Below are 56,961 nucleotides of genomic sequence, written 5' to 3'. Positions count from 1 at the left end.
ATCCGGTTCTGCGATTCCTTGTCGCGCTTCTCGCTGGCATCCAGCGCCTCTTCCAGCGCCGCCAATTGCCGGCGCAGCGCGCTGATCTGCTGGTTCAACACCTCGATCTGCGCCAGGGCCCGCGCAGAGACAGCCTTCTCCGAGTCCAGCGCCTTGCCGAGCTCGGTGGTCTTGCCTTGCGCGTCGTTGCCGGCGGCAGCAAGGCCGTCATAGAGACCCTTGATGCGGTCGCGCTCGGACTCGGCCGAGGCGAGGCCCGCCTTCAATTGCGAGACCTGGTCGTCGAGGCTGAGCTTGCCGAGCTTTTCCAGCGACAGGAGCTCGTTGAGCTGGGCGATCTTGGCGTTGAGCTGCTCCAGCGCCTTGTCCTTGCCGGTGACCTCCTGCGACAGGAAGAACTGCACGACCAGAAACACCGACAGCAGGAACACGATCGACAGCACCAGCGTCGACAGCGCGTCGACGAAGCCGGGCCAGTAGTTGAAAGCGCCTTCGCTGCGGCGGCCGCGCGCTAGAGCCATTTACGTCTCCGTTTCCCTTGTGTCCCGGACGCGCTGCAGCGTGCAACGCTGCTGCGCAGAGCCGGGACCCATTTCCCGTCTCCGGACCCCGGCCTGCGACGCCCCGCTTCCGCGCTGCGCCGCGTCCGGGGCGCGCGAGCGCCTAACTCTTCTCCGGCTGTCGCGCGATGCGCTCCAGCAGGCGCCGGATCTCGCGGTTCTGCTCGCCCTGGCCGTCGGCCCATTCGCGGATCATCTGCTGCTCGGTGCGCATGTGCGAGACCAGCGCCTGGATCGCTTCGGCAAGGCTCGCCATCGCCGCCGTGGTGCCGCGGCTGGCGCTGCCTTCCTCGAACACGGAGCGCAGCCGTTCGACCGCGGCCTGGAGCTCGCCGCTGGCGACGCCGCCGCCTGCCGCAACGGGCGCTTCGCCGTTGCCATATTCGCGCACGGTGGTGGCGAGCCAGTCTTCGAGGTCGGTGTAGAAGCGGTTCTGCGCCTGGCTCGATTGCAGGTCGAGGAAGCCGAGGATCAGGGAGCCGGCGAGGCCGAACAGCGAGCTGGAGAACGAGATCCCCATGCCGCCGAGCGGGGCGGCGAGGCCCTCCTTGAGCGTGTCGAACAGCGAGCCGGCATCGCCGCCGACCTTGAGCCCGTCGATCACCTTGCCGACCGAGCCGACCGTCTCGATCAGGCCCCAGAAGGTGCCGAGCAGGCCGAGGAAGACCAGCAGGCCGGTCATGTAGCGCGAGATGTCGCGGGCCTCGTCCAGCCGCGTCGCGATCGAATCGAGCAGATGCCGCATCGTGGTCTGGGTGATGGTCATCCGCCCGGAGCGCTCGCCGCCGAGGATCGCCGCCATCGGCGCCAGCAGCTTCGGGTGCCGGGCCGGTGCCAGGCCCGGATCGGCGATGCGGAAATTGTTGACCCAGGAGACTTCGGGGTAGAGCCGGATGACCTGGCGGAAGGCCAGCACGATTCCGATGAACAGCACTGCCCCGATCAGGGCATTGAGCCCGGGATTGGCGAAGAAGGCCTGGATGATCTGCTTGTAGAGCACCACGCCAACCAGCGTGCACAGCACCAGGAAGACCAGCATCCGCACCAGGAAGACGCTGGGCGAGGACAGTTTGGTGTACTCGATATCCAAGGTGGAGCGGGAAGTGCCAGACGGCATGGCCGGTATCATCCGTTACGTAAGCTTGCTTGCGGCGCGCACTATGGCACAGCGCCGGCCCAAAAAAAGCGCCGGATGCGCCGATTTCGGGGACAGCTCGGGGAACCGGGCCGGAAGCGGCGCTTTGATGAACAGGTATCTGCAGAAGTTCGCCATTCGGGAGGTGCATGAGCGTCGTTTCCGCGATCATCGGGACTGCCGAACGGGTGCCGCTGCCGGACGTGGTCATCCGTGCCGCGATCCAGCGCTTGTGCTCCCGCACGGCGACGCGCCTGTCCGCGCAGGGCGCCGCCGACGATGCCGCCTTCGCCGGGCGGATGATGCTGCGGCCGATCGCCGAGGACGCGGGGGCCGGGCATGACGAGGCGCCTGCTGCCTTCTTCGCCGAAATGCTCGGCCCCAACCGCAAATTCTCCTCCTGCTTCTACAAGACCGGTGCGACCACCTTGCAGGAGGCGGAAGAGGAGGCGTTGCGCCAGACCGTCGAGCATGCCGGTCTTGCCGATGGCCAGACCATCCTCGAGCTCGGTTGCGGCTGGGGCTCGCTGTCCCTGTGGATGGCGCGGCAGTTTCCGCATGCAAAGGTGACGGCGGTGTCGAACTCGCAGGCGCAGCGCACCCATGTCGAGGACGAGGCGCGGCTCCGCGGACTTCTGAACCTGCGCGCGGTCACCGCGGACATGAACGTGTTCGCACCCGAAGGCCAGTTCGACCGCATCGTCTCGGTCGAGATGTTCGGGCAGATGACGAACTGGCGCAAGCTGATGACGCGCGTGCGGTCATGGCTCGCGTCGGAGGGGCGGTTCTTCATGCACGTCGTCACCCATCGATCGGCTTCACAGCTGTTCGATCCGTTCGATCGCAACGACTGGATTGCGCAGCACGTCTTCACGGGCCGGCTGATGCCGAGCCATCACCTCGTCAGGCAATTCGACGATATCCTTGCGATCGAGAAGGAATGGTGCTGGAGCGGTACGCATTACCAGCGCACCGCCAACGACTGGCTCGCCAATTTCGATGCGCATCGCGGCGCCGTCGAGGCGTCCTTGCGCAGGGTCTATGGCGAGGAGACAGCTCTCTGGATGCGTCGCTGGCGCCGGTTCCTCCTCGCGACATCCGGCCTGTTCGGCTACGCCGGGGGGACCGAGTGGGGAATCAGCCATTACCGGATGAAAGCCGCCGACTGATTGCGGTGTTCCGTCGCAGCACGCGGCGGTGGAACTCGACTCACAATCAGGTGAGTCGATAAAAGGCACGTAGAGTCAATGAGATAGGCCGTGTGACAATGAGCCGCCTGCAACACGCGTTGCGTCGCAGCAAGTCCATTCTATTTTGACGGTATCGGCCGCGCGACGAAATGAGTCCAGAACGGGCCCGCGGAGCGTGATCAGTATCAACAACATCGGGGCACCACACTTCATGTCAGGACTTCGCGCGCGATCGGCATGCGTTGCATTGATGCTCGCGGCCCTTGCGCCGCTACTTGGTGCTTGCGACGAATCCAGCTCCGCCATATCCGCCGCCCAGCCGGCCGCGCCTGACGTCAGCATCGTCGTCGTCAAGCCGCAGTCGCGTGCCGTGGTGCGCGAACTGCCGGGCCGAATCGCACCGACGCGTGTCTCCGACGTGCGGCCGCGCGTCTCCGGCATCGTGGTCGAGCGTCTGTTCCGCCAGGGCAGCGAGGTGAAGGCGGGCGATCCGCTCTACCGCATCGATCCGCGTCCGTTCGAGGTCGAGGTGATGGCCAACGAGGCCGCGCTTGCCAAGGCCGAAGCGGGATTGATGCAGGCCAAACAGCAGGCGCATCGTATCGCCACCCTCGCCAAGGATCGTGCCGCCCCGGAAGCCGAGAACGAGAAGGCGATCGCGGCCGAACGCCAGGCCCATGCCGAGGTCGAGGGCCGCAAGGCCGAGCTCGCGCGGGCAAAGCTCAATCTCGACTATGCCACCGTGCGCGCGCCGATCGACGGCGTGGTCGGTGCGGCGCTGGTCAGCGAGGGCGCGCTCGCCGTGCAGAACGAGACCAATCTCGCCACCATCCAGCAGCTCGATCCGATCTATGCCGACTTCACCCAGTCGGTGAACGAACTCAACCAGCTCCGCCGTGCCTTCGAGACCGGCGATCTCGAGCGCATCGCGGCCGATGCCGCCAAGGTGCGCCTGGTGCTCGACGACAACACCATCTATTCGCTCGACGGCAAGCTGCTGTTCTCCGACGCCAAGGTCGACGCCAACACCGGGCAGGTGACGTTGCGCGGCGAGTTCCCCAATCCCAGGCGCGAGCTGCTGCCGGGCATGTATGTCCGGGTCCGGATCGACCAGGGTCTCGATTCCGACGCGATCGCGGTGCCGCAGCAGGCGGTCCAGCGCAATGGCGGCGGCGGCAGCGAGGTGTTCGTCGTCAAGGACGACAACCACATCGTGGTCCAGCCGGTGCGCACAGGATCGGTGCAGGACGGACTCTGGTTCGTCACGGAAGGCCTGAAGGCCGGTGACAAGGTCGTGGTCGAAGGCTTCCAGAAGTTCGCGGCCGGCGACAAGGTCAAGCCGCAATCCTGGGCCGAGGCCGAAGCGACCGCGGACAACCGGCACGCCCAGCAGCTCACGCGGTAACGCGCTATGCCGAGCTTCTTCATCGACAGGCCGATTTTCGCCTGGGTGGTTGCGCTGTTCATCTGCTTGATCGGCGCGATCGCGGTGCCGCTGCTGCCGATCGCGCAATATCCGATCATCGCGCCGCCCTCGATCTCGATCTCGACCAGCTATCCCGGTGCTTCGCCGGAAAACCTCTACAACAGCGTCACGCGGCTGATCGAGGAGGAGCTCAACGGCGCCTCCGGCATCCTCAATTTCGAATCGACCAGCGATTCGCTCGGCCAGGTCGAGATCATCGCCAATTTCCAGCCGGGCACCGATACCAACGACGCCTCGGTGGAAGTCCAGAACCGCATCAAGCGCGTCGAGGCGCGCCTGCCGCGCGCGGTGATGCAGCAGGGCATCCTGATCGAGGAAGCCTCCAGCGCGGTGCTTCAGATCATCACGCTGAGCTCGACCGACGGCAGCCTGGATGAGGTCGGCCTCGGCGACTTCATGATCCGCAACGTGCTGGGTGAGATCCGCCGCATTCCCGGCGTCGGCCGCGCCACACTGTACTCGACCGAGCGCAGCTTGCGCGTCTGGGTCGATCCGGCCAAGCTCGTCGGCTATGGGCTGACCGCCGATGACGTCAACAAGGCCATCGCCGCGCAGAACGCGCAGGTCGCCTCCGGCAGCATCGGCGCCGAGCCTTCGACCTCCAGCCAACGCACCTCGACGCTGGTGCTGGTCAAGGGGCAACTCTCCTCGCCGGACGAATTCGGCGCCATCATCCTGCGCGCCAATGCCGACGGCTCGACCGTGCGCCTGCGCGATGTCGCGCGCGTCGAGGTCGGCGGGCTCAGCTACCAGTTCAACACGCGCCTCAACGGCAAGCCGACCGCGGGTCTGTCGGTGCTGATGTCGCCGACCGGCAATGCGCTGGCGACCGCGAGCGCGGTCGAAGCGAAGATGAAGGAGCTGTCGCGCTTCTTCCCGGCCAACATCACCTACGAGATCCCCTACAACATCACGCCCGTGGTCGAGGCCTCGATCAAGAAGGTGCTGACGACGCTGGTGGAAGCCGTGGTCCTGGTGTTCGTCGTGATGTTCCTGTTCCTCCAGAACATCCGCTATACCATCATCCCGACCATCGTGGTGCCCGTGGCGCTTCTGGGGGCCTGCACCACGCTGCTGCTCGCCGGCTACTCCATCAACATGCTCTCGATGTTCGGCATGGTGCTCGCGGTCGGCATCCTCGTCGACGACGCCATCGTCGTGGTCGAGAACGTCGAGCGCATCATGGCCGAGGAAGGCCTGCCGCCGAAGGAAGCGACGCGCAAGGCAATGTCGCAGATCACCGGCGCCATCATCGGCATCACCCTGGTGCTGATGGCGGTGTTCGTGCCGATGGCGTTCTTCCCGGGCTCGGTCGGCATCATCTACCGCCAGTTCTCCGTCACCATGGTCGCCGCGATCGGCTTTTCCGCCTTCCTCGCGCTGTCGCTGACGCCGGCACTGTGTGCAACCCTGCTCAAGCCCGTCGCCAAGGGGCACGGTCATTCGAGCAATTTCGTGTTTAGCCGGTTCAACCACATGCTGGAGGCCGCGCGATTTCGCTACGCGGGTACGGTCGGCTTCTCGCTGAAGCGCACCGGGCGCCTGATGCTGGTCTATGCCGCGTTGCTGGTCGGTCTGTCCTGGGCCTTCGTCAATTTGCCCGGTGGCTTCCTGCCCGTCGACGACCAGGGCTTCGTCACCACCGACGTGCAGACGCCGTCGGATTCGTCCTACGCCCGCACCGAGGCCGTGATCGAGAAGGTCGAAAAATATCTTGCCGCACGGCCGGGCGTCAAAGACGTCACCTTCCTCACCGGCTTCAGCTTCTCGGGCCAGGGCATGAACACCGCGCAGGCCTTCATCACCCTGAAGGACTGGTCGGAGCGCGGGCCGAACGACTCCGCCGCGGCGATCGTCAACGACGTCAACCGCGACCTAGGCTCGTCGATCCGCGACGCCAAGATATCGGCGCTGCAGCCGCCGCCGATCGACAATCTCGGTAACTCCTCCGGTTTCTCGTTCCGCCTGCAGGATCGCGGCCAGAAGGGCTATCCGGCCTTGATGCGCGCCGCCGACCAGCTGATCGCGGCGGCCAATGCCAGCCCGGTGCTTCAGAAGGTCTATATCGAAGGTCTGCCCGAGGCGGGCGTGGTCAATCTCGTGATCGACCGCGAGAAGGCCGGCGCCTTCGGCGTCACCTTCGAGGACATCAACAACACCATCTCGACCAATCTCGGCTCGAACTACATCAACGACTTCCCGAACCGCGGCCGCATGCAGCGCGTCGTTGTGCAGGCCGACGCCCGCGACCGCATGCGGACCGAGGACATCCTCAATTACAACGTCAAGAACAGCCGCGGCCAATTGGTGCCGTTCTCGTCCTTCGCCACGGTGGAATGGGCACGCGGTCCGACGCAGATCGCCGGCTTCAACTATTATCCGGCGGTGCGCATCTCCGGCGAAGCGAAACCCGGCTTCACCTCGGGCGATGCGATCGCCGAGATGGAGCAGCTTGCCGACAGGCTGCCGCGCGGCTTCGGCTATGAATGGACCGGACAATCGCTCCAGGAAAAATTGTCCGGCTCGCAGGCGCCGTTCCTGCTGGCGCTCTCGGTATTCGTGGTGTTCCTGTGTCTGGCCGCGCTGTACGAGAGCTGGACCATTCCGCTCGCGGTGCTGCTGACCGTGCCGCTGGGCATCGTCGGCGCCGTTGTCGCCGCCATGCTGCGCGGCCTGCCCAACGACGTCTACTTCACCGTCGGCCTGATCACCATCATCGGCCTCGCCGCGAAGGACGCGATCCTGATCATCGAGTTCGCGAAGGATCTGCGGAAGGAAGGCAAGCCGCTGGTGGAAGCCACCATCGAGGCCTGCCGCCTGCGCTTCCGCCCGATCCTGATGACCGGCCTCGCCTTCATCTGCGGCGTGCTGCCGATGGCGATCGCGCACGGTGCCGGCGGCGCGAGCCAGCAGGCGCTCGGCTCAATCGTGATGGGCGGCATGATCGCGGTGGTGATCCTGGCGCTCTTGATGGTGCCGGTGTTCTTCGTCTCGGTCCAGCGCGTGCTGGGCGGGGACCGGGAGCCGGAGGCGGCGAAGGACCATGAGGCCTACGGGCCCCCGGCGCGGGCGCACACGAGCCACTGACGGTTCATTCCGTCATTCCGGGGCGTGCGAAGCGCGAGCTATGATGCGCAATTGCGCATCTGAGAATCCATCGAGCTACAATGGATGCAGGTGAATGGATTCCGGGTTCGCGCCAAGCGGCGCGCCCCGGAATGACGATAGAGAAGCTGCGGCGCTACGCCGCCTTCCGCAAAATCTTGACCAGCTCCCCGTGCACGAACTCGTTGCCGCACACGACGTGCCCGGTGACCAGCGCATCGCCCGGGGTGTCGATGTCACTCACCGTACCGCCCGCCTCGCGCACCATGATCTGGCCGGCGGCAATGTCCCACGGCTGCAGGTCGCGCTCCCAATAGCCATCGAGGCGGCCCGCGGCGACGAAGGCGAGGTCGAGGGAGGCGGCGCCGAAGCGGCGCAGGCCCGCGACGCGATCCTGGATCGCGGTCATCTCGCGGCGGAATTCCTCGTGGTCGCCGCGGCCGATATGAGGCAGGCCGCAAGCCACCACGCATTCATTGAGCTGGCGGCGGCCGGCTACGCGCAGGCGCTGGTCGTTGAGGAAGGCGCCCTTGCCGCGCTCGGCGATGTAGAGCTCGTCGTTGGCGGGGTTGTAGATCACGCCGGCGATCACGGTGCCCTCACGGGCGAGGCCGATCGAGATCGCGAATTGCGGGATGCCGTGCAGGAAGTTGGTGGTGCCGTCGAGCGGGTCGACGATCCAGGTGTGGCTCTTGTCGGTGCCTTCGCGGGTGCCGCCCTCTTCGCCGATGAAGCCGTAGCCGGGCCGGGCCTTGGCGAGGTCCTGATAGAGGATCTCCTCGGCGCGCTTGTCGGCGAGCGAGACGTAATTCGCCGGACCCTTCAGCGAAACCTGGAGATGCTCGATCTCGCCGAGATCGCGCTTGAGGCTGCGGCCGGCGCGGCGCGCGGCCTTGACCATGACGTTGATAGTGGCGGAATACAGCATGAGCTCTGGACTTGATCGGGGCAGGGATCAGGGGCAAGGGCGGGACATCGCGCCCGTTTGAGGGATTGGGTGCCCTGCGAGGGCGCTTGCGTCAAGTCATTGCGTCAAGTCATTTGGACCCGAGCCATTTCTTGGCGGCGGCCTCGGCCTTGGCCCGCTCCTCGGCCGGCAGATCGGATAATTCCTTGTCGAGCTCGGGGTCGCCCTTGCCCGCCGTTTTGGCCACCAGGTGCCATTTGAAGCCCTCGACCTTGTCCATGGGTGTGCCCACGCCGTTGATCAGCACCCATGCCAGCCGGTTCTGCGCGATCGCGCTGCCCTGACGGGACGCCTTGCGAAGCAACGCGACGGCGGCCGGCTGGTTCTTCGGTGTGCCGGTGCCATTGAACATCGCGATCGCATATTCGACCTCGGCATCGACATTGTCGGCGAGCGAGGCGGCCTGGAGCAGCCGCACTGCGCGTTCCGGGTCCTTCGGCACACCGGTGCCTTCCTTGTAGAAGGTCGCGAGCGCGTATTGCGCCTCGGGCAGGCCTGCATCGGCGGCCTGGCGCAGCAGCTCCGCTGAGCGCCTGACGTCCTGCGGCAGAGTCTGGCCGTCCAGATAGAGCAAGGCGAGGTTATAGGCGGCCTTGGGCTCGCCGAGCTTGGCGGCGGAGGCCATCAGCTTGACCGCCTCGCCCTTGTCGACCGGGCCGCCGCGGCCTGAAATGCGCAGCATGGCGAGCGCGAACATCGCCTCGCGATCGCCGGAATCGGCGGCGCGCTTGTACCATTCGGCTGCCTTGGCGTAGTCGCGCCGGATGCCCATCGCGTTGGAATAGAGCTCGCCGAGCATGGTCATCGCCTTGGGATCGCCGGCTTGTGCACGGGCGGTGGCGAGCTCGAACGCCGTCTTGTACTGGCCGCGCTGATAGGCGCCGTAGACCAGATCGACCTTGGGATCGTCGGTCGGCGGCGCGGGGATCACGGTTGCGGCCGGCTTGGGCGAGGGAGACGGCTTGGGGGAGGCCGAAGGTTTCGGCGCGGGAGCGGCCTCCTTCTTCTTGGTGATCGTGTGCGGCTTGGGCTTCTGCTTTTCGGCGGGGGCGCTCGGCGTTGCGGCCGGTGGCGTGATCTGGAGCTGCGCGGCCGCGGGCGCCGTGAGCAGCAGCGTGGCCAGCATGGTGATGCATGGGAGCTTCATGTCGGGGCGCTAGCCGTGCTCCTGACCCGCAGGATCCTGGCTCGTCGGCGCCGTCGCATGGGCCTTCTTGATCGCAGCATCGGCCTCGACCAGCGCGGCCTTGGGCCCGCGCGGATCGGCCCAGATGAAGTCGCCGACCAGCACGAAATCGGCACCGCTGGCGGCGAAATCGTAGGCCTCTTCCAGCGAAGTGGCAAAGCCGACGCAGGGCGGCTCGAACAGCTCCGCCCACCAGTCCAGCCGTTCGGCGATGGCCTGGGATGACGGGCGCTCGCCATTCTTGTCGGGCTCGCCGAACAGCACATAGTCGGCACCCATCTCGCCCGCGCTCATGGAATCGTGGCGCGTCGTGAGCCCGCCGACGCCGGCGATGCGATCGGGCTTGAGCGAGGGCGCCGCCTCTTCCAGCGCGGCAAGGCCGGTGAGGTGCGCGCCGTCGGCGCCGCCGCGCGCGACGATTTCAGGATGGCCGTCGACGAGGAGCGCTGCGCCTGCCTTCTGCACCGGCGGCGCCAACGCCTTGATGCGCGAGATCATGGTGCGCTGGTCCGTCTCCTTCAGCCGCAGCAGCACGGCCGCGACATCGGCCGAAGCGAGCAGGCCCGGCAACTCGGCGACGAGCCCCGCAGGGTCATCGACAACTGGCGTCGCGAGGTAGAGACGCGGCGCCGGGCGCTGCGGAGGCGGTTTGTTCGACAAGATCTAGGCTGCTTTCTGTTCCAGGCTGCTTTGCCATTCGCCCTTGGAGGCGAGGCCGTTCATCCGCGCGCGATGGCTGAAGGCGCGCTGCCCGGCCGCGACGTTCCCGGCCTTGCCGGACCAGGCCTTCTGCGGCGCGGCCTGGAGCGCGCGGCCGTAGGAGAAGGTCAGGCCCCAGGGCAGCGGGCCGAGCTTGTGCATGGCATTGAGATGCGCGGTCGCCTCCTCGTCGGACTGGCCGCCGGAGAGGAAAGCGATGCCGGGCACCGCTGCGGGCACGCAGGCCTTGAGCAGCCGTATCGTCTTCTCCGCGACCTCTTCGACGGAGGCCTGCCTTGGACACTTCTTGCCCGAGATTGCCATGTTTGGCTTCAGCACCATGCCTTCGAGCGCGACGCGCTGCACGCGCAACTCCTGGAACGTCTTGTTGAGCACGCGTTGCGTCACCTCATAGCACCGGTCGATGTCGTGATCGCCGTCCATCAGCACTTCCGGCTCGACGATCGGCACGATCTGCGCGGCTTGGCACAGCGCCGCGTAGCGCGCCAGCGCGTGGGCGTTGACGCTGATCGCGGTCATCGAGGGGATGCCCCGGCCGTCAGTGCCGCTGCCGATGTCGATCACCGCGCGCCATTTGGCAAAGCGCGCGCCGCGCTCATAGTATTTCTTCAGCCGCTCGGCGAGCTTGTCGAGCCCGACGGTCACGAGCTCGCCCGGGCACATCGGCAGGGCTTGCGTGCCCTCGTCGACCTTGATGCCGGGAATGGCGCCGCTCTGCTCGATCAGCCTGACCAGCGGCGTGCCGTCCTTGGCATCCTGCCAGATCGTCTCGTCATAGAGGATCACACCGGAGATGTACTGGCTCATGGCGTCCTTGGCGCGAAACAGCATCTCGCGATAGTCGCGGCGGTTCTCTTCCGTCGATTCCACGCCGATGGCGTCAAAGCGCTTCTTGATGGTGCCGGAGGATTCGTCGGCGGCAAGGATGCCCTTGCCTGATACGACCATGGCGGTGGCGATCCTGGTGAGCTCAGTCAGATTCATCGAGAGGTCCTCCCAAAACAAGTCTGCCCTTGCCTGCAAAAATAGACCGTTCTCGGGCAATTGCCGAGTTAACGTTCGTCGCAGGGTAAGGGGGGAGGAAGTACCGTACCACAAGAAAACTGTCATTCCGGGATGCGCCGAGAGGCGCGGGCCCGGAATCCATAACCCCAGGCCGAGGTTATGGATTCCGGGCTCGCCGCTTTGCGGCGCCCCGGAATGACGGAGAGAGTACGTGGCTTACGCCACCGTCGTGATCGCTACGCGACGCGGGGATCGCTTACGCCACCTTGGGATCGAGCTCGCCCTTGGCGTAGCGCTTGGCCATCTCGGCGGTGGTCAGCACCTTCTTGATCTTGGAGGCCTGGCCGGCGGTATTGAACTCCTGGAGCCGCTGCTTGCACAGCTTGGTCATCGCTTCCATCGCCGGCTTCAAATATTTGCGCGGATCGAACTCTTCCGGATTGTCCTTGAGCACCTTGCGGATCTGGCCGGTCATCGCCATGCGGTTGTCGGTGTCGATGTTGATCTTGCGCACGCCGTTCTTGATGCCGCGCTGGATCTCGGTAACAGGCACGCCCCAGGTCGGTTTCATCTTGCCGCCATAGGCGTTGATGATGTCCTGGAGATCCTGCGGCACCGACGAGGAGCCGTGCATGACGAGATGGGTGTTCGGCAGCTTGCGGTGGATCTCCTCGATCACCTTCATGGCGAGGATGTCGCCGTCGGGCTTGCGGGTAAATTTGTAAGCACCGTGAGAAGTCCCCATCGCGATCGCGAGCGCGTCGACCTTGGTCTCCTTCACGAACTTCACGGCCTCGTCCGGATTGGTCAGGAGCTGGTCGTGGCTGAGCTTGCCCTCGGCGCCGTGGCCGTCTTCCTTGTCGCCCATGCCGGTTTCGAGCGAGCCGAGCACGCCGAGCTCGCCTTCGACGGAGATGCCGCCGAGATGGGCCATGTCGGTCACCGTCTTGGTGACGCCGACATTGTAGCCCCAGTCGCCGGGGGTCTTGCCGTCGGCCTTGAGCGAGCCGTCCATCATGACCGAGGTGAAGCCGGCCTGGATCGCGGTCATGCAGGTCGCCGGCTCGTTGCCGTGGTCGAGATGCACGCAGACCGGAATGTGCGGATAGATCTCGGTCACCGCGTCCATCATGTGCTTGAGCATGACGTCGTTGGCGTAGGAGCGTGCGCCGCGCGAGGCCTGGATGATGACGGGTGCGTCGACCTGGTTGGCGGCGTTCATGATCGCCAGCGCCTGCTCCATGTTGTTGATGTTGAAGGCCGGTACGCCGTAATCGTTCTCCGCCGCGTGGTCGAGCAGTTGACGTAACGTGATCCGAGCCATCTGTGTCTTTCTCCCGTTGGGGCCTGCAAGGCCGCTTGATTACTTGATACGCAGAACCTCGACGCCGGGCAGCGGCTTGCCTTCCATCCATTCGAGGAACGCGCCACCGGCGGTCGACACATAGGTGAAGTCACCGGCCACATGGGCCTGGTTGAGCGCAGCGACCGTGTCGCCGCCGCCCGCGATCGAGACCAGCTTCTTGGCCTTGGTGCGCTCGGCGGCATGCTTGGCGGCCGCGACCGTGCCGCGGTCGAACGGCTGCATCTCGAAGGCGCCCAGCGGCCCGTTCCAGACCAGGGTCGCCGCATCGTCGATCGCCGCGTGGACGCGCGCGACCGATTGCGGGCCGACATCGAGGATCATGCCGTCGGCCGGGATCGCATCGAGCCCATAGGCATGCGACGGCGCGTTGGCCGCGAAATGATAGGCGACCGTTGCATCCACGGGGAGGATGATGGCGCAGTTGGCCGCGTCCGCCTTCTCCATGATGCGCAGCGCGGTCGGCGCGAGGTCCTTCTCGGCCAGCGACTTGCCGATCGCGACGCCCTGGGCGTGCAGGAAGGTGTTGGCCATGCCGCCGCCGATCACGAGCGCGTCGACCTTGGTCACGAGATTCTCGAGCAAGTCGATCTTGGTCGAGACTTTTGCGCCGCCGATGATCGCGATGACGGGCTTGGTCGGGGACCCCAGCGCCTTCTCCAGCGCATCGAGCTCGGCCTGCATGGTGCGGCCGGCATAGGCCGGCAGCTTGTGGCCGAGGCCTTCGGTCGAGGCGTGGGCGCGGTGCGCGGCTGAGAACGCGTCGTTGACCCAGATGTCGCCGAGCTTTGCGAGCTCCGCGACGAAGGCCGGATCGTTCTTTTCCTCTTCCTTGTGGAAGCGGGTGTTTTCGAGACAGAGGATGTCGCCGTCCTTGAGCGCCGCCACGGCCTTGGCCGCAGGCTCGCCGATGCAGTCGTCGGCGAAGGCGACCGGCTTCTTCACCACCTTCGACAGCGCCTCGGCGACGGGCTTGAGCGAGTCCTTGGCATCGCGCCCCTTCGGCCGGCCGAAATGCGCGAGCAGGATGACCTTGCCGCCCTTGTCCGAGATTTCGGTGATGGTCGGCGCCACGCGCTCGAGCCGGGTGGCGTCGGTGACGCGCCCGTTCTCCATGGGCACGTTGAGGTCGACGCGCAGCAATACGCGCTTGCCCTTCACGTCGACGTCGTCGAGGGTGCGGAATTTGTTGGTCATCGGACGCTTCCTTGTCCCGGGCGCATTGCGGCGCAAAGCGCCGCTGTGCAGAACCGGGACCCACGTTGCGGCGAGTCCCGCGGTTAGGATGGGTCCCGGCTCTGCGACGCAGCGTGAACGCTGCATCGCGTCCGGGACACGAGAGCGGAGTTAGATCACCTTCGCCAATGCGACGGCGGTGTCGGCCATGCGGTTCGAGAAGCCCCACTCGTTGTCGTACCAGGACATCACGCGCACCAGCGTGCCGTTCTGCACCTTGGTCTGGTCCTCGTGGAAGGTCGAGGAGTGCGGATCGTGGTTGAAGTCGATCGAGACGTTCGGCGCACTGGTGTAGCCGAGGATGCCCTTGAGCTGCTGTTCGCTGGCGCGCTTCATCGCCGCGTTGATTTCCTTGGCGTCGGTGGCGCGCTTGGCGACGATCTTGAGATCGACCACCGAGACGTTCGGGGTCGGCACGCGGATCGCGACGCCGTCGAGCTTGCCCTTCAGCTCGGGCAGCACGAGACCGATCGCTTTCGCAGCGCCGGTCGAGGTCGGGATCATCGACATCGCCGCGGCGCGGCCGCGGTAGAGATCCTTGTGCAGCGTGTCCAGCGTCGGCTGGTCGCCGGTATAGGCGTGGATCGTGGTCATGAAGCCGGTCTCGATGCCGACGAGATCGTTCAGCACCTTGGCGACAGGAGCAAGACAATTGGTGGTGCAGGATCCGTTGGAGACGACCAGATGATCCTTGGTGAGGGTGTCGTGGTTGACGCCGTAGACGATGGTGGCATCGGCGCCGTCGGCCGGCGCGGAGACCAGCACGCGCTTGGCGCCGGCGGTCAGATGCGCCGAGGCCTTGTCCTTCGAGGTGAAGATGCCGGTGCACTCCAGCGCAATGTCGACGCCGAGATCCTTCCACGGCAGCTTCGCGGGATCGCGCTCGGCGGTCACCTTGATCTTGCCGTTGCCGAAGCTGATGGAGTCGCCATCGACGGTGACGGTGCCGGGAAAGCGGCCATGGACGCTGTCGAAACGGAGCAGATGGGCATTGGTTTCGACCGGGCCGAGATCGTTGATGCCGACCACCTCGATGTCCTTGCGGCCTGACTCGGCGATAGCCCGCAGGACGTTGCGGCCGATGCGGCCAAAACCGTTGATTCCGACGCGGACTGCCATGTTTCGTCTCCTTCAATGACCGTTGTCATCCCGCACAACGCGCTTGCGTGCGCCTGCGAGGGTTTTTTTAGGGGCGGGCGCCCGGTTCGGCCGGGCGGTGCTTGATCATATGGAAGATTACGTAGTCCTTTTTTGGGGCAAGCTCAACTCTCAGGAAATGCGCTTCAGCACAGCGTTAACCGCAGCCTCGGCGGTAATGCCGAAATGCTTGTAGAGCTCCTTGGCGGGACCGCTTTCGCCGAAGGAATGCATGCCGATGAATTCGCCGTCCTGGCCGATCACGGCGTCCCAGCCCCAGCGCACGGCGGCCTCGATCGCAATCTTGACCGGCGCGTTGCCGATGATTGCGGCGCGCTTGGCCTCTGGTTGCGCTAACAACAGCTCGAGCGAGGGAACAGAGACGACCCGTGACGCGATGCCGCGTTCCGCGAGCTGCTTCTGGGCAGCGACCGCGATCTCGACCTCGGAGCCGGAGGCGAACAACGTCGCCTTGGCTTCGCCCTGGGCTGCGACCAGCTCATAGGCGCCGGCTGCGCAGGGATTGTCGTTCGGTGCGGTGGTACGCAGCTGCGGCAGGTTCTGCCGCGTCAGTGCCAGCACGGTCGGACCGTCGATGCGGTTGAGCGCGAGCTCCCAGCATTCTGCGACCTCGATGGAATCGCAGGGGCGGAACACCCGCATGTTGGGAATGGCGCGAAGCGCGGCGAGATGCTCGACCGGCTGATGCGTCGGCCCGTCTTCGCCGAGGCCGATGGAGTCGTGCGTCATCACGTAGACGACGCCGGTGCCCATCAGCGCGGCGAGGCGCATCGCGGGACGTGCGTAGTCGGTGAACACCAGGAAGGTCGCGCCGTTCGGCGCGAAGCCGCCGTGCAGGAAGATGCCGTTCATCGCGGCGGCCATGCCGTGCTCGCGGATGCCGTAATGGATGAAGCGGCCCTTCGGCGTCTTGGCCGAGAAGGCGGTCGCCGACTTCGCCTTGTTGTTGTTGGAGCCGGTGAGATCGGCCGAGCCGGCCAGGAATTCCATCGGCATCGCGGCGGCGATCACCTCGATCGCAGCCTCCGACGATTTGCGCGTCGCGGCCGTCAGCGGCTTCTCCAGCAGCTCCTTCTTGTGCGCCCTCAGCGCCTTCGCCAGCGACGCCGGGCGCTCATGGCGCAGGCGGCGCTCGAACTCGGCGCGCTTGCGGCTGCCGAGCTCGCCGAGCCGTGCTTCCCACTCCTGGCGTGCCGCGGCGCCGCGGCTGCCGGCCGCGCGCCACGCCTTCAGCACGTCGTCGGGCACCGAGAACGGCTCGAGCGAGATGCCGAGATTTTCCTTGGCGGCCTTGAGCTCGTCGGCGCCGAGCGCCTCGCCATGCACCTTCGAGGTGCCGGCCTTGTGCGGCGCGCCGAAGCCGATGGTGGTGCGGCAGGCGATCAGCGTCGGCTTGTTCGATTTTTGCGCGCGGGTGATGGCGGCGGCGATGGCCGCCTGATCCTGGCCGTCGATCTTCTCGGCGGCCCAGCCCGCCGACTTGAAGCGCTTCACCTGGTCGACGGAATCGGAGAGCGAGGTCGGGCCGTCGATCGAGATGCCGTTGTCGTCGTAGAGCACGATCAGCTTGTTGAGCTTCCAGTGCCCGGCCATCGCGATCGCTTCCTGCGACACGCCTTCCATCAGATCGCCGTCGGAGGCGAGCACATAGGTGTGGTGGTCGACGATCTTCTTGCCGAACTCGGCGGCCAGCATCTTCTCGGCGAGCGCCATGCCGACCGCGGTCGAGATGCCCTGGCCGAGCGGCCCGGTGGTGGTCTCGATGCCCTTGGTGCGGAAATTCTCGGGGTGACCGGGAGTGAGCGAGTCGACCTGGCGGAACTGCTTGATCTGGTCCAGCGTCATCTCGGTATTGCCGGTCAGGTACAGCAGCGAATAGAGCAGCATCGAGCCGTGGCCGGCCGAGAGCACGAAGCGGTCGCGGTCCGGCCAGGCCGGCGCGGCGGCGTCGAATTTCAGGAACTGCGTGAACAGCACCGTGGCGATGTCGGCCGCCCCCATCGGCAGGCCGGGATGGCCCGATTTCGCCTTCTCGACAGCGTCCATCGAAAGGCCGCGGATCGCGTTGGCCATACGGGTGTGATCGACCTGCGTCATGTCTGAAATCCGTCTGAAATGAGGCGCTTGGCGATGTACGCCCGCGCGGGAGGAGCCTGGCGGCCACTGAAGGTCGGGGCTGGGATAGCATCTCGGTTCCGGGAGTCCAAGGCAGTCAAACGCCGGTTTGACCGTAAAAGTTGCCTGTGTGGAGATCGTTTTCCGCAGGGATCGTGGCGGGCGGAATTGAGGGATCGGCACGACGTCTTCCCGATTGATCGGTGCATAGTTTTGCGGCGGCGTTGCGCTGGGCTAGCTTGCCACGTAAATTTCTGCTTCTAACCGCTTGCCGAACCGAGTCTTTTGCCGGACGGCAAGCTCCAGGGAAAGGCCACTGGGCAAAGGCCGCCAGGTTCCGCCGCTGACTGCATGAACGATCGCGTGTCCAACAGCTCTGCCATGACGGAATCATCCGCCGTCGAGATCGAGATTGCGACCCGCAGGCTCACGGCTGCGCTCGACGCACTCGAAAGCGCGGTCGAGCGGCGACGCGATGCCGATCGCGACGAGAACGAGCTCGCGGCGCGGATCCAGGCGCTTGGCGCTGATCGCTCGCGTCTCGCCGACGAGCTCGATGGCGCGCTGGTGAAGGCGCGCAAGCTCGAGCGCACCAATCGCGAGATTTCCGACCGGCTGGATTCCGCAATCGTCACGATACGCTCGGTGCTCGATACCGGAGAGGACGGATGAGCCACATCAACGTCACCATCAACGGCCGGCAATACCGCATGGCCTGCGAGGAGGGCCAGGAGGTGCGGCTGCTCAAGCTCGCCGAGAGCCTGGAGACACGCATCCAGTCGCTGCGCGGAAAATTCGGCGAGATCGGCGATGCGCGCCTGACGGTGATGGCGGCGCTGACCGTGTGCGACGAGTTGATCGACGCCGGCAACCGCATCCGCACCATGGAGCAGGAGCTGGTCGAGCTCCGGGACTTCCGCAACGCCGCCGTCGAGCGCGCCCGGTTGACGCAGACCGCCGTGGTGAACGCGCTCAACGCCGCCGCCGAACGCATCGAGAAGTCGACCCAGGTCCTGAACCGGACCGTCGGAGGCGGCATCGCGATCGGGTAGGTGAAAGCCTCGATGGTTGCCACGAAGCTGGTGCGCTCCCTCCCCCGCTTGCGGGGGAGGGCTGGGGAGAGGGTGTATCGACAATCGAGAACCCCCAAGAGGAGACAACCCTCACCCGGCGCTCTGCGCCGACCTCTTCCGCAAGCGGGAGAGGCTGAGCCAGCCCGCGGCGCGAGCGTTTCACCCAAACACCATCCGGTCTGATGTGCCGCACTGGCACTTCCCCAGTACAGTTGTTACATTGCGCGGGCGAGGCTGCGACGTGCGTCAGGAGCCATATATCCCCGGGGCCTTATCGATCCTTTAGGGAACTGTCCCTGGCCGGGCCCGTGGGCCCGGACATATGGTGCCCACCTACTTTCGTAGGGAACTCCGGGATCGAGTGCTTCAACGGCGTACGCGGCTTCGCACTTTTGTCTGCTTGGTTTGTGCTTGTTGAAACGATTGCGGCCAGTTCAACAGGTGTCATGCCCCCCGAGTGCGCAATTGCGCACGGGGCGGGGCATCCAGTACGCCGCGGCCTCTGTGTGAATCACCACCGCCTCTGGAATACTGGATCACCCGCTTTCGCGGGTGATGACGTGAGGGACCAAAGCGCATGTCCGCTTCGAAAGCCGAACTCCGTGCCAAAGCCCTCGCCAAGCGCGACGCACTGAGCGACAAGAAGCGCATCGCCGCGGCCGCAAAGCTCGCCAGGCGCGGGTTGCCGTTCGAGCTGCTGCCCGGCAGCATCGTCTCCGGCTATTCGCCGATCCGCAACGAGATCGATCCGATGCCGCTCTTGAAGAAGCTCGCCGAGCAGGATGTAAAGCTGGCGCTGCCTTGCGTCAGCGCGCGCGGCCAGTCGCTGATCTTCCGCATCTTCCATCCGAACGACCGCCTGATGCTCGGCCCGCTCGGCATTCCCGAGCCGTCACCTGCGGCTGCCGAAGTCATCCCCGACATCATGCTGACACCGCTCGCGGCCTTCGACCGTCTCGGCCACCGCATCGGCTATGGCGCGGGGCATTACGATTTCACCTTTGCGCATTTGCGGAAAACGAAGCACATCATCGGCATCGGGCTTGCCTTTGCGGCGCAGGAGATCGAGGCGGTTCCGGCACTATCGCACGACGTCGCGCTGGATTATGTGCTAACGGAATCGGACGTGTTCGATTTCCGGAGTTCTGAAGTTGCGCATTCTCTTCGTGGGTGACGTCGTCGGCCGTAGCGGGCGCACGGCAATCGCCGAATACCTGCCCGGCATGGTCAAGGACTGGTCGCTCGATTTCGTCGTCGTCAATGGCGAGAATTCCGCCGGCGGCTTCGGCATAACGGAAGCGATCTACCAGGAGTTTCTCGATGCCGGCGCCGACGCGGTGACGCTCGGCAATCATTCCTGGGACCAGCGTGAAGCCCTGGTGTTCATCGAGCGCGCCGAGCGATTGGTGCGGCCGGCGAACTATCCGCGCGGCACGCCCGGCCGCGGCGCTGCGCTGGTCGAGACCAAGAACGGCAGGCATGCGCTCGTCGTCAACGCTTTGGGTCGCGTCTTCATGACCCCGTTCGACGATCCCTTCGCGGCGCTAGAGCGCGAGCTCGGCGCCTGTCCGCTCGGCGTTGCTGCGGACGCCATCGTCGTCGATTTTCATTGCGAGGCGAGCAGCGAGAAGCAGGGCATCGGCTTCTTCTGCGACGGCCGCGCCAGCCTCGTCGTCGGCACGCACACCCATGTGCCGACCGCCGACCACCAGATCCTGTCAGGCGGCACCGCCTACATGACCGATGCCGGCATGACCGGCGATTACGATTCCATCATCGGCATGCAGAAGGAAGAACCGCTGCGCCGGTTCACCTCGGGGATTCCGTCGGCCCGCTTCGAGCCGGCCGCGGGCGCGGCGACGCTCAGCGGCGTCGCGGTGGAGACGGATGACGCCACGGGCCTTGCCCTCCGCATCGCGCCGGTGCGCGTGGGTGGACGGCTCGAGCCGACGACGCCGAAGTTCTGGCTGAGCTGAAGAACCACGCTCCACCCTAGGTGTCGTCCCCGCGAAGGCGGGGACCCATAACCCCAGGGAGAAGTTGTTGCACGAAGCTGGTAATTGCGAGTCTTCGCCAAACCACATCCTGTGGTTATGGGTCCCGGATCTGCGCTCCGCTTCGCTACGCTTGTCCGGGACGACAACGGAAATTGACGCGCGATCACGCATCAATCTCGCCATACGCTACTCCGCCGTCTGCTGCCGCAGCTCCGCCACGTCCTCCGCCGTCAGCTTCGAGCCCTTCGTCCCGAACCGCGCCGTGACGTAGTTCGCCACCGCCGCGATCTCGTCGTCGGTGTAGGCCTTGCCGAATGCGGGCATCGACAGCGCGCCGTCAGGCGTGTGGCGCCTGGTGCCCGAGATCACGATCTGCGCGACGTTGGTGGCGGCGGGGTCGTTGACGGCCCAGGTGCCGGTGAGCGTCGCCATCGGCGAGACCGGGCTCTCGCCGCTCCAGCCGTGGCAGCTGGCGCAGGCGCTGGCGAACACCTGCTTGCCACGGGCATCCGCCGTGACGCCGTCGCGGTGCGAGGCCGGTGCGACGGGTGCCGTGGTGGCCGGCAGGTCGGGCGAAGCCTGTGGCGGCACGCTGCGCAGATAGGCGACAATGGCGCGGATGTCTTCGGGGGCGAAATGGCTGAAGCTGTTGTCGACCGCCTCACCCATCGGACCCGAGGCCGAGCCATGACCCGGCGCATGGCCGAGCGACAGATACGAGATCAGATCCTGGTCGCTCCAGTTGCCGAGGCCTGTCGCCTTGTCCGAGGAGATGTTGAAGGCGCGCCAGCCCGCCGTGATGGCGCCGGCGAACTTCTTGCGGTTGTCCAGCGCGAAGCCGAGATTGCGCGGGGTGTGGCACTCGCCGCAATGCGCCAAGGCCTCCGCAAGATACGCGCCTCTGTTCCACTCCGGGCTCTTCGAGGTGTCGGGCGCAAAGCGCGTATCCGGATTGAACACCGCCGACCAGACAATCATCGCCCAGCGCTGGTTGAACGGGAACGACAGCGTGTTGTCCGGCGCCTTCGCGCGCACCGCCGGCAGGCTGAACAGATAGGCTTTCACCGCCAGCACGTCCTCGTCGGTCATGAACGTGTAGGACGTGTATGGCATCGCCGGATAGAGCCGCGCGCCGTCACGGCGCTTGCCGTGCTGGACCGCGTTCAGGAAATCCTGGTCGCTGTAATTGCCGATGCCGGTGTCCTTGTCCGGCGTGATGTTGGTGGAATAGAGCGTGCCGAACGGCAGCTTGAAGGCGAGACCGCCGGAGTACTCCTTCTCTCCCGGCTTGGTGTGGCAGACCATGCAGTCGGCGGCCTTGGTGAGATATTCGCCGCGCTCGACGATGCCGGCTTTCTCGAGCTTCGCCGGCACGCCGGTCGGCTTGCCCGCGCGATAATCCGCCAGCGCCACTTTCGTGCCGCCCGCGAAGTCGAGCGGACCGGGTCCGCGGATGATGAAGACGCCGAGCGCCACCGCGACGATGGCGATCACGACGATGCTGGCGAGGATACGCATCTTGCCGCTCATGCCTTCTTTCCCGCAGCCAGCAGTTTCCGGTCGATCGGCAGGCGCCGCAGCGCCACGCCGGTTGCGGCGTAGATCGCGTTGCGCAGCGCCGGCGGTCCCGCCGTCGTGCCGGTCTCGCCAATTCCGCCGGGAGCCTCGCCGCTCTTGACGACATGAACCTCGATCTTCGGCGTCTGGTTGATCCGCAGCATCCGGTAGTCATTGAAGTTGGATTGCTGGACACGCCCCTTCTCGATGGTGATCTCGCCGTAGAGCGCGGCAGTCAGGCCGAAGATCAATCCGCCCTCGACCTGAGCCACGATCGTATCGGGATTGACGGCGATGCCGGTATCCACCACCGAGGTCGCACGGCGTAGATTGATCTCGCCTTGCTCGTCGACCTCCGCTTCCACCACGGTTGCGATGAAACTCCCGAAAGAGGGTTGCAAGCACACCCCGCGTCCGACGCGCGCCGGCAAGGGTTGCCCCCAATTGGCCTTCTCTGCCGCGAGATTGAGGACGGACAGGAAGCGCGGCTGATTGGCCAGCATTCCACGGCGAAACTCGACCGGGTCCTTGCCCGCCTTGCGCGCCAGTTCGTCGATGAAGCATTCGACGGCAAACACGTTGTTGTTGGGACCGACTCCGCGCCAGAACCCAGTTGGTATCGCCGGCGGTTCGGCCCGCACATATTCGACGTGGACATTCGGGATGTCGTAGGGCACGTCGGTGGCGCTATCGATCGCGTCGATATCGATGCCCTTCTGGAACGCCGGCGGCAGCCAGCGCGCGATGATCGAAGCGCCGGCGATCTTGTATTTCCAGCCGACGATCTTGCCGCCCGACAAGGTCGCTGCGATCGTATCGCGATACACGGGACGATAGATATCGTGCTGAATGTCTTCCTCGCGGGTCCACACCACCTTGACCGGCCCGTCGACCTCTTTGGCGATGCGAACGGCCGCGACCACCATGTCGGGCTCGAGCTTGCGGCCGAAACCGCCGCCCAGCAGGTGGTTATTGACGATCACCTTCTCGACCGGAAGCCCGGCCGCCTTCGCTGCCTCCGACTGCACGCGCGCCATGATCTGCGTTCCCGTCCAGATCTCGCAGGAATCGGGCTTGCAATGAACCGTGGCGTTCAACGGCTCCATCGTTGCGTGCGCGAGAAACGGCAGTTCGAACGAAGCCTCGAATTTCTCACCGCTCGCGAGGCCCTTGGCGATGTCCCCGGTGGATTTGGCAACCACGCCGTCCTTTGCGCTGGCGGTGCGCAAATCGTCCCAGATCGCTTTCGAATTGATCTTTGCGTTCGGTCCCTCGTTCCACGCGATGTCGAGCGCGTCCAGGCCCTTTTTCGCCGCCCACATGTGATCGCCGACGACGGCGACGAGATCGTCGAGCACGACGATCTTTCGCACACCCGGTATTTCCCTGGCGGCACGATCATCGACCTTGTCGACCTTGCCGCCGAACACCGGGCACTGCGCCAGCGTCGCGAACTTCATGTCCGGCACGATGGCGTCGATGCCGTAGACTGCCTTGCCGTTGACCTTGTCGGGGGTGTCGAGCCGCTTGAACGGCTGGCCGATGTAAACGAAATCCTTGGGGTCCTTGAGCGCGGGCGTCTTGGGCGGCGTCTGGCCTGCTGCTGCGACGGCCAGCGCGCCATAGGAGACCGTCCGACCGCTCGCCTTGTGGGTCACCTGACCCTTCGAGGTCGTGCAGCTTGCTGGGTCGACGTCCCATTGCGCAGCCGCGGCCTGCACCAGCATGGCGCGCGCGCTGGCGCCGGCTTCGCGCAGCGGCTTCCAGAATGCCCGGACCGATGTAGAGCCTCCGGTGGCCTGAATGATGAAGATCGGGTTGCCGTAGAGCTTCTCGTTGGCCGGTGCGTGCAGCAGCTGGACTTTCGACCAGTCCGCGTCGAGCTCCTCGGCCAGGATCATCGAGATCGCGGTGTAGATTCCTTGACCCATCTCGACTTGAGGCATCACCAGCGTGGTCACGCCTTCCGGGTCGATCCGGATGAACGCATTGGGCGCGAACTTTCCGTCGGTCGTATCGCGCGGCTGCACCGGTTCGTTGACGGCGGCGCGCAGCGGCAGGTGGAAGGCGAGCAGGAAGCCGGTGGCGAGACCGCCGGTCAGGACTGCGCGGCGGGAGACGCTGTGATGTACATTCATGGCGAACCTCAGGTCTGGCGGCCGTTGGCGGCCTGCTTGATGGCCTCGCGGATGCGCACATAGGTGCCGCAGCGGCAGATGTTGCCGGCCATGGCGGCGTCGATGTCGGAATCGTCGGGATTGGGCGTCGTCGCCAGCAGCGCCGCGGCCGCCATGATCTGGCCGGACTGGCAGTAGCCGCACTGGATCACTTCCGCCTCCAGCCAGGCCTTCTGCACCTTCGCGCCCGCAGGCGTGCTGCCGACGGCTTCGATCGTGGTGACGGCGCGGTTCTCGACCGCGCTCACCGGCAGCACGCAGGAGCGCACCGCCTTGCCGTCGACATGCACCGTGCAGGCGCCGCATTGCGCGATGCCGCAGCCGAACTTGGTGCCGGTCATGCCGAGGATGTCGCGCAGCACCCACAGCAGCGGCATTTCAGGTGGCGCGTCGAAGGATTTTGTTTCGCCGTTGATGGTGAGAACAGTTGCCATATGCATTCCCTTGCTCGGCGATCGCTTGCGGCGATCGCGTCGACGAATTTTGCGCGACGATAATCATATCGGTGCGAAACGATGAAGCGTCGAAATTTCCGGCAATGCATATTTGCGCGGACGAGGCGTGAGGCCATGACGTTCACGAATTTGTGCGGCGATCGCTGCGAAGGTTTTGGGCCAATTGGTATGATAATCGTCATGTTTTGACGCATCTTCGTCGCGTGCGTCATCGACCGCCGCAGATGATCGTGCGAACGCGCAAAATCATGCGATGACGAAACTCGTGCGATTGTGAAAGTGGGCGAGGGCGGGCACGCGCGACATCAATCGCAACGGCCGATTGCCTTACCTTTATCCTCGTGGAGAGGGGAATCGCAGATCAAGGAATGTGGCGGACAGCTCGCCCGCAGCCCATCCTTCGAGACGCCCGCCGGTGGCGGGCCCTCAGGATGAGGGCGGACCGCGCGGTAGCAATTCCACGGGCGCCGACGCTGCATAGCCTCATCCTGAGGGACCGCTGAAAGCGGTCGTCTCGAAGGACGAGGCGATTGCTCAGGCGGCGGCCAAGACCCTGCGGTAGTTCCACCTCACTGGAGAGGGTGGGACGAGGATACGCGATTTCGGAATAATAGCATTATGCCCCTGTTTTGCCCGACGAGTCAAAACGCGCCATGGCCTGCCCGTCTAAGCCATTGATTTCTCAAACCCCGGCTACTGTGCATGGGGTTGTTTTCGAGCTTTTTGTTGTGGCGAGGCCGGAGCGCCGTCGCGCAACGGTGGTCAGCCCTGCCGGAATCCCATCCGGAACGCGCCCCAGTGCTTGCCGCGGATCATGATCGGCGAGGACAGATCCTTCATCAGCACGAACTGCCCGCCGCCCATGTCGCGGCGATAGGTCTGCAGCAGGAACGGCTTCGTATTGGCCGCAACCTTCTTCACCGTGCGATCGGTGAACAGGCGGCGGTTGCGGCAATTGGCGTTATTCCAGACGGGGTCCTTGCCCTGCGGCAGCCGGTAGTTCGGATTGTGGGTCGGCAGATAGCCGCTCCTCGCCCAGGCGACGCAGAACACGATGCGGGGATCGGATTTCTGGATCGGGTCCTGGATCGCGGGCAGCACGCGGTCGGTGAACGCGACGTAGCTGGTGAGGTACTGTTTCGGATCAGTGCCGGGGATCTCGCGATAGTTCTCGTCCATGAGCTGGTCGAGCGTGATGTCGCCGCGGTCGATCGCGGCCTCGAACTCCGCGGAAATCCGCTTCGCGGTGTCGACGACCACACGGATCAGCGGCGCGTCCGACGTCTCCACGCCGCTGTCGGCAATCAGCGCGATCAGGCCTTCAGAGGTGTCGAGCAGCTTCGCCACCCGCTCGTCGGCGTTCTTGAGGTCGCTTGAAGAGAGCTCGACGCCTTTGGCGAGCTCGCTGAGTTCGCTGATGACGGTGTCGCAGTGTCCGAGATTGGAGGTCGCCGCGCGCGCGACGCTGTCGATCTCCGCTTCCACCGAGGCAAAGCCCTGCTGGACGCGCGTGATGATGCCGGAGATCTGCCGGGCGCCTTCGCCGGCGGTCTTGGCGCGCTGCGAAGCGTCGCTGCTCTCGCCGATCAGGCCTTCGATCTGGCCGTCGAGATCGCGCACGGTGTCGGAGATCTGGTGCGTGGCCTGGCGGGTGGCTTCCGCGAGGTTCTTGACCTCGCTTGCGACCACCGCGAAGCCGCGGCCGGCATTGCCGGCGCGTGCCGCTTCGATGGTGGCATTCAGCGCGAGCAGATTGGTCTGCTTGGCGATCGCCTCGATCGAGCCGGATACCTTTGCCACCTGCGCCAGTGCCGAGCCGACGGCGCTCAGGCGCGCCTCGATCCGCTCCACGGCTGCGACGAGCTCGGAGATATGGCTGACCGCGGTGTCGACGGCGCTGCGCGATTGCGCGATCTCGCCGACCGCCGCCGACGTGGTCGTTTGCACGGCCTGCGATGCGTTGGCGATGTCGTGGTTGGCCGAGACCATCGTCTCGGCCGTCTTCTGCAGGTGGTGGAACCGTTCCGACTGGTTCGCGACGCGGTTTGCGACTTCCTGGACGTTGCCGGCGATGTCGGCGAGTTCCACGCCAAGGCCGCCGATGCGGTCGGCGAGCTGATCGATCAGCCGCTCGGCGAGCGTCCGGTTCGATCCTGTGTCCAATACTGCAAGCTGTGCCTGGGACATGTACGGGCTCTCTCCAGTCAGGGCCGTTGATCGGCTCTCGGCGGCATTCCCATTCCAGTTTCGGCTTAGAGGATGATTCGCGGCCGGTGTCTTGCCCAAGAGTGCACTCGGGAGAGCACTACAGCTTGTAGGCCGTGCGGAAGCCACCCCAGTGACGGCCCTGCACGCGGATCGGGACGTCGATCTCGCGCATCATCACCGTGTTCCCGTTGCCCATGTCGCGCGCATAGCTCTGGACCAGGTACGAGCGCAGGTTGCGCGCGGCGGCGAGCCCCGCCGGATCGTTGAACATCCGCCGGTTGCGGCTGTTGGCCGTGTTCCAGGCGACGTCGCCCGGCCGCTGCGGATGCGAATAGATCTTGTTGTGCACCGGCAGGAAGCCGTTGCGGTCGACCATGGCGCAGAACGCCATCCGCGGCTCCCGCGCCAGGAAGGCTTCCTGGAACGGCGGCAGGGCACGGTCGGCCCAGTCGAGATATCTCGTGCGGTATTGCTGCGGATTGGTGCCTGCAATTTCCACGTAGTCCGTGTCGAACAGGTCCTCCATCCTGACCTCGCCGCGCGCAACAGCCTGCTCGAATATCTTCGTCAGCGCATTGCCCGCCTCCATGGCGCGGGTGACCAGCTCCGTGTTCTCCTCGTGGATCGACCAGAGCTTGTCCTCGATCTTCTCGCCGAGCGCGGCGTTGGGACCGACGAATTGCGCGCGGGCGCCGGCCTTGGATTGCTCGACCACGCGCAGGCGGCAGGCGCCGATGTCTTCGAGGGTGCCTTCGATCATCGCCTGCGGTGCAAGCCCGCCTGCATCCGCGCCGCCGATCAGCACGCCATCCATCGCTATTTCATAGACCGGCATCACGCCGCGCGCGGTCTCGAACTTGAGATGGCAGGGCAGCCGCTCGGTCTTGCGGCGGTCGTCATGCTCGCTCTGGCCGAGCAGCACGGCGCAGCGCGATTTCAGTTTTTGAGCAAAAGTGGTGACGGCCTTGCCGGCACTGGCAACGCTCTCGCCATGGGTCTCGGCCGCCTTGGTCGCGGCATCGATCTCGGCCGCGCTCTCGCCGACCGAGATGATGAACTCCGAGGCGTTGGCGGCATTGCCGGAGACTTCGCTGGTCGTGGCGTTCTGCTCGGCGACCGCGCCGTTGACGGTGTCGAAGACCGGGCGGATCGCCTCGATCGCCTGGGAAATGCGGTGCACGGCATCAGCAGAGCCGGCGGCGTCGCGCTGGAGCGCGTCGATCTTCCTGGTGATTTCCTCCGTCGCGCCCTGGGTCTGGACCGCGAGCGCCTTGACCTCGGTGGCGACGACAGCAAATCCTCTGCCCGCATCGCCCGCGCGTGCGGCCTCGATGGTCGAGTTGAGCGCGAGCAGCGTCGTCTGCCGTGCGATCTGTGCGATCAGATTGACGACATTGCCGATGGCGGCGGAGGATTCGCGCAGGCGCTCGACATTGGCGCGGGCTTCCTGCGCCGCGGCGCTGGCCTCGTCGGCGAGCTTGCCGGCATTGCGGACCTGCGCGCCGATCCCTTGCGCGGACTGGGTGAACTTGTCGGCGGCATGGGCGAAGGTGGAGGCGGTCGACTGCGCCGCGTTGGTCCGGCCGGTCAGGGCGTCGGTGCGGTCGCGAATGGCGGCAAGCGTCGCGGCGGTCGCCTCGGCGCCTCCGGCCACCGAATTGGCGGCGCGCTCGAGCTGGCGGATCATCGCGCCGAGCTCGAGTTCCAGCAGTTCCAGGATTTCCCGGGCCGAATCACTTTCGGCGGCCGGGGCGGGCGCGGAATGGGCCGCCGGCTGCGGAGCCTCCAGGGCTGTCGCAGGCGCAGCCTGGTCCGGCAGACGCTTCCGAAATATTCCGAACGCCATCGGGCCTCTCTTGTCGGAGAACGGTCGGGCGCTATTTTCGCAGTCCGGAATGAAATCAGGGTTAACGGTGCCTGCCCCCTAGGCACGAGCCAGTACGTTGTTACCTTAAAGTCGTAGTGCCTCTTTCATTCCGGTGGGTTGGCGGCCTATAAGGCCGCGCTTCCCACGCTCACCTTGGCGCACGATTCCTTAACGAGACCACGCATGGCCGGACATTCCCAATTCAAGAACATCATGCACCGCAAGGGGCGGCAGGATGCCCAGAAGTCGAAGCTGTTCGGCAAGCTGGCGCGGGAAATCACCGTCGCAGCCAAGCTGGGGACGCCTGATCCGGCCATGAACCCGCGCCTGCGCGCCGCCGTGATCGCCGCGCGCCAGGAGAACATGCCGAAGGACAATATCGAACGCGCCATCAAGAAGGCGCTCGGCAGCGACGGCGAGAACTATGACGAGATCCGTTACGAGGGCTACGGCCCCGGCGGTGTCGCCGTCATCGTCGAGGCGTTGACCGACAACCGCAACCGCGCCGCTTCCGACATCCGCTCCTTCTTCACCAAGTCCGGCGGAAATCTCGGCGAAACCGGCTCGGTGTCGTTCATGTTCGACCGCACGGGCGTCATCGAATATGACCGCAGCGTCGCCTCCGACGACGCCATGCTGGATGCCGCGATCGAGGCCGGCGCCGACGACGTGATCTCGGGCGAGAACGGCCACGAGATCTACGCCTCGACCGAAGGCTATCGCGACGTCGCCAAGGCGCTGGAAGCCAAGTTCGGCGAGCCGCGCAAGGCCGCGCTGATCTGGAAGCCGCAGAACACGGTCGCCGTCGATGACGAGACCGCCGAGAAGCTTTTCAAGCTGATGGATTTGCTCAACGAGCACGACGACGTTCAGAACGTCTACGCCAACTTCGAGGTGTCCGACGCGCTGATGGCAAAGATGGGCGGCTGACACCGTTCTCGTGTCCCGGACGCGCTGCAGCGTGAAACGCTGCTGCGCAGAGCCGGGACCCATCGTTCTCCGGGTCCAGACGCCTGCTGGGCCCCGGTTCAGCGTCGCAGCACTGCGTGCCGCGCTACGCCCGGGCACGAGACCCCACTTCCCCTGTTACTTCCGTTCTGTTTCTGTTTCCCCCGCGGCGGCCAGCCGCTATCACTGGCCCATGACTGCGCTCCCGATTCGTGGCCCCGTTCGCATCATCGGCATCGACCCCGGCCTGCGCCGCACCGGCTGGGGCGTGATCGAGGCCGAGGGCAACCGGCTGATCTACGTCGCCTGCGGTTCGGTGGAGCCGCCGGACGACCTGCCGCTGTCGAGCCGCCTGCTCGTGATCCATGAAGGGCTCGCGGCCGTTCTCTCCAACCACCAGCCGATGGAAGCCGCGGTCGAGCAGACCTTTGTGAACAAGGACGGCGTTGCCACGCTGAAGCTCGGCCAGGCCCGCGGCGTCGCCATGCTGGCGCCCGCAATGTTCGGCATCTCTGTCGCCGAATACGCGCCGAACCAGGTCAAGAAGACGGTGGTCGGCGCCGGTCACGCCGACAAGCAACAGATCGCGATGATGCTGAAGATCCTGCTGCCGAAAGCCGAGCCGCCGTCCGCGGACGCCGCCGACGCGCTCGCCATCGCCATCACCCACGCCCATCATCGCCAGAGCGCGGCGCTCCGGCTGAAGGTGGTGGGTCTCTAATGCGCGTTGTGAGGCACAGATGAGCCGCATGGACGGTGTGCTCCCTCCCCCCTTGTGGGGGAGGGCTGGGGAGAGGGGTAGCCGCAGCGGTGGTGCCGCCGTCGTCAATGAGCTGCGCGCGTTACCCTCGCGCCTTCGAGAGAATCCCCATGCGGTACCCCCCTCCCTGACCCTCCCCCACAAGGGGGGAGGGAACGGTGAGTCATTGCCGTGCGTCCTTCAAGCGATGGGGGCGCAGCCATGATCGGCAAGCTCAAGGGCCTGATCGATTCCTATGGCGAGGATTTCGTCATCCTCGACGTTGGCGGTGTCGGCTATCAGGTGCATTGCTCGTCGCGCACCTTGCAGCATCTGCCGTCGCCGGGTGAGGCCGCCGTGCTGTCGATCGAGACCTACGTCCGCGAGGACCAGATAAAACTGTTCGGCTTCCGCACCGATCAGGAGCGCGAATGGTTTCGCCTGCTGCAGACCGTGCAGGGCGTCGGCGCCAAGGTCGCGCTCGCCGTGCTCGGCACGCTCTCGCCCGCCGACCTCGCCAATGCCATTGCGCTGCGCGACAAGGCGGCGGTGGCGCGCACGCCCGGCGTCGGCCCCAAGGTCGCCGAGCGCATCGTCACCGAGTTGAAGGACAAGGCGCCGGCCTTCGCCAATGTCGATCCCGCTGTCGTGCATCTCGCCGGCGCCGTCGACGACCAGCGCGCGCCGCGGCCCGTGGCGGATGCGATCTCCGCACTGGTCAATCTCGGCTACGGCCAGCCGCAGGCCGCCGCGGCCATCGCATCGGCCTCGCGTAGTGCGGGCGAGAATGCCGAGACCGCGCAGCTCATTCGACTTGGCCTGAAGGAGCTCGCGAAGTGAGCGATCCCAAGGCCAACCGCATGGTCTCGCCCGAGCGCCGCAGCGACGATGTCGGCGATACCGCCCTGCGCCCGCAATCGCTGTCCGACTTCGTCGGCCAGCAGCAGGCGCGCAAGAATCTCTCGATCTTCATCGAGGCGGCGCGCAAGCGTGGCGAGGCGCTGGATCACGTGCTGTTCGTCGGCCCGCCCGGCCTCGGCAAGACCACGCTGGCGCAGATCGTGGCCAAAGAGCTCGGCGTCGGTTTCCGCGCCACCTCGGGGCCGGTGATCGCCAAGGCGGGCGATCTCGCTGCGCTCCTCACCAATCTCGAAGAGCGCGACGTGCTCTTCATCGACGAGATCCATCGCCTCAGCCCCGCGGTGGAGGAGGTGCTCTATCCGGCGATGGAGGATTTTCAGCTCGATCTCATCATCGGCGAGGGCCCGGCGGCGCGCTCGGTGAAGATCGAGTTGTCGAAATTCACTCTTGTCGGCGCCACCACACGCGCAGGCCTTCTCACCAATCCCTTGCGCGACCGCTTCGGCATTCCGGTCCGACTCAACTTCTACACCATCGAGGAACTGGAAAGCATCGTCAGCCGCGGCGCGCGCGTGCTCAATGTCGGCATGACCGCTGACGGTGCCAACGAGATCGCGCGCCGGGCCCGCGGCACGCCACGTATCGCCGGGCGGCTGCTCAGGCGCGTGCGAGATTTCGCCTCCGCAGCCGATGCCGACAAGATCGACCGCAAGATCGCCGACCACGCGCTGAGCGCGCTCGAGGTCGACGCCGCTGGGCTCGATGCCATGGACCGCCGCTATCTCTCGACCATCGCGCTCAACTATGGTGGCGGTCCGGTCGGTGTCGAGACGATGGCCGCCGCGCTGTCCGAGCCGCGCGATGCCATCGAGGACATCATCGAGCCCTATCTCATCCAGTGCGGCTATCTGCAACGCACCCCGCGCGGCCGCCTGCTCACCTCGCACGCCTTCCGCCACCTCGGCATCGCCGAGCCCTCGCGCGATGCGGCGGCCCAGTTCGGCCTGTTCGGGACGGACGAGAGCGACGGCTGATCTGCGCAATATCTGCACGATATCATCCGATTTCTGCTAGAATGAATGGCGATGATCCCTTCGTCGGGTGTCTCATCGCTTGAGCTGTATTGCCGTCGATTGCGAGCCAGAGGGATAGCGTGGTTAAAGATTGCTTCGGACCGAGACGCTATCGGCTTGCATGTCTCATTCTCTCCATAACTACGGTCGGCTTCCTGCTGATCGCCATCGGCATCGCGACACCTGCATACACCGACGCTGCCGCTTCGGAGCGGATCAGGCTCGGGCAGGAGTGTGTGCCCGGCGTTCCGAACGCCAGCCCGGATCGGCGATGTAGCGATGAGGACTGGTACAGGTCGATGAATAATTTGCGCACCAGCAAGTGGGGCCTCGTCGATGCTGGCGCAGGGCTGGTTGCGTCCGGGGTGACAATGCTTGGCTTCATGTTGTGGAACCGTAAGAAGGCCTGGAGAGAGCTGTCGACGCCTAAGAGCATTTGGATCGTCGGTCTGGCGAGCGCGGCCTGGCTGCTGCAAATCCCTGCCTACGATCTGTTGTTCATGACCGAGTTGACACGCGGATATTATCCGCCGTGGTCCGATTCAGTCGTGATCCCGATGTCCCAGGTTCAGGACATTCTGCTTTGGCTGTTCGTGCCTTACCTTGCGATCTGGCTTGTTTTTGTGGTGGGCTCGAGGTTGCCGGCCAAGGTCTTCTCCAACGCTTCCGGTCGGCCGCTGGTCAACGCCTTCTGGACCGGCGTGACGGCTTTGCTGTTCGTGCCAGTCGCACTGATTTTGATTGGTGCGATCCTGGACGGTCCGACGATGATTGTGCCGCTCCAGTGGTTGGTGCTGTGGCTCCTCCTCTGCGCGCGCTCTGCCGCGTTGACTCGGCACAAGCCGGCTCGCTTGGCGCCCACGTGAGCGACGACTGGTCTCCGCAAGTGCGAAGCGCTCCGTCTGTCATGAATTTCCGGTAATCTTGTGCAGACGATCTGCACGAGCGCATCCCAATTCCGCTTCAATCGCATCGCATCGAGGAGCTGTATCGGAAACGAGCTTCCATGATCACGCGCCGTCATCTCATCCGTTCCATCGGCGGCCTGTCCGCCCTCGGCGTCTCGACCGCCGCCTATGGCGTCGGAGTCGAGCCGATGCTGCGGCTCCGCGTCACCCGCTATCATCCGACGCTGCGGCAGTGGCCGGCGGACCTTCCGTTGAAGATCGCCGTCATCGCCGACCTCCATGCCTGCGATCCCTGGATGCCGCTGGACCGGGTCGAGGCCATCGTCGACCGCACCAACGCGCTGAACGCCGACCTCATCGTGCTGCTCGGCGACTATGTCGCCGGCCTGCATCAGGTCACGCGCATCATTCCGTGCAGCGAATGGGCGCGCGTTCTGGCCGGCCTCAAGGCGCCGCTCGGCGTCCACGCCGTCATGGGCAACCACGATTATTGGGATGACAGGACGGTGCAGCGGGCCGGGCAGGGGGTGACCGTCGCGCACCGCGCGCTGGAAGCGGCCGGCATCCCCGTCTACGAGAACGACGTCGTGCGCCTCACCAAGCACGGCCGCCCTTTCTGGCTCGCCGGTCTCGGCGATCAATTGGCCTTTCTGCCGGCGCGCCGTTTCCGGAGCATGGTGCGCTTCGGTGCCGACGATCTCAATGCGACGCTCGCCAAGGTCACGGACGATGCGCCCATCATCCTGCTCGCGCATGAGCCCAACATCGCACCTCGTGTGCCGGCGCGTGTCGCGCTGCAACTGTCCGGCCACACTCACGGCGGCCAGGTCCGCCTGCTCGGCTGGTCCCCCGCTGTGCCGCCGCAGCATGGCGTCCGCCTCGCCTATGGTCATGTCAGGCTGAAATGCGACGTCATCATCTCCGGTGGCCTCGGGTGCAGCATCATGCCGCTGCGCGTCGGCGTGCCGCCGGAGGTCGTCGAGGTGACGCTGGGGCGGGCCGCGCCGGTTGTGTCCTAACACGCTTGCGCGGACCGCGGTTTTTGCGCAAAACGGGCCGACAGCGACAAGCGAAGAGGCTCACGACGTGACTGCCCATCTGGACGGCGATATTCGCGACGGCCGCCACCACATGCAGGTCCGCGTCTATTACGAGGACACGGATTTCTCGGGGATCGTCTATCACGCCAATTATCTGCGCTACATGGAGCGCGGACGCACCAATCATCTCAGGCTGATGGGCGCGGAGCAGCAGGCGCTGTTCGAGGAGGTCGAGACGGAGGGCGCCGGCTTTGCCTTCGTCGTCCGCTCGATGCATCTGGATTTCCTCAAGCCCGCGCGGATGGACGACGTGCTCGACATCGTGACCTGGCCGATCGCGGTGAAGGGCGCCTCCATCATGCTGGCGCAGGAGGTGCGGCGCGGCGGCGACGTGCTGGTGAAGGCCGAAGTGCGCGTTGCCTTCATCAGCGGCGGTCGCGCCCAGCCGATTCCGAAGTCGATCCGCATGCTGATGAAAGCCGATTTGATTTCGTGATCGCCCGATAAGTGATCGCCTGATTTGTGATGACCTATCGACTCCGCCGACTGCGGCGATAAATTCACGGCCCGAACAACCGATGAGGCCATCATGTCGCGCCCGCCGCTTCCACCCTTCACCCGCGAGACCGCTGCGCAAAAGGCCCGCATGGCCGAGGACGCCTGGAATTCTCGCGATCCGGTGCGCGTGTCGCTCGCCTATACCGAGGACAGCCGCTGGCGCAATCGTTCCGAGGTGTTACAGGGTCGCGAGGCCATCGTCGCGTTCCTCACCCGCAAATGGGAGAAGGAGCTGGACTACCGGCTGATCAAGGACCTCTGGGCCTTCGACGGCAACCGCATCGCGGTGCGCTTCCAGTACGAGTGGCACGATGCCGGCGGCCAGTGGTATCGCTCCTACGGCAACGAGCAGTGGGAGTTCGACGAGCACGGCCTGATGAAGCGGCGCGAGGCCTCGATCAACGACATCGCGATCGCGGAGAAGGATCGCCGGTTTCACTGGCCGGCGCCGGGGCCAAGGCCGGCCGATGTGCCGGGGCTGGGCAGCGAGCCGTTCTGAGTGACTCTCGCCCTCATGGTGAGGAGCCGCCCAGCGGCGTCTCGAACCATGCAGGCCCCGCTGCTGCAGCGAGGCCTCGATCCTTAGAGACGCCGGCCTTTGGCGGGCTCCTCAGGATGAGGGGATGGATTTGCGCGCCAGGAACCGCGTGATCGCGCCGCCGAGCTTCGCGCTGTCCAGCGGCTCGGCCAGCGACGCTCTTGCTGTGGCGACGGCATCCTCCGGCGCCTTGCCGTCGCGCAGATCGCAACACACCTGCGCAAACTCCACGTCGAATTCCGGATGTGGCTGCACGGTCAGCGTCGTGCCGTTGGCGTAGAGCAGGCCGGCATGCGGGGTGAAGTCGGACGAGAGGATCGTCAGCGCATCGCTCGGGGCCGCGATCACCTGGTCCTGATGCGAGCAGGGAACAGCGATTGTTTCGCCGTCGACCACCCCGTTCTCCGGCAGCACCTGATAGACGTGCCGGCCGATGCCCCAGCCCTTGTCCGACTTGCGCACGGTGCCGCCGAGGGCCTGCGCGATCAGCTGATGGCCGAAGCAGACGCCGACCATCGGCGTCTTGTTGGCGTAAGCCTTGCGCACGAAATCTTCCAGCGGCGCCATCCAGTCCAGTTCGTCATAGACGCCGGCGGCCGCGCCGGTGATCAGGATGGCCTCCACCTGGCGCGGATCGGGAAGGGTATCGCCATTCGGGATGCTGACGACGTCGACCGTGGCTGTGGGGTCCTCGGCACGGATCATGCGCGCGAACATGTCCGGAAACGAGCCGTGGCGTTCGCGATGCTCTTGAGGAACGAGCCCGGTCTCGATGATCGTGATGCGTGCCATGGCACCTCGGATAGAAGGTTGCGCGTGTGATCGCAAGCTCAGTTGCTTTCTGCTCCATGTTGCTGGTGTGGCGCTGTGCGCTCGAGCAGAGCGCTCTCCTTGCGGACCTCGTTGAGAAAGGCCTTTGCCAGCCGCGACAGCGGCTCGGCTTCCGACCACAGCATATAGGCGACCGCCTGCGTCGTCGGCGTGAACGGACGGACGACGAGGCCGCTGCCGCCGTTCTGCCGCGGCGAGAACGGATCGACCACCGCAGCGCCGACGCCGGCGGCCGCGAGCACGCAGGCCGTGTTGCAGTAGCGCACCTCGACAGTCGGCCGGAACGGCGCACCGGCACGGGCAAAGCTGTCGCGCACGGCTTCGCCAAGCCGCGTGCCGCGCTCGAGCCCGATGAAGGGCAGGCCGGAAAGATCGGAAGCGGATATCACCGGCCTGTCGGCGAGCGGATGCCGCGGCGGCAGCACACACACCATCTCGCCGGTGTGCACCACCTCATGCGCAATGCCGGGATGATGCGTCAGCCCGAGCGCGAAGCCGAGCTCGGCGACGCGGCTGAGCACGCCTTCGATGATGCCCTCGTAGCGGCGCACGTCGAAGAACACGCGCGTCTCCGCGCGACGGCGCAGGAAGCCTGACAGCGCGGAAGGGATGATGCTGTAGGCGAGCGGCGGGGTCGCCACGATGGCGAGATGCCCGGAGCGGTTCTCGCGCAGATCGCGCACGCGGTTCTCGAGCTTTGCGTGCAATGCGAAGATCGCTTCGCTCTCCTTGTAGAGCGCCATTGCCTCGGCGGTCGGAAACAGCCGGTTGTTGACGCGCTCGAACAGCGCGAAGCCCGCCTGCGCCTCCATCGTCTTCAGCGCGTTGCTCACCGCGGGCTGCGACAGCGCCAGTTCGTCCGCCGCCGCAACCGTGGTGCGGTGGCGGATGACGGCACGCAGAATCTCGAGCTGACGCAGGTTCATATCACTGCCGATTATACTCAGGGCCAAAACATCATAGCAGAGCGAATTGATTTTGTAGCCCCGCTCACCCGTAATGGCGGCTGATCTGCGCGTCGTATCAAAGGGTTCATTCGCCCATTGAGGCAGCACTGCGCATAGATTGGAGGCAATCTTGGTTCGTGTCCTTCGCGCCGCCGCCGCTCAGATGGGGCCGACGCAAAAAGCCGATACGCGCGAGCATACGCTGTCGCGAATGCTCGATATGCTGGAGGAGGCGGCCGGCCGCGGCGCGAGCCTTGTGGTGTTTCCCGAGCTTGCCTTCACCACCTTCTTTCCGCGCTGGCTGCTCGAAGGCGAGGCCCTCGACCAATATTTCGAGCGCGGCATGCCGAACCCGGCGGTGGCAAAGCTGTTCGATCGGGCGCGTGCGCTGCGTGTCGGCTTCTATGTCGGCTATGCCGAGCTGACGCCGGAGGGCCGGCGCTACAATTGCTCTGTCCTGGTCGATCGCGAAGGGGAGATTCTCGGCCGCTACCGCAAGGTGCACCTTCCGGGCTCCGTCGAGCCGCGTCCGGGCGCGCGCTACCAGCAGCTCGAGAAGCGCTATTTCGAATATGGCGACCTCGGCTTTCCCGCCTTCCGTGCCGGCTCGTCCTGGGCCCACGCCATCATGGGCATGATGATCTGCAACGATCGCCGCTGGCCGGAATCCTGGCGCGTGCTCGGCCTGCAAGGCGTCGAGCTCGTCTGCATCGGCTACAATTCGGCGGCCTATGATCCCAATGGCGGCACGACGGAAGACGGAGCCTTGCGCACCTTCCACTCGACGCTGGTGACGCAGGCCAACGCCTACATGAACGCGACTTGGGCGATCTCGGTGGCGAAGGCGGGAGAGGAGGACGGCTCCGGGCTGATCGGCGGCTCCTGCATCGTCGATCCCAACGGCCGCATCGTCGCGCAGGCCGAGACGCTCGCGGACGAGGTGATCGTCGCCGACATCGATCTCGATCTCTGCCGCCAGGGCAAGGACAAGATGTTCAATTTCGCCGCCCACCGGCGGCCCGAGCAATACAGGGTGATCACCGAGCGCGCCGGCGTCATCGAGCCGGCCGTTCTCGATGCGGATTGATTTCAAACGGCCGATCGCGGCGGCAAAGGAGCTGACATGACACGCCTCTCGCATTTGCTTGCCTTCGCAGCGTTGGCTGCCGTGACATCGGCGCAGGCGGCGGAGCTTCCGGCGGAGATCAGGCAGGCCGGCACGCTGAAGCTCACGGTCAACTCAACCTACGCGCCGATGGAATATCGCGATCCCGCGACCAACGAGCTGGTCGGGCTCGACATCGATCTGGCCAACGAGCTTGCCAAGCGGCTCGGCGGGCTGAAGATCGTCTGGAGCGAGACGCCGTTCGCCGAGCTGATCCCCTCGCTCCAGACCAGGCGCGCCGATTTCATCATTTCCGGCATCTCCGATCGCGCCTCGCGGCGCGAGACCGCCGATTTCGTCGATTACCTCGCAACCGGCCCGCAGTTCTTCGTGATGGCCGACAACGCGGCCAAGGCCGCGACCGATCTCTGCGGCAAGAAGGTCGGCACCACCCGCAGCACCAGCTTCCCGGTCGAGATCGAGAAGTGGAGCAGGCAGAATTGCGAGCCGGCCGGCAAGCCGGCGATCCAGTATGTTCCGGGCGAGAATTCGATCGATGTCCGCAACCAGCTGAAGCAGGGCCGCATCGACGCCGCCGTGCAGGGCAGCGAGACGCTGCCTTACGCGCAAACGCAGGAGCCCGGGAAATACCGCGTGGTCGGCGAGCCTTTCGCCAAGGGCTACCAGGGCATCATGTTCCGCAAGGACGATGCGGCCCTGCGCGAGGTCGTGACGGAGAAGCTCGCGGCGATGATCACCGACGGCGCCTACAAGGCCATTCTCGACAAATGGGGCTTAGGTGCCAACGCGGTCGCCCAGCCCATGCTGAACGCGGCACCGCAATGAAGCCGGCGCCGGCACTCGCGGACGGATTTCCTGATCTGTCGGGAATGCAGATCGCGCGCGAGCCGCACTGGTTTCGCTGGTTCAGCGCGGCCCTGATCGTCCTCGTGCTGGCGGCGATTGCGCGCGCGTTCGCCGGCGGCCAGATCGAATGGTCCTATGTCGGCCGCTTCCTGACCGCAAAGGTCATCCTCGAAGGCATCGTCAACACCATGGTGATGGCGGTGCTGGCGATGGCGCTCGGCATCGTGCTCGGCATCGTCGTCGCGATCATGCGGCTGTCGCCCAATCCGGTGCTGAAGTCGGTGGCCGCCGGCTACACCTGGCTGTTTCGCGGCACCCCGCTGATCCTGCAACTGCTGCTGTGGTTCAATCTCGCGCTGGTGTTTCCGACCATCGGCATCCCAGGCCTGTGGTCCGCACGCGCCGTCGACGTCATGACGCCATTTCTCGCCGCCTTGCTTGGGCTCGGCATCAACCAGGGCGCCTATACCTCCGAGGTGATGCGCGCAGGCATGTTGTCGGTCGACATCGGGCAGTATGAAGCGGCGCAGGCGATCGGCATGGGGCGGCTGCGCGCGCTGCGCCGTATCGTGCTGCCGCAGGCGATGCGCGTGGTGATCCCGCCGCTCGGCAACGAGTTCATCGGAATGGTGAAGGCGACCTCGCTCGCGAGCGTGATCCAGTATCCGGAACTGCTGCACAACGCCGAGAACATCTACTACGCCAACTCCCGCGTCATCGAGCTCCTGATCGTCGCGGGGCTCTGGTATCTGCTCGTCGTCTCGATCCTGACCCCGCTTCAGATGCTGCTCGAACGTCGCTTTGCACGTGGCACATTGCGGCTGGCGCGATGACAAGACCCCTCGTCGCGATCCGCTCCGTCAGCAAGAATTTCGGGGAGTTCCAGGCTCTCAAGAACGTCTCGCTCGACGTCTGGCCCGGCGAGGTGATGTGCCTGATCGGCGCCTCCGGCTCCGGCAAGACGACGCTGCTCCGCTGCATCAACCAGCTCGCCACGACCGATGCGGGCGGCATCTGGCTCGATGGCGAGCTCTTAGGAGTGCGCGAGCAGGGCGGGCGGCTGCGGCGGCTCACCGAGCGCGAGATCGGCCGGCAGCGGCTGAAGACCGGGATGGTGTTCCAGCGCTTCAACCTGTTTCCGCACAAGACTGCGCTGGAGAACATCACCGAAGGCCCGACCCAGGTCCAGGGGCGCAAGGCCGGCGAGGTGCGCGCGGAGGCGCTCGATCTGCTCCGCCGTGTCGGGCTATCGGCGAAGGCGGACTGGTACCCCGCGCAGCTCTCAGGCGGTCAGCAGCAGCGCGTCGCGATCGCGCGGGCGCTCGCCATGAAGCCGATGCTGATGCTGTTCGACGAGCCGACCAGCGCGCTCGATCCCGAGCTCGTCGGTGAGGTGCTCGCGGTGATGAAGGAACTGGCGAAGAGCGGCATGACCATGATGGTGGTGACGCACGAGCTCGGCTTCGCGCGCGAGGTCGCCGATCGCGTCGTCTACATGGACCAGGGCGCGATCGTCGAGCAGGGGCGCGCCTCGGACGTTCTGGGCGCGCCGCGCGAGGAGCGCACCAGGGCATTTCTTTCGGCTGTGATCTGAAAATGGGGGCGTGGCGATGAGGAGACTTTTGGTTGCGGCGGCGTTTCTGGGCGCCATGAGCGCGTCGGTGATGGCGGCTGAATTGCCGGCGGAGATCGCCAAGCGCGGCAGCCTCAAGGTCGCGCTGGTGCCGAACTATCCGCCGATGGAGTTCCGCGATCCTGCAACCAACGCCCTGTCCGGCTTCGACATCGATCTCGGCGAGGCCATCGGCCGCAGGCTCGGCGTCAAGATCGAATGGCAGGAGACGAGCTTTGCCGAATTCATGCCGTCGATCTCGACCGGGCGGGTGGACGCCATCCTGTCCGGCTTCACGGACTATGCCAGCCGGCACGAGGTCGCGTCCTTCGTCGATTACTTGCGAAGCGGTCCGCAGTTCTTCGTGCAGGCGTCGCGCAAGGCCGAATTCAAGGATGCGGTGGCGCTCTGCGGCAAGAAGGTCGGCGCCAGCCGCCGCACCATGTTTCCGGCGCAGATCGCGGCCTGGAGCGAGAAGAATTGCGGCAGCAATCCGATCCAGTTCGTCGGCACGGACGGTTCGGCCGATGCGCGCACCCAGCTCAGGCAGGGCCGCATCGATGCCGCCGCCCAGGGCAACGAGACGCTGCCCTACATCATGGACCTCGAGCCCGGCACCTACGCGACGGTGGGCGAGCCCATCGCGCAGCAATTCACCGGCATTGCCCTGCCGGTCAAGGAGAAGGCACTGCAGCAGGCGATGCTGGAGGCGGTCGATGCGCTGATCGCTGATGGGACCTACAAGACCCTGCTCGCCAAATGGAAACTGACCGACAACGCACTCGAAAAGGCGACCATCAATGCTGGACAGTAAGGCACTCCAGAGCATCCCGCTCGTTCCGGCCAACGCTGCGGATCCCGCGCCGGAATATTCCTGGCCCAAGCCGTACACGTCCGCGATGTTCCTGTCGTTCGATGTCGATGCGGAGAGCGCCTGGACCAGCAAGGACGCGATGCATGCGCAGCGGCTCATCACCATGAGCTACGGTGGCTACGAGGCGCGCGTCGGCACGCCGAAGCTGCTGGAGCTGCTCTACCAGCTCGATCTCAAGGCGACTTTCTTCGTCACGGGCTGGTCGGTCGACGCGCATCCGGCGATGGCCGAATCGATTTTGAAGGCCGGTCACGAGATCGGCCATCACGGTTATCATCATCTTCTGCCGGACCCCGGCGATCCCTGGATCGAGGAGGAGCTGGAGCGCGGCTTCGAGGCGCTGAAGCGCCGGCTCGGCGTCAGGCCGACCGGCTATCGGGCACCCTACGGCGAGTTCACCGAGGAGCTGCGCGTCGCATTGGTGCGCCACGGCATCGTCTACACGTCCTCGTTCCGCGACGACGTCAGGCCCTATCGCCATCGTCTCGCCGACGGCAAGCCCGGCACGATCGAGCTGCCGGTGACGGCGAGCTATGACGACTGGATGCACGGCCTGTCCGCCCGCTTCAGCCCACGCTCGATCTTCCCCAAGGAGCACGTGCTCTCGATGTGGAAGGACGAACTCGACGAAGTCCGCGATTGGGGTGCGATGGTGACGACAGTGCTGCATCCGCAATGCAGCGGCCGTCCGATGCGGCTGCGGCTGCTGCGTGAGTTCCTGACCTACGCAAAGTCGTGCCCGGACGTCTGGATCACCACCGGCGAGAAGATCGCCGAAAACTTCCTGCGCCACGAGGCCGGCAACCGTTGACCCGCATCCTCGTCATCAATCCGAACTCCTCCGCGTCGGTGACGGCGGCGATCGACGACGCGGTCGCGCCGCTGCGTATAGCCGGCGGACCTGAGATCGAGGTGGTTGGCCTTGCCGAGGGGCCGCTGGGCATCAGCTCGCAGCGCGATGCAGACAGCGTCGTCATGCCGCTGGTCAACCGCGTCACGCGCGACGATGCCAATGCCTTCGTGCTCGCCTGCTTCAGCGATCCCGGCTTGCATGCGGTGCGCGAGGCGGCCGGCGGGCGCCCGGTGCTGGGTATCGCCGAATGCGGCATCTTTCGCGCGCTGATGCTGGGCGAACGTTTTGGCGTGATCGCCCTGTCGCCGTCGAGCATCCGCCGTCAGCAGCGCATGGTGCGGGTCATGGGCGTCGACAGCCGCTATGCCGGCAGCTGGTCGGTCGGCGCGAGCGCGGCCGAGACGGCGGGTGCGGATATCCGTGGTCGCCTGATCGAAGCCGGCCGCGCCCTGGTCACGCAATGCCGCGCCGATGTGGTGGTGATGGGCTGCGCCGGCATGGCCTCGCATCGCGCGGCGATTGCGGATGCGATTGGCGTGCCTGTGGTCGAGCCGGCCCAGCAGGCGGTGGCCGCTGCGATCGGCGCGGTCTTGTTGAACACGTGAGGAGAAACGATGCAGTTCGACTTTTTCGCATTGCTCGGGCCACGTACTCGCTGCACCTCTCCCGCGTGCGGCAGAGGTCGGCGCGTAGCGCCGGGTGAGGGCTCCTTCCTCTTGGGGGGCCTCGCTTGCGGAGACACCCTCTCCCCAACCCTCTCCCGCAAGCGGGAGAGGGAGCACACCTCCGCTATGGTCAAATCAGGAGCTCTCAACTAGTGCCTATCTCCCGCCGTTCGCTGCTCAAGGCAGCCGCCGCCGTGCCAGCGCTTTCATTGCCGGGCCTCGTTCGCGCAGAGTCCCAGACAACGCTGCGCTTCATTCCCGTTATCGACCTCGCCTTCGTCGATCCCATCTACTCGACCGCGCAGGTGTCGCGAAACCACGGCTTTATGGTTTACGACACGCTCTATGGCATGAGCTCGTCGCTCCAGGTCTCGCCGCAGATGCTGTCGGGCCATGTCGTCTCCGCTGACGGGCTGCAATGGGATCTCACATTGCGCGACGGCCTGGTCTGGCACGACGGCGAGCGCGTGCTCGCGCGCGACTGCGTCGCCAGCATCCGCCGCTGGGCGGCGCGCGACGGCTTTGGCGGCGAATTGTTGGAGGCGACGGCCGAACTGCTGGCTGCCGACGACCGCACCATCCGCTTCCGTCTCAAGCGGCCGTTCCCGCTGCTGCCGCAGGCGCTCGGCAAGGCTGCGATCAATGCCTGCTTCATGATGCCCGAGCGGCTGGCCAGCCAGGATCCGTTCAAGCCGCTGACCGAAGTGATCGGCAGTGGCCCGTTCCGCTACCTCGCCGACGAGCGCGTGCAGGGCGCCCGCAACGCCTATGCCAAATTCGAGCGCTATCAGCCCCGCAGCGACGGCAGGCCGGATTGGACCGCTGGTCCGAAGATCGTGCACTACGACCGCGTGGTCTGGACCACCACGCCCGATGCCGGCACCGGCGTTGCCGCGCTCCAGACCGGCGAGCAGGATTGGCAGGAGACCACGCCGCATGATCTGTTGCCGGTGATCAAGGCTGCCGGTGACATCGAGATGCGTATCCTCGATCGCCGTGGCTACGCCTGCATGCTGCGCCTCAATCACCTTCAGCCGCCGTTCGACAATCCCGCCATCCGCCGCGCGCTGCTGGGTGCGATCGACCAGTCCGCGTTCATGACCGCGGTGGCCGGCACCGATCCCGCCTTCCAGGTCTCGCCGATCGGCTACTTCGCGCCTGATACGCCGATGGCGAGCGAGGTCGGCCTCGACGTGTTCCGCGGTCCGCGCGACTACGCCAAGGTCAAGGCCGATCTCAAGGCCGCTGGCTACAATGGCGAGAAGATCGTGGTGCTCGTCCCCACCAATTCGCTGGCACAGAAGCCGCTCGGCGAGATCGCCGTCGACAGCTTGCGCAAGGCCGGCATGAACGTCGAATATGCCGGGCTCGATTTTGCGGTGGTGCTGCAGCGCCAGCTCAAGAAAGATCCGATTGGGCAGGGCGGCTGGAGCGCGGCGGTCGGCAACTGGCAGGGCATCGACTGGCTCAACCCGGCCGGCAACACCAACATCCGCGGCGAAGGCAAGGTCGCCGGCTGGTATGCGAGCGAGAAGATGGGGCCCTTGCGCAGCCAGTGGCTGGCGGCCTCCGAGCTCGCCGAGCAGCAGCGCATCTGCCGCGAGATCCAGGCGGTCGCGTTCGAGGAAATCCCCTATATTCCGATCGGCCTGTACAAGCAGCCGACGGCCTATCGCAAGGCCATCACCGGCATTCTCGACGGCACCGCGGTCTTCTGGAACGTACGCCCCGCATGAGCACCACAGCAATTTTCGGCAGCTATGTGCTGTCACGGAAGGACGGCGCGCAGGATGTGCTGCGCGACCATTGGGTCCTGGTCGAGGGCAAGAGGATTGCGGCCGTCACGCGCGACAGGCCAAGCGCTGACCAGGTCTACGATCGTCCCGGCCGGTTCGTGCTGCCGGGCCTCCTGAACCTGCACAATCACTGCTTCTCTGAAGCGGTGGCGCGCAGCCATACCGAGGACGGCAACGGCCGCAAGAACAACCAGAGCATCGTCTACACGGTGCTGCTGCCGCTGACCAAGCGCGGCGCCGACATCCTGTCGGCGGAAGAGCGGCTCGCAGTCGCGCGGCTGGGCATCCTCCAGCTCCTCAAGGGCGGCGCCACCACGGTGATGGAGCCGTTCCGCAATTCGATTCCGGAAATGTTCGACGCGGCGGAGGAGATGGGCATCCGTTTCTACGGCGCGCCCTATCTGTTCTCCACGTCCGACGCCAAAGCAGGCTCGGATGGCGTGGTGCACTATTCGGGTGATGACGGCGCCGCCGACATGGCGACCTGGGATGCTCTCTATCAGCGCTGGAACAATCGTGGCGATGGTCGCATCAGCCTTGCGATGAGCCCGCATGCCACCGACACCTGCGGCCCCGATCTCTTGAAGGCCTGCGCGGTGCGGGCGCGCGAGCTCGGCGTGCCCATCACGACGCACATGGCGCAGAGCCGCGCCGAGGTCGAGACCATCGGCAAGCGCTATGGCGGCCGCACGCCGGCGCAATATCTGGACTGGCTCGGCCTGCTGGCGCCCGACCTCCTGGCGGCACATTGCATGTTCAGTAGCGACGACGACCTCAGGCTGATGGCCGCGCGTGACATGACCGTGCTGAACTGCCCGCGCGTCTTCGCGCGCGCCGGCGTCACCGCGGCGTTCAGCCGTTTTGCCGAGCACGGCGTGCGCACCGTGGTCGGCACCGATGGCTACAACATGGACCTGCTCGGTGAACTCAATGCCGCCTCGCTGATCTCCAAGATCACCTTGGCGCGTCCCGACGTCGCGAACTCGCCAGAGCTGATCGAAGCGAACACGGCTGTCGCCGCCGCCGTCATCAAGCGGCCGGACCTCGGCCGCATCGAGCCGGGCGCCACCGCCGATCTCACCGTTGTCGATCTCACTCATCCGCATCTTCAGCCGCTGTTCGACCCCCGCCGCGCTCTGGTCGCGCTCGCCAACCGCGCCAATATCGATCAGGTCATGGTCGATGGCCGCGTGCTGATCGATGCCGGCCGCTATCTCGGCGCCGATGAGGCGGCGATCACGGCGGCAGGTACGGCGGCCATCGAAAAGATCTGGCATCTGCCGGAGGCGCAGGCCGCGTTCAACGGTTGAGCGTAGCGTCGGACGCTTGATTGTTGCCACGAAAGAGGTCGGCTCCCTCTTCCGCTTGCGGGAGAGGGCAGGGGAGAGGGCTCTCTCCACAACGAGATACTCCCGATGCGGAGAGAGCCCCCACCCGGCGCGCGGGACGATGCTTCGCATCGCCCGGACGCGCCGACCTCCCCCGCAAGCGGGAGAGGTTGCAGCGAACCCGCGGCTTGCGTCCGTCTAAGCTGACGGCGTTTCGCTTTGATTTTCGAGTTCAACCAGCGCTCTGCGCATGGTCTCGACCAGATCGAGCGCGACCGGCGAGGGGCTGCGCTGCGCCGGGAAAACGGCGGAGAACTCGAAATCGATCCGAGGCAGGAAGCGGCGCACGACGACGCCGCGCGTTGCAAACTCCTGCGCGGTGAAGGGATCGCAGATCGCGACGCCAAGTCCTGACGACACCATGCCGCACATGATCTCCGACAGCGTGGTCTCGACCCTGAGCACGCGGCTGACGTCGTGGCGGTGAAAGACCTGGTCGACGAGGTGCCGGCTCGACGATCCCGCCGACAGCGAGATGAAGGTCTCGCCCTCGAAATCGCGCGGCTCCAGTGCTTCCTTTTCTGCGAGGCGATGACCGGTCGGCAGCACCGCCACGCGCGCCAATGCCGGCAGCCGCAGGCTCGGCAGGCCGGAATGTGCGATCGGCACCTCGGCAAAGCCGATGTCGCATTGGTTGTTCAACACCCAGTCGACGACGATCGGCGAGATCACGCCGAAGAAAGCAAGGTTGAGGTTGGGCCGTTCCATCAAGAAATGCCCCGCGAGCCGCGGCAGATAGCCGTTCGCCAGCGCCGGCAGGGCGGCGATCCGCAGCGAGCCGGTGCGCCGGCCGCGGATTTCTTCGGCGGCCGCGGTGATGCGCTCGAGACCGACGAAGGAGCGCTCGACCTCGGTATAGAGAGCCATCGCCGCCGCGGTCGGCACCAGGCCGGTGCCGCGGCGCTCGAACAGCTCCATCTTGAGCAGAGCCTGGAAGTCGCGCAGCAGCCGGCTGACCGCAGGTTGTGTCACCACCATCAATTTTGCCGCCTCGGTGACGCTGCCGGTCAGCATCGTGGCCCGGAAGGCCTCCACCTGCCGCGAATTGATCCGCGCCATACCCCACAATCCAATCATAACATTTCGGCATGCAGATGGTGCCATTATTCATTGGACGATGGAAGTATAGGTTGCGATCTTTTTCATCAGAGCTGGAGACAGCCCGCTTTTTCGGCAGATTGGAGGGGTTCAAACCTCCAGATCGCGCCAATACCCGCCGAGCAGGGGCCGGAGCCCTGATCGGACAGGATTTGCGCGGAAGGAAATGCGGCAGGCGCTTCGGCCGGAGACTTGTCGGCACGTCACCTCATTCCGGTATTGGAGATCGGTCCATATGAAGACTCTTCGCCTTCTGACAGCGGTCAGCATCGCGGCGCTCGTTGCCGCCCCGTCGGTCGCCTCGGCCCAGCAAAAGACCCTCTATGTTGCCGGCTACGGCGGCTCGTTCGAAAAGACGATCCGCGACGAGGTGATCCCGGCCTTCGAGAAGGAGAACGGCGTCAAGGTCGAGTACGTCGCCGGCAACTCCACCGACACGCTGGCCAAGCTTCAGGCGCAGAAGGGCAATCAGCAGATCGACGTCGCCATCGTCGATGACGGACCGATGTACCAGGCGATCCAGCTCGGCTTCTGCGGCAAGCTCGACGGGCTGCCGGCCGATCTCTACGACACCGCCCGCTTCAAGGACGATCGCGCGGTCGCGATCGGCATCGTCGCGACCGGCCTGATGTACAACACCAAGGTGTTCAAGGAGAAGGGCTGGGCGCCGCCGACCTCGTGGAACGATCTGAAGGACACGAAATACGCCAAGCAGCTCGTCATCCCGCCGATCAACAACACCTACGGCTTGGAGGCGCTGGTGATGCTGTCGAAGATGAACGGCGGCGGCGAGACCAACGTCGAGTCCGGCTTCAAGATCTTCAAGGAGCAGATCAATCCGAACGTGCTGGCCTATGAGCCGTCGCCGGGCAAGATGACCGAGCTGTTCCAGTCCGGCCAGGCCGTGATCGCGGTTTGGGGCACGGGCCGTGTGCAGAGCTTCGCCAATACCGGCTTCCCCGTCGACTTCGTCTATCCGAAGGAAGGCGCGGCGACGCTGCTGACGACGGCGTGTCCGATCGCCAAGCCGAATGCCTCGCCACTCGCTGCGAGCTTCGTCAAGATGCTGCTCGATCCCAAGATCCAGCTCGTGATGCTGAAGGACTACGGCTACGGCCCGGTGCTGAAATCGCTGGTGATCCCGCCGGAGCTCGGCAAGATGGCGCCGATCGGCGAGCGCGCGGCCAAGCTCTACAATCCCGACTGGACCGTCATCAACGAGAAGCGTGAGGAGTGGACCAAGCGCTGGAATCGCGAGGTCGAGCGCTGATCGGTCGCGGCGGAGACAGCGTCATGGCCTATCTCGAGCTCGATCGGGTCGCAAAGCAGTTCGGCGCGCAGACTGTGGTCGAAGACTTCAGTCTGTCGGTCGGGAAGGGGGAGTTCATCTCCTTCCTCGGCCCGTCCGGCTGCGGCAAGACCACGACATTGCAGATGATCGCGGGCTTTCTCGATCCCACGCGCGGCGCGATCCGCCTGGAGGGCAAGGACCTGACCGCGGTTCATCCGGCCAAGCGTGGCCTCGGCATCGTGTTCCAGAGCTATGCGCTGTTTCCGCATATGACGGCGGCGGAGAACGTCGCCTTTGGCCTCGAGATGCGCAACGTGTCGCGAAGCGAGCGGGCCGAGCGCGTTCGGGCCGCGCTGGCGATGGTAGGGCTCGCCGGCTACGAGGACCGCCATCCGCGGCGCATGTCCGGCGGCCAGCAACAGCGCGTGGCGCTGGCGCGCGCGCTGGTGATCAAGCCGAGCGTGCTGCTGCTCGACGAGCCGCTGTCGAACCTTGACGCAAAACTGCGCGAGGAGATGCAGATCGAGCTGCGCCAGATCCAGCGCACCATCGGCACCACCACGATCCTGGTCACGCACGACCAGAACGAGGCGATGTCGCTGTCCGACCGCATCGTGGTGATGAGTCAGGGCAAGATCGAGCAGATCGGCACGCCGCAGGAGACCTATGAAAAGCCGGCCTCGGCTTTCGTCTCGCAGTTTCTCGGCAAGACCAATGACTTTGCCGCAACCATCGACCGGACCGCGACGCCGGCGCGGCTGGTGGCGGGCTCCTGGAGCGCGCCGGCGCCGGCTGGCTTCAACGGTGTCGTCACCGTCAGCATCCGCCCCGAGCGCATCGGTTTTGGCGATGTGGGGCTCAGTGCCAAGATCATCACGCGCATCTTCCAGGGTAATCATTGGCTGTTCCAGTGCGAGAGCGAATGCGGCCCGGCGATCGTGATTCGCCAGAATGACGGCAAGGCCCAGCCTGGCGAGGGCGACGCCGTTCGCCTGTCCTGGCGTTCGGAGGACATGAGCGTGCGCGCGGGGGCTGGCGCATGAGCGCGGTCGCGCAGGAACGCAGCGCGCGTGCGCCATGGGCACTGACGGCGCCCGCCTTGATGCTGTTCGTCGGCGTGCTGCTGATTCCGCTGGCGATGACCGTGATGCTGTCGTTCCACGATTGGGGCCAGTACAAGGGCATCGAGCCGGTCTTCATCCTCAAGAACTGGCACGAGATCGCGACCGATCCCTATTACGCCGAAATGTTCTGGCGGACGTTTCGCATTGCGATCCTGACCACGCTGCTCACGGCTCTGCTGGGCGCGCCCGAAGCCTACATCCTCAACCGTATGAGCGGCCGCTGGAAGAGCTTTTTCCTGCTGGTCATTCTCGGGCCGCTGCTGATCTCGGTGGTGGCGCGCACGCTCGGCTGGGCGTTGCTGTTCGGCGGCAATAACGGCCTCGTCAACAAGCTCCTGATGTCGGTTGGCGCGATCCGTTCGCCCATTCCCTTCATGTTCACCGAAACAGGCATGGTCGTCGCGCTCGCGCATGTGATGATGCCGTTCATGGTGCTGTCGGTATGGGCCGCACTGCAGCGGCTCGATCCGCAGATCGAGAACGCCGCGATGTCGCTCGGCGCCGACCCCGTCACCATCATTCGCCGCATCATCATGCCGCAGATCATGCCGGGCGTGCTCTCGGGCGCGATCATCGTGTTCTCGCTCTCGGCCAGCGCCTTCGCGACGCCGGCGATCATCGGCGGCCGGCGGCTCAAGGTCGCGGCGACGCTCGCCTATGACGAGTTCCTCAACACGCTGAACTGGCCGCTCGGCGCTGCCGTCGCGACGCTGCTGCTGGTCGCGCTGGTGCTGATCGTCATCGGCAGCAACACGTTGATCGAGCGCCGCTACGCGGAGGTGTTCCGATGAGACGGAACGGCCCGCTGGCGCTGATCTTCCATGCCATCTTCGTGATCGTCATGGTGGCGCCGATCCTGGTGGTCTGCCTCGTCGCCTTCACGCCAGAAGGCTTCCTCTCGCTCCCGACCAACGGCTTTTCGTTGCGCTGGTTCAGGACCATCGCGAACTATCCTGAGTTCATCCACGCCTTCTGGGTCAGCCTCGGACTCGGCGCGCTCTCGTCCTTCGTCGCGCTGCTGTTCGCGGTGCCGGCGGCGCTCGCGATCGCGCGCTACCGCTTCCGCGGCCGCGATGCGCTGGCGGCGCTGTTCCTCTCGCCGCTGATGATCCCGCATGTCGTGCTCGGCATCGCCTTCCTGCGTTTCTTCACGTCGGTTGGCCTCGGCGGCAGTTTTGCGGCGCTGATCATCGCGCATGTCATCATCGTGTTTCCGTTCGCGCTGCGGCTGACGCTGGCGGCGGCGACCGGCATGGACCGCACGGTCGAGATGGCGGCGGTCTCGCTCGGCGCCGGCGGCTGGACGTTGTTCCGCCGTGTGACCTTGCCGCTGATCCTGCCCGGCGTCATCAGCGGGTGGGCGCTCGCCTTCATTCAGTCCTTCGACGATCTCACCATGACCGTCTTCCTCGCGGCACCCGGAACCGAGACGTTGCCGGTGCGCATGTTCCTTTATATCCAGGACAACATCGATCCGCTGGTGACGTCGGTCTCGGCCTGCGTGATCGCGATCACCATGACCGCCCTCATTCTGCTCGACCGCTTCTACGGGCTCGACCGCGTGCTCGCCGGCAAGGGCGATACGGGACGATAGGAGAACTCATGTCTAAAGCGCTTTCGAGCGAAGTGGACGCCGGTTCGCGTGAAGAAAACGCGTCAAAACGAAAGTCTGAATACGACGTCGCCGTCGTCGGCGGCGGACTGCTCGGCTCCGCCATTGCCTGGGGCCTCGGCCGCCTCGGCAAGGAGGTCGCCGTGCTCGACGAAGGCGATATCACCAAGCGCGCCTCGCGCGCGAATTTCGCGCTGGTGTGGGTGCAGAGCAAGGGCTTGGGCATGCCGGCCTATACGGTCTGGACCGTGCGGGCGTCGGAGGCGTGGGGCCGGCTCGCGTCCGAACTGAAGCAGCAGACCGGCCTCGATGTCTGCCTCCAGCAGAACGGCGGCTTCCATCTCACGCTTGGCGAGGACGAATTCGGCCAGCGCACCGAGCTCGTCAAGCGCATGCACAACCAGGCCGGCGCCGCTGACTACAAAATGGAGATGCTTCCCGCATCCGAGGTGAAGAAGGCGCTGCCGCTGATTGGCCCGGAGGTCTCCGGCGGCAGCTATTGCCCGCTCGATGGCCACGTCAATTCGCTGCGCACGTTCCGCGCCTTCCACACCGGCTTCAAGGCGTTCGGCATCGACTATTTTCCGGAGCGTCCCGTCTCGGCGATCAGCAAGAGCGGCGGCGAATTCCGTCTGACCACGCCGAGGGGCGAGCTGCGCGCCGCCAAGATCGTGCTGGCCGCCGGCAACGCCAACCAGACGCTGGCGCCGATGGTCGGTCTCTACGCGCCAATGGGGCCGACCCGCGGCCAGATCGTGGTGACCGAGCGGACCATGCCGTTCCTGCCGCATCCACTGACCACGATCCGCCAGACCGACGAGGGCACGGTGATGATCGGCGACAGCAAGGAGGACGAGCTCGATGATCGTGCGTTGAAGCATTCGATCAGTGCCGTGATGACGGATCGCGCGCAGCGGATGTTTCCGCATCTGTCGCGGCTCAACGTCGTCAGGAGCTGGGCCGGCATCCGCGTGATGCCGCAGGACGGCTTTCCGATCTACGACCAGTCGGAGACGCATCCCGGCGCCTTCGTGGCCTGCTGCCATTCCGGTGTGACGCTCGCCTCCAACCACGCCTTCGAGATCGCGGGCATGGTGGCGCAAGGCGCGCTCGAGCCGGAGCTTGTCGGCGCGTTCTCGGCCAGCCGCTTTGGTGGCGCAGGCGTGGCGAACAATAGCGGCTATTGAGATGCGAAGAGTTTGGGTTGAACCGATGGCAGCTAAGGACTCAGATCACCTCTCCCATAGGGAGAGGTCGGAGCGCATCGCAAGATGCGCTCCGGGTGAGGGGTTACGGCCTCACCTCGTGCTGCGGCCCCTCACCCGGATTGCTACGCAATCCGACCTCTCCCCGTCGGGGAGAGGTGAAGCCATCGCCGCCGCACCTGACTTTCCTATGCTCCACCGGGTTCAGAGAAGGAGCCGCGAGGCATCCCATGTTTAAGAGATCCGAACAGGACAAGCGTCCGCAAGTGCAGATCTTCGTCGACGGCGTTGCCGTCGCGGCGCGCCAGGGTGACACCGTTTCCGCCGCGCTGCTGGCCTCCGGCGTTGACGCACGGCGTTCCACCGCAGTGAGCGGCGCGCCGCGTCTGCCTTATTGCATGATGGGCGTGTGCTTCGACTGCCTCGTCACCATCGACGGCGTCGGCAACCGGCAGGGCTGCCTCGTGCCTGTCGCCGAGGGCATGCAGGTCGAAATCCAGAAGGGCAAGCGGGAGATCGGAAAATGACTGTGGCTCCCAAGCGCGAAGCGTATGACGTGGTGGTGATCGGCGCCGGGCCTGCGGGTTTGGCTGCCGCCGCGACATCCGCCGAGGCCGGCCTGTCGACGCTGCTGCTCGACGAGAATATCGGTCCCGGCGGCCAGGTGTTCCGCGCGATTTCCTCGACGCCGGTCACCGAGCGCAATCAGCTCGGCGCCGATTATTGGGTCGGTGCCGATCTCGTGCAGGCGCTGCGTGCGAGCGGCGCCGAGGTCATCCATCGTGCGACGGTCTGGAGCCTCGACCGCAATCTCGAGATCGCCGTCTCGATCGGCGGCGCATCCGCCTTCGTCAAGGCCAAGCGCGTGATCCTAGCGACCGGCGCGCTGGAACGGCCGTTCCCGATTCCCGGCTGGACGCTGCCGGGTGTGATGACGGCCGGCGCGGCCCAGACCATGCTGAAATCGTCGGCGCTGGTGCCTGACGGCCGTACCGTGCTCGCGGGGCAGGGGCCGCTGCTCTGGCTGCTCGCCGCTCAGATCCTCCGCCTCGGCGGTCGCATCGACCGCATCCTCGACACCACCGAGCGCGGCAATTATTTCGCGGCGCTGCCTCATGCCTTTGCCTTCCTGACTTCGCCTTATTTCGCCAAGGGCCTGTCGATGATGCGCGAGGTCAAGGCGAAGGTGCAGGTCGTCTCCGGCGTCACCGAGCTCTCTGCGGCCGGTGACGGCCAGCTCGCCAGCGTAAGCTATGTCGCCGGCCGCAAGCGCGAGACCATACCTGCGGATCTGTTGCTGTTGCATCAGGGCGTCGTGCCCAACGTCAATCTGGCGATGGCGGCTGGCGTCGAGCATCGCTGGGACGATCTGCAATTGTGTTGGTCGCCGGTGCTCGATGCGAGCGGCAATTCGTCGGTCGCCGGCATTGCTATCGCGGGCGACGGGGCAGGCATCGGCGGCGCAAATGCAGCCGTAGTCCGCGGCCGCATCGCGGCGCGTGCGGCGGTGGATGCATTAGCACCTGCAGCCGCGGCGAAGCTTACTGCAATGGCAACGCTCCGCGCCGATCTCGCGAAGGCCGAGCGCGGCCGCGTCTTCCTCGACACGCTGTTCCGCCCCGCGCCGCAGTTCCGCATTCCCTCGGGCGATACCATCGTCTGCCGCTGCGAAGAAGTGACGGCAAAGGACGTTCTCGATTCCGTCGCCATTGGTGCAACCGGGCCGAACCAGCTCAAGGCCTATCGCCGCACCGGCATGGGTCCGTGCCAGGGCCGGCTCTGTGGCCTCACAGTCACCGAGCTGATGGCGCAGGCGCGCGGCAAGTCCCCGCAGGAGATCGGCTACTACCGTCTGCGTGCGCCGGTGAAGCCGATCACGCTCGCCGAGCTCGCCGCCGTTCCGAAGACCGAAGCCGACGTCAAGGCCGTGGTGCGCGGATGAGCAGGAACGTGGATGCAATCGTCGTCGGCGGCGGCATTCACGGATGTTCGACCGCGCTGCATCTGTGCCTCGCGGGCTTGAAGCCGGTGCTGATCGAGAAGGACTACGCCGGCCGCCATGCCTCGGGTGTCAATGCTGGCGGTGTCCGTCAGCTCGCACGGCACGTCCCCGAAATCCCGCTCTCGATCCGCTCGATGGGGATCTGGGAGAAGATTTCAGATCTCCTCGACGACGATTGCAGCTTCGAGAGCCACGGCCAGGTCTTGGTCGCGGAAGACGAGGAGGAGCTCGCGATCTGCCGCGCGCGTGTCGCCGAGCTCAACGCGCTCGGCTTCACCCATGAAGAGCTGATCGACGCGACTGAACTACGGCGCCTCGTGCCGGCCGTCGCCGAGACCTGTCCCGGCGGCGTGGTCTCGCGCCGGGACGGAGCCGCCAATCCGGCGCAGGCGACGACGGCGTTCCGTCGCAAGGCCGAGCAGCTCGGCGCGACCGTGCGCGAGGGCGTGGCCGCCAGCAACATCCGCTACAGCGACGGACTCTGGCACGTCGACGTCGGCACGGACACCTATGCTGCGCCGGTGCTCGTCAACGCCGCGGGCGCCTGGGCCGGCAAGGTCGCGGCTGATCTCGGCGAACCCGTTCCGGTCGAGACGGTGGCACCGATGCTGATGATCACCTCGCGCGTGCCGCACTTCATTGATCCCGTCGTGATCCTGCGCGGGCGCAAACTCTCCTTCAAGCAATTCAAGAACGGCACCGTGCTGATCGGCGGCGGCCATCTGGCGACGCCCTACCAGGAACGCAACGAGACGGTGCTGGACTGGAAGAGTCTTGCGACCAGCGCGCAGACCGTGTTCGAGCTGTTCCCGGTGATGCGCAGCGCCACCATCGTCCGCGCCTGGGCGGGCATCGAGGCCAGGATGAAGGACGATCTGCCCGTGTTCGGGCCGAGCAGCCGTTACAAGGGCCTCTATCATCAGTTCGGCTTCTCGCTGCATGGTTTTCAGCTCGGCCCCGGCGCCGGCGCCGTGATGGCGGAGCTGATCGTCAACGGAGGCAGCCAGACCCGCGTCAGCGATCTCGGCATCGACCGCTTCCATCCCTCCACGCTCTAACAACAAGAGGACATCATGAGCATCAACCGCAGCATCCGCACGCCTATCATGCACCGCGCCGTCGAGGCAGGCGGTTTCGTCTTCCTCGGTGGCACCATTGCCGACGACACGTCGGTCTCGATGGGCGAGCAGACCCGCAACATCCTCGGCAAGATCGCCGGCTATCTGAAGGAGGCCGGCACCGACAAGTCTCGCGTCGTCAGCGCCTCGATCTTCGTCACGGATCTCTCCAAGAAGAAGGAGATGGATGCGGCCTGGACCGAGTTCTTCGGCGACAATCTCCCCACCCGCGCCACCGTCGGCGTCGCCGATCTCGGCGGCGGCGCGCTGATCGAGGTGGTGGTCACCGCTTTGAAGGGTTGACCCCGCACGGCGACGAAGGACGACGGCGCCTCCCGCGCTGTCGTCCCCTTGCGCCCTGCCTTGATCTCGCCCTTCGATGGGACTACTTGGAGAGTTCCTCAATCAGGATACTTGCAGCCATGGATATGAGCCCGACCGCAAAGCCCACCTGCCTTGCTCACGGGGAATTCCATGCCTGCTTCGATCATTCTGTCGAACCTGTCGCTGTCCACGCCTGACGGCCGTTCTCTTCTCTCCAGCATCGATCTGACATTTTCGGCCGAGCGGACCGGTCTGGTCGGCCGCAACGGCGTCGGGAAAACGACGCTGCTTGCGTCGATCCTCGGGGAACATGTGCCCCAATCCGGGCGCGTTCTGATCGACGGCACCACCGGCCTGTTGCGCCAGGATGTGCAGGTTCTTGCCGGCGCGATCGTAGCCGACCTGTTCGGCGTGCGCCGGGCGCTGGAGCTGCTTCGCCGTGCAGAGCGAGGCGATGCCTCAGCCGATGACATCGCTGCGATTGACTGGACGCTCGAGACGCGGCTCGAGGCCGCGCTGGCCCGCCTCGGGTTCGATCCGTCTCCCGACACGGAGCTGTCTTGCCTGTCCGGCGGCCAGATCACGCGGCTTCGGCTCGCCGCACTGATTTTCGCCGAGCCCGACTTCCTGCTCCTGGACGAGCCCACCAACAATCTCGACCAGGATGGACGCAAAGCGGTGACCGACCTGCTTGCCACCTGGCGCGGCGGCGCGATCGTCGTCAGCCACGATCGGGGCTTGCTGGAGACCATGGATGCGATCGTCGAACTGACGTCGCTCGGAGCCACGCGATACGGCGGCAATTGGAGCCGGTATCGCGAGCAGAAGGCGGTCGAGCTTGCGGCCGTCAGGCACGACCTCGCGCATGCCGAAAAACGTCTCTCCGAGATCGACGGCAAGGCGCGGGAGGCTGCGGAAAGGAAGGCGCGCAAGGACAGCAGCGGAAGGAAGAAGAGCGCCAAGGGCGACATGCCGCGGATCCTGGCCGGTGCACGCAAGGATCGTAGCGAGGACAGCGGCGGCA

General features: G+C 65.6%; 52 protein-coding genes and 1 other RNA gene (2 of these 53 only partly in view). 35 read left to right on the top strand and 18 right to left on the bottom strand.

Features of this window, described 5'->3' with window-relative positions; translation table 11 throughout:
* Positions 1-521 carry the 5' portion of a peptidoglycan -binding protein gene (locus tag ACSHT2_RS16155; RefSeq protein WP_440642426.1) on the bottom strand. 508 nt of this gene lie to the left of the window's left edge, so the window shows 521 of its 1,029 coding nt (coding positions 1-521); it begins with the start codon at positions 519-521; its stop codon lies off the left edge, out of view.
* 142 nt (positions 522-663) lie between these two features.
* Positions 664-1,677, bottom strand: a complete 1,014-nt coding sequence (locus ACSHT2_RS16150; protein WP_199751374.1) for a flagellar motor protein MotA — start codon at positions 1,675-1,677, stop codon at positions 664-666.
* A 167-nt stretch (positions 1,678-1,844) separates the two neighbouring features.
* Here ACSHT2_RS16150 and ACSHT2_RS16145 point away from each other — a divergent pair, with 167 nt between their 5' ends.
* The 3 genes from ACSHT2_RS16145 (at position 1,845) to ACSHT2_RS16135 (ending at position 7,458) form a co-directional block, all read left to right on the top strand.
* On the top strand, positions 1,845-2,864 hold the full coding sequence (locus ACSHT2_RS16145; protein ID WP_440642425.1) for an SAM-dependent methyltransferase: 1,020 nt from the start codon (positions 1,845-1,847) through the stop codon (positions 2,862-2,864).
* A gap of 232 nt (positions 2,865-3,096) precedes the next feature.
* Positions 3,097-4,290: an efflux RND transporter periplasmic adaptor subunit gene (locus ACSHT2_RS16140; protein ID WP_440642424.1), complete on the top strand. Its 1,194-nt coding sequence runs from the start codon at positions 3,097-3,099 to the stop codon at positions 4,288-4,290.
* A gap of 6 nt (positions 4,291-4,296) precedes the next feature.
* On the top strand, positions 4,297-7,458 hold the full coding sequence (locus ACSHT2_RS16135) for a multidrug efflux RND transporter permease subunit (protein WP_440642423.1): 3,162 nt from the start codon (positions 4,297-4,299) through the stop codon (positions 7,456-7,458).
* A 154-nt stretch (positions 7,459-7,612) separates the two neighbouring features.
* Here ACSHT2_RS16135 and ACSHT2_RS16130 read toward each other — a convergent pair whose 3' ends face one another.
* From ACSHT2_RS16130 to tkt, 8 genes are all read right to left on the bottom strand, one after another.
* Positions 7,613-8,404, bottom strand: a complete 792-nt coding sequence (locus tag ACSHT2_RS16130; protein WP_440642422.1) for an inositol monophosphatase family protein — start codon at positions 8,402-8,404, stop codon at positions 7,613-7,615.
* 109 nt (positions 8,405-8,513) lie between these two features.
* On the bottom strand, positions 8,514-9,590 hold the full coding sequence (locus tag ACSHT2_RS16125; protein ID WP_440642421.1) for a tetratricopeptide repeat protein: 1,077 nt from the start codon (positions 9,588-9,590) through the stop codon (positions 8,514-8,516).
* A gap of 9 nt (positions 9,591-9,599) precedes the next feature.
* Positions 9,600-10,289, bottom strand: a complete 690-nt coding sequence (locus ACSHT2_RS16120; RefSeq protein ID WP_440642420.1) for a thiamine phosphate synthase — start codon at positions 10,287-10,289, stop codon at positions 9,600-9,602.
* Between the two features lie 3 nt (positions 10,290-10,292).
* Positions 10,293-11,333 carry a class I fructose-bisphosphate aldolase gene (locus ACSHT2_RS16115; RefSeq protein ID WP_440642419.1) on the bottom strand — a complete coding sequence of 347 codons (1,041 nt, stop codon included), beginning with the start codon at positions 11,331-11,333 and terminating at the stop codon, positions 10,293-10,295.
* 277 nt (positions 11,334-11,610) lie between these two features.
* Positions 11,611-12,678 carry a class II fructose-bisphosphate aldolase gene (fba, locus tag ACSHT2_RS16110; protein ID WP_440642418.1) on the bottom strand — a complete coding sequence of 356 codons (1,068 nt, stop codon included), beginning with the start codon at positions 12,676-12,678 and terminating at the stop codon, positions 11,611-11,613.
* Between the two features lie 39 nt (positions 12,679-12,717).
* Entirely contained in the window at positions 12,718-13,914 is a 1,197-nt protein-coding gene (locus ACSHT2_RS16105) for a phosphoglycerate kinase (protein ID WP_440642417.1), read from the bottom strand.
* A gap of 150 nt (positions 13,915-14,064) precedes the next feature.
* On the bottom strand, positions 14,065-15,072 hold the full coding sequence (gap, locus tag ACSHT2_RS16100) for a type I glyceraldehyde-3-phosphate dehydrogenase (protein WP_440642416.1): 1,008 nt from the start codon (positions 15,070-15,072) through the stop codon (positions 14,065-14,067).
* Positions 15,073-15,222: 150 nt separating this feature from the next.
* A complete protein-coding gene (gene tkt, locus ACSHT2_RS16095) occupies positions 15,223-17,208 on the bottom strand; it encodes a transketolase (protein WP_440642415.1) in 1,986 nt (661 codons plus the stop codon).
* Positions 17,209-17,577: 369 nt separating this feature from the next.
* On the opposite strand from tkt, the gene ACSHT2_RS16090 reads away from it, so the two are divergent.
* From ACSHT2_RS16090 to ACSHT2_RS16070, 5 genes are all read left to right on the top strand, one after another.
* A complete protein-coding gene (locus ACSHT2_RS16090; protein WP_014439722.1) occupies positions 17,578-17,898 on the top strand; it encodes a DUF4164 domain-containing protein in 321 nt (106 codons plus the stop codon).
* Positions 17,895-18,278 carry a cell division protein ZapA gene (locus tag ACSHT2_RS16085; protein WP_319329082.1) on the top strand — a complete coding sequence of 128 codons (384 nt, stop codon included), beginning with the start codon at positions 17,895-17,897 and terminating at the stop codon, positions 18,276-18,278. Before ACSHT2_RS16090 ends, ACSHT2_RS16085 begins: the two co-directional genes overlap by 4 nt.
* 249 nt (positions 18,279-18,527) lie before the next feature.
* A non-coding RNA gene (gene ssrS / locus ACSHT2_RS16080) (6S RNA) lies at positions 18,528-18,688 on the top strand.
* 188 nt (positions 18,689-18,876) lie between these two features.
* Entirely contained in the window at positions 18,877-19,473 is a 597-nt protein-coding gene (locus tag ACSHT2_RS16075) for a 5-formyltetrahydrofolate cyclo-ligase (RefSeq protein ID WP_440642414.1), read from the top strand.
* A complete protein-coding gene (locus tag ACSHT2_RS16070) occupies positions 19,451-20,275 on the top strand; it encodes a TIGR00282 family metallophosphoesterase (RefSeq protein WP_440642413.1) in 825 nt (274 codons plus the stop codon). The genes ACSHT2_RS16075 and ACSHT2_RS16070 overlap by 23 nt, the downstream gene beginning before the upstream one ends.
* A gap of 207 nt (positions 20,276-20,482) precedes the next feature.
* Here the strand turns inward: ACSHT2_RS16070 and ACSHT2_RS16065 are convergent, their stop codons facing one another.
* From ACSHT2_RS16065 to ACSHT2_RS16045, 5 genes are all read right to left on the bottom strand, one after another.
* A complete protein-coding gene (locus ACSHT2_RS16065) occupies positions 20,483-21,826 on the bottom strand; it encodes a c-type cytochrome (protein ID WP_440642412.1) in 1,344 nt (447 codons plus the stop codon).
* Positions 21,823-23,991 carry a molybdopterin cofactor-binding domain-containing protein gene (locus tag ACSHT2_RS16060; RefSeq protein WP_440642411.1) on the bottom strand — a complete coding sequence of 723 codons (2,169 nt, stop codon included), beginning with the start codon at positions 23,989-23,991 and terminating at the stop codon, positions 21,823-21,825. The genes ACSHT2_RS16065 and ACSHT2_RS16060 overlap by 4 nt, the downstream gene beginning before the upstream one ends.
* 8 nt (positions 23,992-23,999) lie before the next feature.
* Positions 24,000-24,464, bottom strand: a complete 465-nt coding sequence (locus ACSHT2_RS16055) for a (2Fe-2S)-binding protein (protein WP_440642410.1) — start codon at positions 24,462-24,464, stop codon at positions 24,000-24,002.
* Between the two features lie 783 nt (positions 24,465-25,247).
* On the bottom strand, positions 25,248-26,672 hold the full coding sequence (locus ACSHT2_RS16050; protein ID WP_440642409.1) for a methyl-accepting chemotaxis protein: 1,425 nt from the start codon (positions 26,670-26,672) through the stop codon (positions 25,248-25,250).
* Between the two features lie 118 nt (positions 26,673-26,790).
* The gene (locus tag ACSHT2_RS16045; RefSeq protein ID WP_440642408.1) at positions 26,791-28,539 is read right to left on the bottom strand and encodes a methyl-accepting chemotaxis protein; all 1,749 of its coding nucleotides are present in this window, start codon (positions 28,537-28,539) and stop codon (positions 26,791-26,793) included.
* Between the two features lie 204 nt (positions 28,540-28,743).
* Between ACSHT2_RS16045 and ACSHT2_RS16040 the strand changes: the two genes are divergently transcribed.
* The 8 genes from ACSHT2_RS16040 to ACSHT2_RS16005 all read left to right on the top strand — a co-directional run bounded on the left by ACSHT2_RS16040 (position 28,744) and on the right by ACSHT2_RS16005 (position 35,186).
* Entirely contained in the window at positions 28,744-29,490 is a 747-nt protein-coding gene (locus ACSHT2_RS16040) for a YebC/PmpR family DNA-binding transcriptional regulator (RefSeq protein WP_271529707.1), read from the top strand.
* Positions 29,491-29,701: 211 nt separating this feature from the next.
* Positions 29,702-30,229 (top strand): crossover junction endodeoxyribonuclease RuvC, encoded by a 528-nt coding sequence (gene ruvC, locus ACSHT2_RS16035; protein ID WP_440642407.1) that lies wholly within the window; start codon positions 29,702-29,704, stop codon positions 30,227-30,229.
* A gap of 240 nt (positions 30,230-30,469) precedes the next feature.
* The gene (gene ruvA / locus ACSHT2_RS16030; protein WP_028182470.1) at positions 30,470-31,087 is read left to right on the top strand and encodes a Holliday junction branch migration protein RuvA; all 618 of its coding nucleotides are present in this window, start codon (positions 30,470-30,472) and stop codon (positions 31,085-31,087) included.
* Entirely contained in the window at positions 31,084-32,142 is a 1,059-nt protein-coding gene (gene ruvB, locus ACSHT2_RS16025; protein ID WP_319331709.1) for a Holliday junction branch migration DNA helicase RuvB, read from the top strand. The genes ruvA and ruvB overlap by 4 nt, the downstream gene beginning before the upstream one ends.
* A gap of 119 nt (positions 32,143-32,261) precedes the next feature.
* Entirely contained in the window at positions 32,262-33,047 is a 786-nt protein-coding gene (locus ACSHT2_RS16020; RefSeq protein ID WP_319331707.1) for a hypothetical protein, read from the top strand.
* Positions 33,048-33,187: 140 nt separating this feature from the next.
* Positions 33,188-34,108, top strand: coding sequence for a metallophosphoesterase (locus ACSHT2_RS16015; protein ID WP_440642406.1), 921 nt, complete (start codon positions 33,188-33,190; stop codon positions 34,106-34,108).
* Positions 34,109-34,175: 67 nt separating this feature from the next.
* Positions 34,176-34,625, top strand: coding sequence for a tol-pal system-associated acyl-CoA thioesterase (gene ybgC / locus ACSHT2_RS16010; RefSeq protein WP_319331704.1), 450 nt, complete (start codon positions 34,176-34,178; stop codon positions 34,623-34,625).
* Between the two features lie 93 nt (positions 34,626-34,718).
* Entirely contained in the window at positions 34,719-35,186 is a 468-nt protein-coding gene (locus tag ACSHT2_RS16005; protein ID WP_440642405.1) for a nuclear transport factor 2 family protein, read from the top strand.
* Positions 35,187-35,297: 111 nt separating this feature from the next.
* Here ACSHT2_RS16005 and ACSHT2_RS16000 read toward each other — a convergent pair whose 3' ends face one another.
* Positions 35,298-36,017 (bottom strand): type 1 glutamine amidotransferase, encoded by a 720-nt coding sequence (locus ACSHT2_RS16000; RefSeq protein ID WP_440642404.1) that lies wholly within the window; start codon positions 36,015-36,017, stop codon positions 35,298-35,300.
* Positions 36,018-36,055: 38 nt separating this feature from the next.
* Positions 36,056-36,982, bottom strand: a complete 927-nt coding sequence (locus tag ACSHT2_RS15995) for a LysR family transcriptional regulator (protein ID WP_440642403.1) — start codon at positions 36,980-36,982, stop codon at positions 36,056-36,058.
* 151 nt (positions 36,983-37,133) lie between these two features.
* On the opposite strand from ACSHT2_RS15995, the gene ACSHT2_RS15990 reads away from it, so the two are divergent.
* From ACSHT2_RS15990 to ACSHT2_RS15950, 9 genes are all read left to right on the top strand, one after another.
* Positions 37,134-38,090 (top strand): N-carbamoyl-D-amino-acid hydrolase, encoded by a 957-nt coding sequence (locus ACSHT2_RS15990; RefSeq protein ID WP_440642402.1) that lies wholly within the window; start codon positions 37,134-37,136, stop codon positions 38,088-38,090.
* Positions 38,091-38,126: 36 nt separating this feature from the next.
* On the top strand, positions 38,127-38,954 hold the full coding sequence (locus ACSHT2_RS15985; protein WP_440642401.1) for an ABC transporter substrate-binding protein: 828 nt from the start codon (positions 38,127-38,129) through the stop codon (positions 38,952-38,954).
* Positions 38,951-39,808, top strand: a complete 858-nt coding sequence (locus ACSHT2_RS15980) for an amino acid ABC transporter permease (protein ID WP_440642400.1) — start codon at positions 38,951-38,953, stop codon at positions 39,806-39,808. Before ACSHT2_RS15985 ends, ACSHT2_RS15980 begins: the two co-directional genes overlap by 4 nt.
* The gene (locus ACSHT2_RS15975) at positions 39,805-40,569 is read left to right on the top strand and encodes an amino acid ABC transporter ATP-binding protein (protein ID WP_440642399.1); all 765 of its coding nucleotides are present in this window, start codon (positions 39,805-39,807) and stop codon (positions 40,567-40,569) included. Before ACSHT2_RS15980 ends, ACSHT2_RS15975 begins: the two co-directional genes overlap by 4 nt.
* A 16-nt stretch (positions 40,570-40,585) precedes the next feature.
* Positions 40,586-41,401, top strand: coding sequence for an ABC transporter substrate-binding protein (locus ACSHT2_RS15970; RefSeq protein ID WP_440642398.1), 816 nt, complete (start codon positions 40,586-40,588; stop codon positions 41,399-41,401).
* Positions 41,388-42,272 (top strand): polysaccharide deacetylase family protein, encoded by an 885-nt coding sequence (locus tag ACSHT2_RS15965; protein WP_440642397.1) that lies wholly within the window; start codon positions 41,388-41,390, stop codon positions 42,270-42,272. The genes ACSHT2_RS15970 and ACSHT2_RS15965 overlap by 14 nt, the downstream gene beginning before the upstream one ends.
* The gene (locus tag ACSHT2_RS15960; protein WP_440642396.1) at positions 42,269-42,919 is read left to right on the top strand and encodes an aspartate/glutamate racemase family protein; all 651 of its coding nucleotides are present in this window, start codon (positions 42,269-42,271) and stop codon (positions 42,917-42,919) included. Before ACSHT2_RS15965 ends, ACSHT2_RS15960 begins: the two co-directional genes overlap by 4 nt.
* Positions 42,920-43,131: 212 nt before the next feature.
* A complete protein-coding gene (locus ACSHT2_RS15955) occupies positions 43,132-44,715 on the top strand; it encodes an ABC transporter substrate-binding protein (RefSeq protein WP_440642395.1) in 1,584 nt (527 codons plus the stop codon).
* Complete coding sequence (locus ACSHT2_RS15950; RefSeq protein ID WP_440642394.1) at positions 44,712-46,085, top strand: amidohydrolase family protein; 1,374 nt, start codon at positions 44,712-44,714, stop codon at positions 46,083-46,085. The genes ACSHT2_RS15955 and ACSHT2_RS15950 overlap by 4 nt, the downstream gene beginning before the upstream one ends.
* 216 nt (positions 46,086-46,301) lie before the next feature.
* On the opposite strand, the gene ACSHT2_RS15945 is transcribed toward ACSHT2_RS15950, so the two are convergent.
* A complete protein-coding gene (locus tag ACSHT2_RS15945; RefSeq protein WP_440642393.1) occupies positions 46,302-47,222 on the bottom strand; it encodes a LysR substrate-binding domain-containing protein in 921 nt (306 codons plus the stop codon).
* Between the two features lie 274 nt (positions 47,223-47,496).
* Between ACSHT2_RS15945 and ACSHT2_RS15940 the strand changes: the two genes are divergently transcribed.
* From ACSHT2_RS15940 to ACSHT2_RS15895, 10 genes are all read left to right on the top strand, one after another.
* Complete coding sequence (locus ACSHT2_RS15940) at positions 47,497-48,531, top strand: ABC transporter substrate-binding protein (RefSeq protein WP_440642392.1); 1,035 nt, start codon at positions 47,497-47,499, stop codon at positions 48,529-48,531.
* A gap of 23 nt (positions 48,532-48,554) precedes the next feature.
* Entirely contained in the window at positions 48,555-49,595 is a 1,041-nt protein-coding gene (locus ACSHT2_RS15935; RefSeq protein ID WP_440642391.1) for an ABC transporter ATP-binding protein, read from the top strand.
* Entirely contained in the window at positions 49,592-50,467 is an 876-nt protein-coding gene (locus ACSHT2_RS15930; RefSeq protein ID WP_440642390.1) for an ABC transporter permease, read from the top strand. The genes ACSHT2_RS15935 and ACSHT2_RS15930 overlap by 4 nt, the downstream gene beginning before the upstream one ends.
* A complete protein-coding gene (locus ACSHT2_RS15925; protein WP_440642389.1) occupies positions 50,464-51,270 on the top strand; it encodes an ABC transporter permease in 807 nt (268 codons plus the stop codon). Before ACSHT2_RS15930 ends, ACSHT2_RS15925 begins: the two co-directional genes overlap by 4 nt.
* Positions 51,271-51,278: 8 nt before the next feature.
* Positions 51,279-52,475, top strand: coding sequence for an NAD(P)/FAD-dependent oxidoreductase (locus ACSHT2_RS15920; RefSeq protein ID WP_440642388.1), 1,197 nt, complete (start codon positions 51,279-51,281; stop codon positions 52,473-52,475).
* A 248-nt stretch (positions 52,476-52,723) separates the two neighbouring features.
* Entirely contained in the window at positions 52,724-53,020 is a 297-nt protein-coding gene (locus tag ACSHT2_RS15915; protein ID WP_061880887.1) for a (2Fe-2S)-binding protein, read from the top strand.
* A complete protein-coding gene (locus ACSHT2_RS15910; protein WP_440642387.1) occupies positions 53,017-54,435 on the top strand; it encodes an NAD(P)/FAD-dependent oxidoreductase in 1,419 nt (472 codons plus the stop codon). Before ACSHT2_RS15915 ends, ACSHT2_RS15910 begins: the two co-directional genes overlap by 4 nt.
* Positions 54,432-55,553, top strand: a complete 1,122-nt coding sequence (locus ACSHT2_RS15905; protein WP_440642386.1) for an NAD(P)/FAD-dependent oxidoreductase — start codon at positions 54,432-54,434, stop codon at positions 55,551-55,553. The genes ACSHT2_RS15910 and ACSHT2_RS15905 overlap by 4 nt, the downstream gene beginning before the upstream one ends.
* A 15-nt stretch (positions 55,554-55,568) precedes the next feature.
* Entirely contained in the window at positions 55,569-55,916 is a 348-nt protein-coding gene (locus tag ACSHT2_RS15900) for a RidA family protein (protein WP_440642385.1), read from the top strand.
* A gap of 171 nt (positions 55,917-56,087) precedes the next feature.
* On the top strand, positions 56,088-56,961 hold the 5' portion of the coding sequence (locus ACSHT2_RS15895) for an ABC-F family ATP-binding cassette domain-containing protein (RefSeq protein ID WP_440642384.1). It continues 743 nt past the right edge of the window; only the first 874 of its 1,617 coding nucleotides appear in the window; its start codon is at positions 56,088-56,090; its stop codon lies off the right edge, out of view.

The sequence above is a fragment of the Bradyrhizobium sp. PUT101 genome (genome assembly GCF_052043945.1).
Lineage (GTDB): Bacteria > Pseudomonadota > Alphaproteobacteria > Rhizobiales > Xanthobacteraceae > Bradyrhizobium.
The sequence above is the reverse complement of the archived record's forward strand: the minus strand, read 5'-3'. Positions and strand labels throughout refer to the sequence as shown.

Coding starts and splice junctions, on each gene's coding strand:
- ACSHT2_RS16150 (WP_199751374.1), bottom strand. CDS start 1,677: ATGCCGTCTGGCACTTCCCGCTCCACCTTGGATATCGAGTACACCAAA.
- ACSHT2_RS16145 (WP_440642425.1), top strand. CDS start 1,845: ATGAGCGTCGTTTCCGCGATCATCGGGACTGCCGAACGGGTGCCGCTG.
- ACSHT2_RS16140 (WP_440642424.1), top strand. CDS start 3,097: ATGTCAGGACTTCGCGCGCGATCGGCATGCGTTGCATTGATGCTCGCG.
- ACSHT2_RS16135 (WP_440642423.1), top strand. CDS start 4,297: ATGCCGAGCTTCTTCATCGACAGGCCGATTTTCGCCTGGGTGGTTGCG.
- ACSHT2_RS16130 (WP_440642422.1), bottom strand. CDS start 8,404: ATGCTGTATTCCGCCACTATCAACGTCATGGTCAAGGCCGCGCGCCGC.
- ACSHT2_RS16125 (WP_440642421.1), bottom strand. CDS start 9,590: ATGAAGCTCCCATGCATCACCATGCTGGCCACGCTGCTGCTCACGGCG.
- ACSHT2_RS16115 (WP_440642419.1), bottom strand. CDS start 11,333: ATGAATCTGACTGAGCTCACCAGGATCGCCACCGCCATGGTCGTATCA.
- fba (WP_440642418.1), bottom strand. CDS start 12,678: ATGGCTCGGATCACGTTACGTCAACTGCTCGACCACGCGGCGGAGAAC.
- ACSHT2_RS16105 (WP_440642417.1), bottom strand. CDS start 13,914: ATGACCAACAAATTCCGCACCCTCGACGACGTCGACGTGAAGGGCAAG.
- gap (WP_440642416.1), bottom strand. CDS start 15,072: ATGGCAGTCCGCGTCGGAATCAACGGTTTTGGCCGCATCGGCCGCAAC.
- tkt (WP_440642415.1), bottom strand. CDS start 17,208: ATGACGCAGGTCGATCACACCCGTATGGCCAACGCGATCCGCGGCCTT.
- ACSHT2_RS16090 (WP_014439722.1), top strand. CDS start 17,578: ATGAACGATCGCGTGTCCAACAGCTCTGCCATGACGGAATCATCCGCC.
- ACSHT2_RS16085 (WP_319329082.1), top strand. CDS start 17,895: ATGAGCCACATCAACGTCACCATCAACGGCCGGCAATACCGCATGGCC.
- ACSHT2_RS16075 (WP_440642414.1), top strand. CDS start 18,877: ATGTCCGCTTCGAAAGCCGAACTCCGTGCCAAAGCCCTCGCCAAGCGC.
- ACSHT2_RS16065 (WP_440642412.1), bottom strand. CDS start 21,826: ATGAGCGGCAAGATGCGTATCCTCGCCAGCATCGTCGTGATCGCCATC.
- ACSHT2_RS16060 (WP_440642411.1), bottom strand. CDS start 23,991: ATGAATGTACATCACAGCGTCTCCCGCCGCGCAGTCCTGACCGGCGGT.
- ACSHT2_RS16055 (WP_440642410.1), bottom strand. CDS start 24,464: ATGGCAACTGTTCTCACCATCAACGGCGAAACAAAATCCTTCGACGCG.
- ACSHT2_RS16050 (WP_440642409.1), bottom strand. CDS start 26,672: ATGTCCCAGGCACAGCTTGCAGTATTGGACACAGGATCGAACCGGACG.
- ACSHT2_RS16045 (WP_440642408.1), bottom strand. CDS start 28,539: ATGGCGTTCGGAATATTTCGGAAGCGTCTGCCGGACCAGGCTGCGCCT.
- ACSHT2_RS16040 (WP_271529707.1), top strand. CDS start 28,744: ATGGCCGGACATTCCCAATTCAAGAACATCATGCACCGCAAGGGGCGG.
- ruvC (WP_440642407.1), top strand. CDS start 29,702: ATGACTGCGCTCCCGATTCGTGGCCCCGTTCGCATCATCGGCATCGAC.
- ruvA (WP_028182470.1), top strand. CDS start 30,470: ATGATCGGCAAGCTCAAGGGCCTGATCGATTCCTATGGCGAGGATTTC.
- ACSHT2_RS16015 (WP_440642406.1), top strand. CDS start 33,188: ATGATCACGCGCCGTCATCTCATCCGTTCCATCGGCGGCCTGTCCGCC.
- ACSHT2_RS16005 (WP_440642405.1), top strand. CDS start 34,719: ATGTCGCGCCCGCCGCTTCCACCCTTCACCCGCGAGACCGCTGCGCAA.
- ACSHT2_RS16000 (WP_440642404.1), bottom strand. CDS start 36,017: ATGGCACGCATCACGATCATCGAGACCGGGCTCGTTCCTCAAGAGCAT.
- ACSHT2_RS15995 (WP_440642403.1), bottom strand. CDS start 36,982: ATGAACCTGCGTCAGCTCGAGATTCTGCGTGCCGTCATCCGCCACCGC.
- ACSHT2_RS15985 (WP_440642401.1), top strand. CDS start 38,127: ATGACACGCCTCTCGCATTTGCTTGCCTTCGCAGCGTTGGCTGCCGTG.
- ACSHT2_RS15980 (WP_440642400.1), top strand. CDS start 38,951: ATGAAGCCGGCGCCGGCACTCGCGGACGGATTTCCTGATCTGTCGGGA.
- ACSHT2_RS15975 (WP_440642399.1), top strand. CDS start 39,805: ATGACAAGACCCCTCGTCGCGATCCGCTCCGTCAGCAAGAATTTCGGG.
- ACSHT2_RS15970 (WP_440642398.1), top strand. CDS start 40,586: ATGAGGAGACTTTTGGTTGCGGCGGCGTTTCTGGGCGCCATGAGCGCG.
- ACSHT2_RS15965 (WP_440642397.1), top strand. CDS start 41,388: ATGCTGGACAGTAAGGCACTCCAGAGCATCCCGCTCGTTCCGGCCAAC.
- ACSHT2_RS15950 (WP_440642394.1), top strand. CDS start 44,712: ATGAGCACCACAGCAATTTTCGGCAGCTATGTGCTGTCACGGAAGGAC.
- ACSHT2_RS15945 (WP_440642393.1), bottom strand. CDS start 47,222: ATGGCGCGGATCAATTCGCGGCAGGTGGAGGCCTTCCGGGCCACGATG.
- ACSHT2_RS15940 (WP_440642392.1), top strand. CDS start 47,497: ATGAAGACTCTTCGCCTTCTGACAGCGGTCAGCATCGCGGCGCTCGTT.
- ACSHT2_RS15935 (WP_440642391.1), top strand. CDS start 48,555: ATGGCCTATCTCGAGCTCGATCGGGTCGCAAAGCAGTTCGGCGCGCAG.
- ACSHT2_RS15930 (WP_440642390.1), top strand. CDS start 49,592: ATGAGCGCGGTCGCGCAGGAACGCAGCGCGCGTGCGCCATGGGCACTG.
- ACSHT2_RS15925 (WP_440642389.1), top strand. CDS start 50,464: ATGAGACGGAACGGCCCGCTGGCGCTGATCTTCCATGCCATCTTCGTG.
- ACSHT2_RS15920 (WP_440642388.1), top strand. CDS start 51,279: ATGTCTAAAGCGCTTTCGAGCGAAGTGGACGCCGGTTCGCGTGAAGAA.
- ACSHT2_RS15915 (WP_061880887.1), top strand. CDS start 52,724: ATGTTTAAGAGATCCGAACAGGACAAGCGTCCGCAAGTGCAGATCTTC.
- ACSHT2_RS15910 (WP_440642387.1), top strand. CDS start 53,017: ATGACTGTGGCTCCCAAGCGCGAAGCGTATGACGTGGTGGTGATCGGC.
- ACSHT2_RS15905 (WP_440642386.1), top strand. CDS start 54,432: ATGAGCAGGAACGTGGATGCAATCGTCGTCGGCGGCGGCATTCACGGA.
- ACSHT2_RS15900 (WP_440642385.1), top strand. CDS start 55,569: ATGAGCATCAACCGCAGCATCCGCACGCCTATCATGCACCGCGCCGTC.